Below are 57671 nucleotides of genomic sequence, written 5' to 3' on the forward strand. Positions count from 1 at the left end.
GTGGGAGTCGTTCGAGTCGGCGGGGCTTGATCCGCAGCGGTTGCGGGGCAGCCGGACGGGTGTGTTCGCCGGTGTCATGTACCACGACTACGCCTCCCGCCTGATGGACCTGCCGCCGGACGCCGAGGGCTTCGTCGGAACGGGCACGTCGGGCAGCGTGCTGTCCGGTCGGGTCGCCTACACCTTCGGGCTGGAGGGGCCGGCGGTCACCGTCGACACCGCTTGTTCTTCCAGCCTCGTCGCGCTGCACCTTGCCGCGCAGGCGTTGCGGTCGGGTGAGTGCGATCTGGCGTTGGCCGGTGGTGTGACGGTGATGGCGACGCCGGGGACGTTCATCGAGTTCTCCCGTCAGCGCGGTCTGTCGCAGGATGGTCGCTGCAAGTCGTTCGCGGCGTCCGCCGACGGTACCGGCTGGTCCGAGGGCGTCGGCGTGCTGCTCGTGGAGCGGCTGTCGGACGCGCGGCGCAACGGGCACCGCGTGCTGGCGGTGGTACGTGGCACGGCCGTGAACCAGGACGGCGCGTCGAACGGGCTGACGGCGCCGAACGGTCCGTCGCAGCAGCGGGTGATCCGGCAGGCGCTGGCGAACGCGCGCCTGTCCCCGGCGGACGTGGATGCCGTGGAGGCGCACGGCACGGGCACGACGCTGGGTGACCCGATCGAGGCGCAGGCTCTGCTGGCGACGTACGGGCAGGAGCGTCCGCAGGATCGGCCGTTGCTGTTGGGGTCGGTGAAGTCGAACATCGGGCACACGCAGGCGGCTGCCGGTGTGGCCGGTGTGATCAAGATGGTCATGGCGATGCGGCATGGTCTGGTGCCGGCGACGCTGCACGTGGATGAGGCGTCTCCGCATGTGGACTGGTCGGCGGGGGCGGTCGCTCTGGCCACCGAGGCGGTGCCGTGGCCGCGGGTGGGTCGGCCGCGTCGGGCGGCGGTGTCGTCGTTCGGGATCTCCGGCACGAACGCGCACGTGATCATCGAGCAGCCGCCGGCTGAGACGATCGAGGGTGAGGTCGTCGTCCGCGACGTGCCGCCGGTGGTGCCGGTGCTGCTGTCGGCCCGCGACGCCGCCGCGCTGTCGGCGCAGGCGGCCCGGTGGGCGCGCTGGCTGACCGCCGACGAGGCCCCGCGTCCGCTGGACGTCGCCTGGTCCTCCGTCACCACCCGGCCCGCGCTGGAACACCGGGCGGTCGTCACCGCCGCCGACCGGGACGACCTGGTCGCGGCGTTGACCGCCCTTGCCGACGGCGACCCCACCGGTACGGTCGTCTCCGGCGCCACCGGCCAGCGCGGTCAGCTCGCGCTGCTGTTCTCCGGCCAGGGCGCACAGCGCGCCGGGATGGGCCGGGAGCTGTCCGCCCTGTTCCCGGTGTTCGCGACCGCGCTGGACGAGGTGTGCGGACACCTCGACCCGCTGCTGCCGCGCCCGCTGCGGGAGGTGCTGTTCGCCGAGGCGGGCACCGCCGAGGCGGGGTTGCTGGATCAGACGGTGTTCACGCAGGCCGGGTTGTTCGCGGTCGAGGTGGCGTTGTTCCGTCTGGTGGAGTCGTTCGGGGTCGTGCCCGACGTGGTGGCCGGTCATTCGATCGGTGAGGTGACGGCTGCGCATGTGGCGGGTGTGTTGTCTCTGGCGGACGCGTGCGTTCTCGTGGCCGGGCGGGGCCGGTTGATGCAGGCGTTGCCGACGGGCGGCGGGATGCTGGCCGTGGCCGCTGATGAGGCGGCCGTGGCGGAGTCGATCGCGGGGCTGACCGACCGGGTGGGGGTCGCGGCGGTCAACGGTCCGGCCGCAGTGGTGGTGTCCGGTGCCGTCGAGGCCCTGGACGAGGTGGAGCGGGTCTGGCGCGACCGGGGCGTGCGCACTCGCCGGCTGACGGTGAGTCACGCGTTCCACAGTCCGTTGATGGAGCCGATGCTCGACGAGTTCCGCACGGTCCTGGACGGGTTGACGTTCTCCGCGCCGTTGTTGCCGGTCGTGTCGAACGTGACCGGTGCCCTGGCCGGTGACGAGATCTGCACGCCGGAGTATTGGGTGCGGCATGTGCGCGAGGCTGTGCGGTACGCCGACGGGATCACCGCCCTGCGGGCTGCCGGTGTGGACACGTTCCTGGAGGTCGGGCCGCAGAGCGTGCTGACCGCGATGGCCGGCGATGTGCTGCTCGATGACGAGGCCGTGCTGGCGGTGGCGGTGCAGCGCCGTGACCGTCCGGAGGCGCACGCGCTGCTGCACGCCCTGGCGGAGCTGCACGTACACGGCGTGCCGGTGACCTGGCAGTCGTGGTTCGCCGAGACCGGCGCGCGCCGCGTCGACCTGCCCACGTACGCCTTCCAGCACCAGCGCTACTGGCCCGCCGCCGGCCGGGCGCGTACGGGCGACGTGTCCGGGGCCGGACTCGGCCGCACCGGGCACCCGCTGCTCGGCGCGACAGTCGACCTGGCCGGCGACGACGAGACGGTGCTGACCGGCCGGCTCTCCCTGACCACGCACCCGTGGCTGGCCGACCACACGGTCTCCGGGCTGACGCTCGTACCCGGCACGGCTCTGGTCGAGCTGGCCGTACGGGCCGGCGACGAGGTGGGCCTCTCCCGGCTGCGGGAGCTGACCATGGCCGCCCCGCTGGTGCTCCCCGAATCCGGCGGCGTACGCATTCAGGTGCGGGTGTCCGCGTCGGAGTCGCCGCAGCGTCCCGTCGCCGTCTACTCCCGCCCCGACGACGATCCCGAGGCGGGCTGGACCCGGCACGCGGAGGGTGTGCTGGAGGCGTCCACCGCCGACGAGCCCGGCACGATCACCTGGCCCCCCGCCCCGACGTCCGAGGTGGACCTCGCGGGGTGGTACGCGACACTGGCGGAGCACGGCCTGACGTACGGGCCGGTCTTCCAGGGACTCCAGCGCGCCTGGGTCGGCCGCGACGAACTGTTCGCCGAGGTGGCCCTGCCGGAGGCCGCCGACACGGAGAGCGCCGGATTCGGCGTGCACCCGGCGCTGCTGGACGCCGCCCTGCACCCGATCGGACTGCTGCTCGGTGGCGAGGAATCGAGCGGACCACGGGTGCCGTTCGCCTTCGAGGGCGTGCAGGTCCACGCCGCAGGCGCGGGGACGCTACGGGTGCGCCTGACCCGCGACGGCTCCGGGCTGCGGCTGGCCGCGTACGACGAGGTGGGCGCGCCGGTCGTGTCGATGGACTCCCTCGTCCTGCGAGAGCTGACCGGCGCGGCCGCGCAGGGCGTGTCCTCGCGGTCGCTGTTCGAGCTGCGGTGGCCGGCCGTGCAGGCCGCACCCGCCGGGGAGCTTTCCGGATGGGCGCTGGTGACCGGTGGCCTGGAGCTGCCGGCACCGGTAGGAATGCCCACGTACGCCGACGTGGCGACGGTCGCGGGGGAGGAGTCCGTCCCCCGGACGCTGCTGCTGCCGGTGTTCCCCGCGCCCGGCGCGACGACGCCGGAGTCGGTCCGGGCAGTGACCTCGGACGTGCTGGCGACGGTGCAGTCCTGGCTCGCGGCGGACGCCCTGGCGGACTCGCGGCTCGTGGTGGTGACCCGGGGCGCGGTGTCGATCGGCGACGGCGACCGGGTGACCGACCTGGCGAGCGCGGCGGTGTGGGGTCTGCTGCGTTCGGCGCAGTCGGAGCACCCGGGCCGCATCGTGCTCGCGGACGTCGACGGCGACCTGGACGCCGCGCTGGTTGCCCTGCTGGACGGCGTCCTGCGGGAACCGGCCGCGACCGGCGGCCAGTTGGCCGTCCGAGGGGGTGCGGTGTACTCGCCGCGCCTGGTCCGGGCCGGCGTCACGGCGGTGGAGACGCCGGTCGTGGGTGACGGTGCGGTGCTGGTGACCGGTGGTACGGGTGCGCTCGGGGCGTTGGTCGCGGAGCACCTGGTGTCGGTGCACGGCGTGCGGTCTCTCGTGCTGGTGTCGCGGCGCGGCCCGGAGGCCGCGGGTGCGGGCGAGCTGTCGGAGCGGCTGTCGGCGCTGGGTGCGTCGGTGCGGGTCGTTGCCTGCGACGTGACGGACCGGGATCAGGTGTTCGGGCTGGTGGCTGAGGTTTCCGCCGGGGGTCGGCTGGCGGGTGTGGTGCACACCGCCGGTGTCCTGGATGACGGCGTGGTCGAGCGGGTCACCGAGGAGCGTCTGGCAGGGGTGTTGGCGCCGAAGGTGTCGGCGGGTTGGTTGTTGCACGAGGCGACGGCGGGTCTTGGTCTCGACTTGTTCGTGGTGTTCTCGTCGGTGGCGGGGGTGCTGGGTTCGCCGGGTCAGTCGGCGTACGCGGCGGGCAACGCGTTCCTGGACGCCCTGGCGGTCCACCGGCGGCAGCTCGAGTTGCCGGCGGTCAGCCTGGCGTGGGGGATGTGGGACACGGACGGTATGGCCGCGTCGATCGACGAGGCGGACCGGGCGCGTTCGGCGCGGGCGGGCCTGACGCCGATGAGCGCCGAGGTCGGGCTGGAGCTGTTCGACGCCGCCCTGCGTGCCGACCGTCCGGCTCTCGTACCGGCCGTGATCGACGTTCCCGCGCTGCGGGCGGCGACCTCCGGCGGCACCGTGCCGGCCGTGCTGCGCACCCTGATCGGCGTGAGCAGCCGCCGCCAGGCGGGGCAGGGCGGTGGCGGCTGGGCCGAGCGGCTCGCCGGGCTCACCGAGGACGAGGGCCGCGCCCAGATCGACGTGCTGGTACGGGGCCTCGTTGCGCAGGTGTTGGGCCACGGTGGTGCGGAGTCGGTGCCGGCCGATCGGGCGTTCCGGGAGTTGGGCTTCGACTCGCTGACGGCGGTGGACCTGCGTAACCGGTTGAACGCGGCCACCGGGTTGCGGCTGGCCTCGACGCTGGTGTTCGACTACCCGACCCCGGCCGTCCTCGCCGACCACCTGTGGTCGGAGCTGGCCGGCGTTCGCTCGTCGGCCAACGCACCGGTCGCCGGCACGGTCGTCGGCACCGACGAGCCGATCGCGATCGTGGGCATGGCCTGCCGCTACCCGGGCGGGGTGGAATCCCCCGACGAACTGTGGGAGCTGCTGGCCGGCGGCGGCGACGGGATCTCCGAGTTCCCGGCGGACCGGGGCTGGGACCTGGAGTCGTTGTTCGACCCGGACCCAAACCGCAGCGGTACGTCGTACACGCGCCATGGTGGTTTCCTGTACGGGGCGGCGGAGTTCGACCCGGGCTTCTTCGGGATCTCGCCGCGTGAGGCTCTGGCGATGGATCCGCAGCAGCGGTTGCTGCTGGAGGCGTCGTGGGAGTCGTTCGAGTCGGCGGGGCTTGATCCGCAGCGGTTGCGGGGCAGCCGGACGGGTGTGTTCGCCGGTGTCATGTACCACGACTACGCCTCCCGGCTCATGGACCTGCCGACCGAGGTAGAGGGCTACGTCGGAACCGGCACCTCCGGCAGCGTGCTGTCCGGTCGGGTCGCCTACACCTTCGGCCTCGAAGGCCCGGCGGTCACTGTCGACACGGCGTGCTCGTCGTCGCTGGTGGCGCTGCACCTCGCCGCGCAGGCGCTGCGTTCCGGCGAGTGCGACCTGGCGTTGGCCGGTGGTGTGACGGTGATGGCGACGCCGGGGACGTTCATCGAGTTCTCCCGGCAGCGCGGCCTGTCAGCCGACGGCCGCTGCAAGTCGTTCGCGGCGTCCGCCGACGGCACCGGCTGGTCCGAGGGCGTCGGCGTGCTGCTGGTGCAGCGGCTCTCCGACGCCCGGCGCGAGGGCCGCAAGATCTACGCCGTGGTGCGGGGCACGGCCGTGAACCAGGACGGCGCGTCGAACGGGCTGACGGCGCCGAACGGTCCGTCGCAGCAGCGGGTGATCCGGCAGGCGCTGGCGTCGGCGCGGCTGTCGCCGTCCGACGTGGACGTGGTCGAGGCGCACGGCACGGGTACGACGCTGGGTGACCCGATCGAGGCGCAGGCCGTCCTGGCCACGTACGGGCAGGACCGGCAGGGGCGGGAGCCGTTGTGGCTCGGCTCGGTGAAGTCGAACATCGGGCACACGCAGGCGGCTGCCGGTGTGGCCGGTGTGATCAAGATGGTCATGGCGATGCGGCACGGTCTGGTGCCGGCGACGCTGCACGTGGACGAGCCGTCTCCGCACGTCGACTGGTCGGCGGGGGCGGTGGCCCTGGCTACGGAGGCGACCCCGTGGCCGGCGGTGGACCGGCCGCGTCGGGCGGCGGTGTCGTCGTTCGGGATCTCCGGCACGAACGCGCACGTGATCATCGAGCAGCCGCCTGCTGAGACGATCGAGGGTGAGGTCGTCGGCGACGTGCCGCCGGTCGTGCCGGTGCTGCTCTCCGCGCGCTCCGACGCGGCCCTGGCCGGCCAAGCGGGCCGGTGGGCGCGCTGGCTGACCGCCGACGAGGCCCCGCGTCCGCTGGACGTGGCCTGGTCCTCCGTCACCACCCGGCCCGCGCTGGAACAGCGTGCCGTCGCCGTGGTGGCCGACGGCAACGACCTGCTCACCGCGCTTCGGGCCCTCGATGCGGGCGAGCCCTCCGGGACCGTCGTGACCGGCTCCACCGCCGTACGCGGCCAGCTCGCGCTGCTCTTCTCGGGCCAGGGTGCGCAGCGTGCCGGGATGGGCCGGGAGTTGTACGCCGGGTTCCCGGTGTTCGCGACCGCGCTAGACGAGGTGTGTGCGCAGCTTGATCCGTTGCTGCCGCGTCCGTTGCGGGAGGTGCTGTTCGCCGAGGCGGGCACCGCCGAGGCGGGGTTGCTGGATCAGACGGTGTTCACGCAGGCCGGGTTGTTCGCGGTCGAGGTGGCGTTGTTCCGTCTGGTGGAGTCGTTCGGGGTCGTGCCCGACGTGGTGGCTGGTCATTCGATCGGTGAGGTGACGGCGGCGTACGTGGCGGGGGTGTTGTCTCTGGTCGACGCGTGCGTTCTCGTGGCCGGGCGGGGCCGGTTGATGCAGGCGTTGCCGACGGGCGGCGGGATGCTGGCCGTGGCCGCCGACGAGGCTGCGGTGGCGGAGTCTCTGGCCGGGATGACCGACCGGCTGGGTATCGCGGCCGTCAACGGGCCCACCGCCGTCGTCGTCTCCGGTGCCGTCGAGGCCCTGGACGAGGTGGAGCGGGTCTGGCGGGACCGAGGTGTGCGTACACGCCGGCTCACCGTCAGCCACGCGTTCCACAGTCCGCTGATGGAGGCGATGCTCGACGAGTTCCGCACGGTCCTGGACGGGTTGACGTTCTCCGCGCCGCTGCTGCCGGTCATGTCGAACGTGACCGGGGCCCTGGCCGGCGACGAGATCCGCACGGCCGACTACTGGGTGCGGCACGTGCGGGAGGCCGTCCGGTACGCCGACGGAATCACCGCTCTGCGGGCCGCCGGTATCGACACGTTCCTGGAAGTCGGGCCGCAGAGCGTCCTGACCGCGATGGCCGCCGACGTGCTGCCCGGCGACGACGCCGTGCTGGCCGTCGCGGTGCAGCGCCGGGACCGTCCGGAGGCGCACGCGCTGCTGCACGCCCTGGCGGAGCTGCACGTGCACGGCGTGCCGGTGACCTGGACGCAGTGGTTCGCGGACACCGGCGCGCGCCGCGTCGACCTGCCCACGTACGCCTTCCAGCACCAGCGCTACTGGCCCGAGGGCACGGCCGAGAAGCGGGCCGCCCCGGACGGCGGCGACGTCGAGTTCTGGACCGCCGTCGAACGTGGCGACCTGGCCGCCCTCGCCGCCGAACTCGGCGACGACCCCGACGCCTTGGACACGCTCGGCCCGGCCCTGCCGGTCCTCTCGCGCTGGCGTCGTCACCGGTCCCGGGACACCGCGCTGGACGGGTGGTCGTACCGGATCGGGTGGGAGCCGGTCCGGCCGAATCCGAAGACCAGGCTGTCCGGGCGGTGGCTGATCGTCACCGTCGACAGCGGCGCCGACGCGGGCGTGGCGAAGACCCTCACCCAGGCCGGCGCCCGGGTGGACACGCTCACCGTGTCGTCCACCCTCGACCGCGCCGACCTGGGCGAGCGGCTGCGCCGGATCAGCGGGGACGGCTGGGCCGGGGTGCTCTGCGTCCTGCCCCGCCAGGACCGGCCCCCGGCGCACACGCCGGCGTTGCCCGCCGGCACGGCCGCCTTGCTCACCCTCGTCCGGGCGCTCACCGACACCGGCCTGGCCGGACGGGTGTGGGCGCTCAGTCGGACCGCGATGCCCGTCACGGCCGGCGAACGGGTCGACGACGTCTGGGCGGCCCTGGCCTGGGGCCTGGGCCGGGTCGTCGCCCTCGAACAGCCGGACCGCTGGGGCGGCCTGGTCGACCTGCCCGCCCGCGCCGACCGCGGCGCCCGCGCCGGGCTCGTCGCGGTCCTCGCTGACGGCACCCTGGACCAGGTGGCCGTCCGGCGCAGCGGCATCTTCGGCCGGCGGCTGGTGCCGGCCGTGCCGCCGGTGGGTGTGGGTTGGCGGCCTGCCGGGACGGTGCTGGTGACCGGCGGTACGGGTGCGTTGGGCCGGCACGTGGCGCGCTGGTTGCTGGCGAACGGGGCCGGTGAGGTGGTGCTGGCTTCGCGGCGGGGTCCGGGGGCGCCGGGTGCGGCGGAGTTGGTGGCCGAGTCGGGTGCGGTGCGGGTGGTGGGGTGCGACGTCACCGACCGGGCCGCCGTCGAGGCTCTGGTCTCCGGGCTGCCGGAGCTGACCGCCGTCGTGCACACCGCCGGGGCGTCCGGCGGCACCACCCCGGCGCACGAGGTGACCGACGGCGAGCTGTCGGAGACCCTGGCCGGCAAGGTGCTCGGCGCCCTGCACCTCGACGCCGCCTGCCGGGGTCGCGACCTCGACGCGTTCGTGGTCTTCTCCTCGGTCGCCGGTGTCTGGGGCGGCGGCGGGCAGGCCGGCTACGCGGCCGGCAACGCCCTGCTCGACACCCTCGTCGCGGCCCGCCGGGCGAAGGGCCTGCCCGCCACCGCGCTGGCGTACGGCCCGTGGGCGGAGGACGGCATGGCCGCCGGGGAGACCGCCGACGGCCTGCGCCGCCGCGGGTTCAGCCCGCTCGCGCCCGACGCCGCCGTCGCGGCGCTCGGCCGCTGGGTGAACGCCCCCGAGGCGGCCCCGGTGATCGTGGACGTCGACTGGTCCCGGTTCGTCACGGCGTTCACCGCCGCACGGCCGAGCCACCTCTTCGACCGGGTCGCCCCCGCCGTCGCCGGGGAGCCGCAGCGGCCGGAGAGCGCCGCCGCCACCGACGGGCTGCGCAACCGGCTCGCCACGCTGCCGGCGACCGGCCAGGAGGCGCTGCTGGTCGACCTCGTCCGCGCGGAGGCGGCGGCCGTGCTCGGCCACCCCACCACCGACCAGGTGCCAGCCGGCCGGGCGTTCCGGGAGCTGGGCTTCGACTCCCTCGCCGCCGTGCAACTACGGGACCGGCTGGGCCGGGTCACCGGCCTGACCCTGCCGTCGACAGTGGTCTTCGACCACCCGTCGGCGGCGGAACTGGCCCGCTTCCTGCGTACCGAAATCGTCATCGGCGCGGACGGCGGCCCGGTCACCGGCGGCGTGGCCTCTGCCCGGCCGGCGGCCGACGAGCCGATCGCGATCGTCTCCATGGCCTGCCGCTTCCCGGGCGGCGTGTCGTCGCCGCAGGAGCTGTGGCGCCTGCTGGCCGAGGGGGTGGACGCGGTCACGCCGATGCCGACCGACCGGGGCTGGGACCTCGACGGCCTGTTCGACAGCGACCCGGAGCGGGTCGGCACCAGCTACACCCGCAGCGGCGGCTTCCTCCACGACGTCGTCGGCTTCGACGCCGCGTTCTTCGGGATCAACCCGCGCGAGGCCCTCGCCATGGACCCGCAGCAGCGGTTGCTGCTGCACACCACCTGGGAGGTCTTCGAACGCGCCGGCATCGACCCGCACCGGGTACGCGGCTCCGCCACCGGCGTCTTCATGGGCACCAACGGGCAGGACTACGCCACGCTGCTGCTGGGCGCCCGCTCGCAGGTGGAGGGCTACCAGGCGACCGGCAACGGCGCGTCGGTGGTCTCGGGCCGCCTGGCGTACTCGTTCGGGCTGCACGGCCCGGCGGTCACCGTCGACACGGCCTGCTCGTCGTCGCTGGTGGCGCTGCACCTGGCCGCGCAGGCGCTGCGCAGCGGCGAGTGCGACCTCGCCCTCGCCGGCGGCGTGACGGTGATGTCGACCCCGGGCGCCTTCCTGGAGTTCTCCCGGCAGCGCGGCCTCGCGGCCGACGGGCGGGTCAAGGCGTTCGCCGAGGCCGCCGACGGCACGGGCTGGGGCGAGGGCGTCGGCGTCCTGCTGCTCCAGCGGCTCTCCGACGCCCAGCGCGACGGCAACCGGATCCTCGCCGTCGTACGGGGCAGCGCCGTGAACCAGGACGGCGCGAGCAACGGCCTCACCGCCCCGAACGGGCCCGCCCAGCAGCGGGTCATCCGGCAGGCGCTGGACAACGCCGGCCTGACCCCCGCAGACGTGGACGTCGTCGAGGCACACGGCACCGGCACCACCCTCGGCGACCCGATCGAGGCGCAGGCGCTGCTGGCCACGTACGGCAGGGACCGAACCGCCGAGCGGCCGCTGTGGCTCGGGTCGGTGAAGTCGAACATCGGCCACACCCAGGCCGCGGCGGGCGCGGCGAGCCTGATGAAGATGGTGCTGGCCCTGCAACACGAGGTGCTGCCGAAGACCCTGCACGTCGACGCGCCGACCCCGCACGTCGACTGGTCCTCCGGCACGCTGGCGCTGCTCACCGAAGCACGGCCGTGGGCCGCCACGGACGGACCCCGCCGGGCCGGCGTCTCCTCGTTCGGCATCAGCGGCACCAACGCCCACGTGATCATCGAGGAGGCCCCGGAGCCGGTCGCCGCCGCCGAGACCGCAGCGTTCGAAGTGACCGCGGGGCACGGCGAAGCGCGACGCGACCACCGCGCCGTGACCCTGCCGTGGCCGGTCTCCGCCGCCGATCTGCCCGCCCTGCGCGAGCAGGCCGGGAGGCTGGCTGACCGCGTCGCGATCGGCGACGACCCGGCCGGCCTGGTCGCCTGGGCGCTCGCCGACGGCCGCGCCCACCTCGGCCGGCGGGCCACCGTGATCGCCGCCGACCGGGAGACCCGGCTGGCCGCGCTGCGCGCCCTGGCCGCCGGGGAGGAGCACCCAGCGGTGGTCACCGCCCGGCGACGCGCCGGCGGCCTCGCCGTCCAGTTCTCCGGCCAGGGCGCCCAGCGCCCCGGCGCCGGCCGCCAGCTGTACGACACGTTCCCCGTCTTCGCGGCGGCCCTCGACGAGGTCTGCGCGGCCCTGGACCACCAGCTGCCGCAGCCGCTGAAGCCGGTGCTGTTCGCGGCCGAAGGCAGCGCCGAGGCGGCGCTGCTCGACGAGACGGTCTTCACCCAGGCGGGGCTGTTCGCGCTGGAGGTGGCCCTGTTCCGGCTGATCGAGTCGTTCGGGGTGGTGCCCGGGCACGTCGCCGGGCACTCCATCGGCGAGATCACCGCCGCGCACGTCGCCGGCGTGCTGTCCCTCGCCGACGCCGCCACGCTGGTAGCCGCCCGGGGAAGGCTCATGCAGGCCCTGCCCGCCGGGGGCGGGATGCTCGCCGTCGCCGCCGACGAGGCGGCCGTCGTCGAGTCCCTGGCCGGGCTGGGTGACCGGGTCGGCGTCGCCGCCGTCAACGGCCCCACCGCCGTGGTGCTCGCCGGGGCCGTCGACTCCCTCGACGGGCTGGAGCGGCTCTGGGGGGAACGCGGGGTGCGCACCCGCCGGCTGCGGGTCAGCCACGCGTTCCACAGCCCGCTGATGGAGCCGATGCTGGCCGAGTTCCGGGCCGTCCTCGACGGGCTGGCGTTCGCCGCGCCGCTGCTGCCGATCGTGTCGAACCTGACCGGGCGGCTCGCCGAGCCCGACGAGATCCGTACGCCCGACTACTGGGTGCGCCACGTTCGCGAGGCCGTCCGGTACGCCGACGGGATCGCCGCGCTGCGCGACGCGGGCGTGGACACCTTCCTGGAGCTCGGACCGCAGGCGGTGCTGACGGCGATGGCCGCCGGCCTGCTGCCCGGCGACGAGGACGGCACTGCCGTGGCGGCGCTGCGCGCCGGCGCCGACGAGCCGGCCGCCCTGCTCGCCGCGCTGGCCGTCGTGGACGGCACCGGGCGGGACGTCGACTGGGCGGCGGTGCTCGCCGCGCTGGCCGGCCCCCGCCCGGATCCCCGCCTGCTGCCCGAGCTGCCGACGTACGCGTTCCGGCCGCAGCGCTACTGGCCGACCCTCGACACGTTGCCGGTACCGGCCGCCGACCCGGTCGACGACGCGTTCTGGCGGGCCGTCACCGACGGCGACCTGGGCCGCCTCGGCCTCGACCCGGACCAGCCGATGCGCGAGCTGCTGCCGGAACTGGAGTCGTGGCGGCGTCGCCAGCAGCTCGACGGCACCCTGGCCGGCTGGCGGTACCGGATCACCTGGGAACGCCGGGCGCTGACCGGCGCCGACCCGGGCACGTGGCTGGTGGTGGCCCCGCCGCACCAGGTCACCGACCGGGTGCTCGCCACCCTCACGGCCGGCGCCGCGGCGGTGCACCTGCTGACCGTCGACCCGGCCACCGCCACCCGCGACGGTCTGGCCGCCGACCTCGACCGGCTCGCCGCCGCGCACCAGCCGACGGCGCTGCTGTCCCTGCTGGCGTTGGACGAGGCGCCGCACCCGGAGCAGACCGCACTGCCGACCGGCCTGGCGGCGAACCTGCTGCTGGTGCAGGCGCACACCGGCCGCTCCGGCCCGGCCGTACCGCTGTGGCTGGCCACCACCGGCGCCGTCGCCGTCGACGGGGAAGCGGTCGCGCACCCGGCGCAGGCCACCACGTGGGGCCTCGGCCTCGTCGCCGCGCTGGAGCACCCCCGGCACGTCGGCGGAGTCGTCGACCTGCCGGCGGGCCCGGCCGAGGCGGCGTACGCGGCCCTGGTCGGGGCGCTGGTCAACGTCGACGGTGAGGACCAGCTCGCCGTCCGGGAGGCCGGCGTGCACACCCGGCGGCTGGTCCGCGACACCGGGATGCCGGCGGCGGGCGACGGCTACCGGCCGAATGGAACCGTCCTGCTCACCGGCGGGACCGGCGCCCTCGCCCGGCACACCACCGACTGGCTGGGACGCCACGGCGCCGAGGTGCTCCCACTGGCCGAGCCGGCCACGGGCAAGCTCGGCGACCTGATGGAGCAGCTCGCCGCCGAGGAACGGCCGGTGACCGCGCTCGTGCACGTCCCGGCCGAGACCGGCTCGGTGCCGCTCGCCGAGCTGACCCTCGCCGGCCTGGCCGCCGACCTGGCCGCCACCGTCGGCGACGTCCCCAGGTACGCCGACGAGCTGGCGCACCGCCCGCTCGACGCGTTCGTGCTGTGCACCTCGACCACGGGGGTGTGGGGCGCGGGCGGCCGGGCCGGCCAGTCCGCCGGCGATGCGCTGCTGCACGCGCTCGCGGCGAACCGGCGGCACGGGGGACTGGCGGCCACCGCCGTGGCGTGGGGCCCGTGGAGCGACGACCCCGAGTCGCCCGAGCAGGCGCAGCTGCGTCGGCGGGGTCTGCCGGGGCTGCCCCCGGAGCTGGCCCTCGAGGCGTTCGGTCAGGCGCTGCGGGCGGAGGCGGGGCTGATCGTCGCCGACGTGCGCTGGGACCGGTTCGTGCCGACGTTCGCGTCGATGCGGCCGTGCCCGCTGCTGACGGGGGTCCCGGAGGCGGGCGCGGCGATGCCCGCCGACGACGAGCGCCGGCCGGCGGACGACGAGGCGGCGACCGCGCTGCGGGAGCGGCTGCGGCCGCTGAGCCCCGCCGAACGCGAAGGCGTCCTCGTCGACCTCGTGGGCGGTCTGGCGGCGACCGTGCTCGGCCACGGCGGGGACGCGGGGCTGGAGCCCGACCGGGCGTTCCGCGAGGTCGGGTTCGACTCGATGACGGCCGTGGAGCTGCGCAACCGGCTCCGCGCCGCCACCGGCGTCCAACTGCCCGCCGCCGTGGTGTTCGACTACCCCACGCCGGCGGCCCTCGCCCGGCACCTGCGCGACCGGCTCGCGGAGGACGGCGCCGCCGCGGCGGCCCCGCTGCTCGCCGAGCTGGAACGGCTCGACGGTGTCTTCGCGGCCGACGCGCCGGACCGGCTGACCCGGCAGAAGCTGCTGGTGCAGCTGCAGGCGTTCGTCGCCCGGTGGGGCGACGACCGTGGTCCCGTCGAGGAGAAATCGGCCACGCACACCCTCGACGACGCCACCGATGCCGAGATCTTCGATTTCATCCACCGCGAGCTGGGTGGCCCCGGCGGCAATTTGCCGGGGATCTAGGAATGGTGTCGTACGACCGTTGTCGACGGTCGTGACACGCTGGGCCGGGCGGGTCCGCGCACCCGCCCGGCCGCACCCCGCGAGGGCGGTGCGCCACACCGCTCGCGGGGCGGGTCGGCCCAGCCTGCGCCCCCGCCACCTAGGGGCACCCGTAGGGGCACGCTAGGGGTTGTGACCGCCGTCCGGCGACAATTACCTTTCGTCCGGCGCGTAAGACCTGGTGGTGGGCTGAAACGCCATTTTGTCTGGCAATTCGTGGTCGGCTGAATGGGTTTGGATCTTCGCGGCTTGTGGCGTCCGTGGACGGTATTGGGTCGCTGTTTCTCTCCGACCCGAAGAGGTGGCGTCAATGGCGACTGAAGATACGCTCCGGGAGTACCTGAAATGGGTGACGGCGGACCTTCACCAGACCCGGAGGAAGCTCGGCGAGCTTGAGGCGGCCAACCGCGAGCCGATCGCCATCGTCGGCATGGCCTGCCGCTTCCCGGGCGGGGTGGCCTCGCCCGAGGATCTGTGGGAGCTCGTCGACTCCCGCCGCGACGCCTGCTCCGCGTTCCCCGCCGACCGCGGCTGGGACCTGGCACGGCTGTTCCACCCGGACCCCGACCACCCCGGCACGTCGTACGTGGCCGAGGGCGGCTTCGTCGACTCCGCCACCGAGTTCGACGCCGCGTTCTTCGGCATCTCGCCGCGCGAGGCGCTGGCCATGGACCCGCAGCAGCGGCTGCTGCTGGAGACGTCGTGGGAGGCGTTCGAGCACGCCGGCATCGACCCCTCGACGCTGCGCGGCCACCAGGTCGGGGTGTTCGCCAGCACCACCGGCCAGGACTACGTGGGGCTGCTCCAGCAGCCGCCGCCCGGCACCGAGGGCTACATCCTCACCGGCACCGCGGCCAGCGTCGTGTCCGGCCGGATCTCGTACGCGCTCGGCATCGAGGGCCCCGCCGTCACCGTCGACACCGCCTGCTCGTCGTCGCTGGTCGCGCTGCACCTGGCCTGCCAGGCGCTGCGGCAGGGCGAGTGCACCCTGGCACTGGCCGGTGGGGCCACCGTCATGTCCACCCCGTCCGCCTTCATCGGCTTCAGCCGCCAGCGTGGCCTGGCCATGGACGGCCGGGTCAAGTCGTTCGCGGCCGCCGCCGACGGCACCGCCTGGGGCGAGGGGGCCGGCCTTCTGCTCGTCGAGCGGCTCTCCGACGCCCGCCGCAACGGCCACCCCGTCCTCGCGGTCGTACGCGGCAGCGCGGTCAACCAGGACGGCGCGAGCAACGGCCTGACCGCCCCCAACGGCCCGTCCCAGCAGCGGGTCGTCCTCCAGGCGCTGGCCAGCGCCCGGCTCGCGCCCGAGCAGGTCGACGTGGTGGAGGCGCACGGCACCGGCACCACCCTCGGCGACCCGATCGAGGCGCAGGCGCTGCTGTCGACGTACGGGCAGGGCCGGCCGGCCGGCCGGCCGCTCTGGCTCGGCTCGGTGAAGTCGAACATCGGCCACACCCAGGCCGCCGCCGGCGTGGCCGGCGTGATCAAGATGGTGATGGCGTTGCGGCACGACACCGTGCCCGCCACCCTGCACGTCGACGAGCCGACGCCCAACGTGGACTGGACGGCCGGCGCGGTGTCGCTGGCGACCGAGCCGCAGCCGTGGCCCGCCGGGGAACAGCCCCGCCGCGCGGGCATCTCCTCCTTCGGCATGAGCGGTACCAACGCCCACGTGATCATCGAGGAGGCGCCCGCCGCCGACCCGGCCCCGGCGGACGCCCCGGACGGCCCCGCCGCCGCGACCGACCCGGTCACCGAGCCCGTCACCGCCCCGGTCGACGGTGCCGGCCTGGTGCCGGTGCTGGTCTCCGCCCGAGACGCCGCGTCCCTGACCGCGCAGGCCGCCCGCTGGGCCGACTGGCTCGACGAGCGCCCCGAGCCGCGGCTGACCGATGTCGGCTGGTCGTCGGCGAGCACCCGGGCCGGCCTCGAGCACCGCGCCGTGCTGCTCGCCGGCGACCGCGCCGAACTGACCGCCGCCCTGCGCGCGCTGGCCGCGGGCGGCGACGCCCCGGGCCTGGTCACCGGTGCGGGCCCGCGCGGCGGCAAGCTCGCGTTCCTCTTCTCCGGCCAGGGCGCGCAGCGCAGCGGCATGGGCCGCGAGCTGGCCGCCGCGTTCCCCGTCTTCGACCGGGCGCTGGCCGAGGTCTGCGCCGAGCTGGACCGGCACCTGCCCCGCCCGCTCGCCCCGGTGCTCTTCGCGCCCGAGGGCGACGAGGCGGCCGGGCTGCTCAACCAGACCCTCTACACCCAGGCCGGCCTGTTCGCCGTCGAGGTCGCGCTGTTCCGGCTCCTGGAGAGCTGGGGGGTCGTCCCGGACGTGCTGCTCGGCCACTCGATCGGCGAGCTCTCCGCCGCGCACGCGGCCGGTGTGCTGTCGCTGCCCGACGCCGCCACGCTGGTGGCCGCCAGGGGCCGGCTGATGCAGGCCCTGCCGGCCGGCGGCGCGATGCTGGCCGTCCAGCTCCCCGCCGACGCCGTCCGAGCCGCCCTGGCCGGCGTCGAGGACCGGGTCGCCGTGGCCGCCGTCAACGGGCCCACCGCCGTCGTCGTCTCCGGCGCCGCCGACGCCGTCGAGGAACTCGAACGCCGCTGGGCCGACCAGGGCGTACGTACCAGGCCGCTGCGGGTCAGCCACGCCTTCCACAGCCCGCTGATGGAACCGATGCTCGCCGAGTTCGCCGCCGTGGTGCGCCGGCTGGAGCTGCAACCGCCGGCGCTGCCGATCGTGTCGAACCTGACCGGCGCCGTCGCCGACGCCGACGAGATCCGCACCGCCGAGTACTGGGTGCGGCACGTGCGGGAGGCGGTCCGCTTCGCCGACGGCGTCGAGCAGCTGCGGGCCCTGGGCGTGCGTACGTTCCTGGAGGTCGGCCCCAGCGGGGTGCTCACCGCGCTGGCCCGCGACGTACTGGCCGACGACGAGATCGCCGCCGTGGCGCTGCTGCGCCGCGACCGCCCCGAGCCCACGTCGGCGCTCACCGCCCTCGCCGAGCTGCACGTCGGCGGGGTGGAGGTCGCCTGGACGCGGCTGTACGCGGGCGCCGAGACCGCGCGGGTGCCGCTGCCCGGGTACGCCTTCCGCCGCCAGCGCTTCTGGCCCGAGCCGCCGCCCGCCGGCCCCGACACCGCCTCCGCCGACGGCGACGGCGACGACGAGTTCTGGGCCGCCCTGGAGCAGGCGGACGTCGACACGCTGCGCGGCGAGCTGGGCGACGACGACGAGCAGGTGCGGGCGCTGCTGCCGGCCCTGCCCGTGCTGTCCTCCTGGCGCCGGTCCCGGCGGGAACGCTCCCTCGTGGACGGCTGGTCGTACCAGGTGAGCTGGCAGCCCGTGCCGGTCGGGGACGGCGACGCCCCGGCGGGCCGCTGGCTGGTCGTGCTGCCCGCCGAGGGCGCGCCGGCGTGGGCCGACGGCCTGGCCGGGCTCTTCGGCGACGCCGAGCCGCTGGTGTTGCGCGTCGGCGCCGCGGACCTGGACCGCGCGGCGCTCGCCGCCCGGCTCCGGGTGCTGACCGGCGGTCGCGCTGTCGACGGCGTGCTCGCCGTCGTCGCCGGCCAGGACCGGCTGCTGCCCGAGCACCCCGGCGTGACCCTCGCCGCCGCCGGCACCCTCGCCCTCGTCCAGGCGATGACCGACCTGGACCTGGTGGCGCCGCTGTGGTGCGTCACCAGCGGCGCGGTGGCGGCGGCCCCGGGCGACCGGGTCACGCACCCGCTGCAGACCGAGGTCTGGGGCCTCGGCCGCGCGGCGGCTGTCGAGCAACCGCACCGCTGGGGCGGCCTGGTCGACGTGCCGGCCACCGTCGACGCCGCCACCACCCGGCGGCTCGCCGCCGTGCTGGCCGGCCACGGCGGCGAGGACCAGGTGGCCGTGCGCCCCGGCGGCACCTGGGCCCGGAGGCTCACCCCGGCCCCGCCGCCGACCGACGAGAACCCGGCCGGTGACTGGTGGTCCGGCGCCGTCCTGGTCACCGGCGGCACCGGCGCCCTCGGCGGCCACGTCACCCGCTGGCTGCTCGACCGGGGCGCCGGGCGGGTGGTCCTGGCCAGCCGCCGGGGCGCCGCCGCCCCCGCCGTGGCGGACCTGCTCGACCGGTACGGCGCCGACGGGCGGGTCACCGCCGCCACCTGCGACGTCACCGACCGGCAGTCCGTGGCGGACCTGGTCGGCTCGCTGCCCGACCTGACGGCGGTCGTGCACGCCGCCGGCACCGACCAGCTCACCCCGATCACCGACACCACCCTCGACGAGTTCTCCCACGTCGTCGCGGGCAAGGTACTCGGCGCCCTGCACCTCGACGCCTGCCTCGCCGAGCGCGACCTCGCCGCGTTCGTCATGTTCTCCTCCATCTCCGGCGTGTGGGGCAGCGCCGGGCAGTGCGCGTACGGCGCCGGCAACTCCCTGCTGGACGCCCTGGCCGTCAACCGGCGCGACCGGGGCCGGCCGGCCACCGCCGTCTCCTGGACGGCCTGGGGCGGCGCGCACGGCATGGCCGCCGAGAACGTCGCCACCGAGCAGCTCAACCGGATGGGCCTGCCGCCCGTCGATCCGGAGAAGGCGCTCGTCGCCCTCGACCGGGCGCTGCGGCGGCCCACGCCCTGCGTGACCGTCGCCGACGTCGACTGGAGCCGGTTCCATCCCGCGTTCACGGTGGCCCGGCCCAGCCCGTTCCTCGGCGACCTGCCGCAGGTGCGGGCGCTCGTCGCGCAGGAGGAGGCCGCCGCGCCGGCGGACGGGGTCGCGGCACCGCTGCGCCACCTCGCGGCGCTCCCGGCGGCGGAGCAGGAGCGGGAGCTGCTGCGGCTGGTCAACGAGCAGACCGCGGCGGTGCTGGGCCACGCCACCCCCGACGAGCTGCGCGGGCGCCCGTTCAAGGACCTCGGCTTCGACTCGCTGACCGCCGTGGACTTCCGGGGGCGGCTGAACGCGGCCACCGGCCTGCGGCTGCCCACCACGCTGGTCTTCGACTACCCGACCCCTGCCGAGCTGGCCGCGCACCTGCGCGAGCTGGTCTCCGGCGCCGCCCCGGCCGACGCCCCGCAGGCCGTCGTCGTCGACGCCGACGAGCCCGTCGCGATCGTCGGCATGGCCTGCCGCTACCCCGGGGGCGTCGACGGGCCGGAGGCGTTCTGGCGGCTGGTCGCCGACGGCGTGGACGCCATCTCGCCGTTCCCCACCGACCGGGGCTGGGAGATCCCCGAGCCGGCCGAGGGGACGCACCCGCCGGCGGGCGGCTTCCTCCACGACGTGGCGGACTTCGACCCCGCGTTCTTCGAGATCTCGCCCCGCGAGGCCCTCGCCATGGACCCGCAGCAGCGGCTCACCCTGGAGACGTCCTGGGAGGCGCTGGAGCGGGCCGGGGTGGACCCGGCGTCGCTGCGGGGCACCCGTACGGGCGTCTTCGTGGGCGCCTCCACCTCCGGCTACGGCACGGGGCTGACCGAGGTACCCGAGGGCGTCGAGGGCTATCTGATGACGGGCGCCGCGCACAGCGTCATCTCCGGCCGGGTCGCGTACGCCCTCGGGCTGGAGGGCCCCGCCGTCACCGTCGACACGGCCTGCTCCTCGTCCCTGGTGGCGCTGCACCTCGCCGGGGCGGCGCTGCGGCGCGGCGAGTGCGACCTGGCGCTGGCCGGCGGCGTGGCCGTGATGGCCACCCCGACGGCGTTCCAGGAGTTCTCCCGCCAGGGCGGACTCGCCTCCGACGGGCGGTGCAAGTCCTTCGCCGCGACGGCGGACGGCACCGGCTGGTCCGAGGGCGTCGGCATGCTGCTCGTGCAGCGGCTCTCCGACGCCCGGCGGCAGGGCCGCCGCGTCCTCGCCGTGGTACGCGGCTCCGCCGTCAACTCCGACGGCGCGTCGAACGGGCTGACCGCCCCCAACGGCCCCTCCCAGCAGCGGGTGATCCGGCAGGCGCTGGCCGGCGCCGGGCTGGCGGTCACCGACGTGGACGTCGTCGAGGCGCACGGTACCGGCACCGTCCTCGGTGACCCGATCGAGGCGCAGGCGCTGCTGGCGACGTACGGGCAGGACCGGGGCGACGCCGGCCCGCTGCTGCTGGGCTCGGTCAAGTCGAACATGGGCCACGCGCAGGCCGCCGCCGGTGTGGCCGGCGTGATCAAGATGGTGCTGGCGATGCGGGAGGGCACCGTACCGGCGACGCTGCACGTGGACGAGCCGTCGCCGCACATCGACTGGTCGGCCGGCGACGTGGAGCTGGTGACCCGGTCCCGGCCGTGGCCGGCCGCCGACCGGCCCCGCCGCGCGGCGGTCTCCTCGTTCGGTATCTCCGGCACGAACGCCCACGTGGTCGTCGAGCTGCCCGCCGACGCGCCCGCCGGCGCCGAGGCGGCCGACGCACCGATGCCGCCGCCAGCCGTTGCGGCGGGGGAACGCCCCGCCGGGCTGCTCACCGCCGACGTGGTGGCCTGGCCCGTCTCGGCCCGCTCCACCTCGGCCCTGGCCGCGCAGGCGTCCCGGCTGGCCCGGCACCTGCGCGCGCACCCCGGCCTCGCCCCGGCGGCGGTCGGCTGGTCGCTCGCCGCGACCCGCTCGGCGTTCGACCGGCGCGCCGCCGTGCTCGGCGCGACCTCCGGCGAGCTGCTGGCCGGCCTGGACGCGCTCGCCGCCGACACCCCGGCCGGCAACGTCGTGACCGGCACCGTCGCCAACCACGGCGCGGGACCGGTGTTCGTCTTCCCGGGCGCCACCCCGGCGGGCGCGGTGGCCGCACTGGTGGGCCGCTGCCCGGTCTTCGACGACACCCTCGCCGAGTGCCGGCAGGCCCTCGCGCCCTGGGTCGACGTCGATCCGGCCGCCCTGCTCACCGGCGCGGACGCTGCCTGGGCCGACCGGCCGGAGCTGGCCCGGCCCGTCCGGTTCGCCGTCGGCGTGGCGCTCGCCGCCGTCTGGCGGCACGCCGGTGTCACCCCCGCCGCTGTCGTCGGCACCGGCGACGGCGAGGTCGTTGCCGCGTACGTGGCGGGCCTGCTGTCCCTGCCCGACGCCGCCCGCACGGTGGCGATGCGGGCCCGCGCCGCCGCCGGCGGCCTGGACCACGACGGCCTCCGCGCCGCCCTGGCGGGGCTCGCGCCGCAGCCCGGGACCGCCCGGCTGGCCTCCACTGTCACCGGGGACTGGGCCGACGCGGCGGGCCTCGGCGTCGACCACTGGACCGACCCGGCCACCCTGGGCACCGGCCCGGCCACCCCCGGCGCGGCCCTGGCCACCCCCGGCGCGGCCCTGGCCACCCCCGGCGCGGCCCCGGCCGTCCCCGGCGCCGGGCACGGGGGGCCGGAGCGGCTCGACGCCGCCCTGCGTGCCGCCGTCGCGGCCGGACATCTGACCTTCGTGGAGGTCTCGCCGGAGCCGGCACTGGCTGCCGGGATCGCCGCCGCGCTCGACGCCGCCGGCACCCCCGGACACGTCCTGGACACCCTCGGCGGCTCGGCCGACGCCGCCACCCGGCTGCTGACCGGCCTCGCCACCGCGCACGCCCTCGGCCTGCCGGTGGAGCACCGCCGGCTGCTGCCCGAGTCCGAACCGGTCGACCTGCCCACGTACGCCTTCGACCGGCACCGCTACTGGCTGGAGCGCACCGGCGCGCACCGCTCCGTCCTGCCCGCCGTGGGCCTCGACGTGGTGGACCACCCGCTGCTCAGCGCGGTGGCCGACCTGCCCGGCGACGAGGGCCTGCTGTTCACCGGCCGGATCACCCTCACCACCCACCCCTGGCTCGCCGACCACGCCGTGCTGGGCACGGTGCTGCTGCCCGGGACGGCCCTGGTGGAGCTCGCGTCCTGGACCGGCCGGCAGGCCGGCGCGGCGACCGTCGCCGAGCTGAACCTGGAGGCGCCCCTGGCGATCCCCACCGAGGGAGGAATCGACCTGCGGGTACGCGTCGGCCCGCCGGACGAGACCGGGCACCGGCCCGTCGCCGTTCACACCCGGCGCGACGACGACACCGCGGCCGACGGTTCCCGGCCCTGGCAGCGGCACGCCTCCGGGCAACTCGCCGGCACCGCCGACCCGGACCCCGCGCCGGCCGCCGTGTGGCCGCCGGCCGACGCCGAGCCGATCGCCCTCGACGGGCTCTACGCCCGGCTCGCCGCCCAGGGCTACCACTACGGCCCCACCTTCCGGGCGCTGCGTGCCGCCTGGCGCTCGGGCCGGGACATCCTCGCCGAGGTCGCCCTGGACGCCGACCCGTCCACCGACACCACGGCGTTCTCGGTGCACCCGGCCCTGATGGACGCGGCGCTGCACGCCATCGGCGCCAGCGCCACGGCCGACGACCCGGCCGGCGACCCCGCCGGCGGCGCGTCGGGCACCGAGGACGGCCCCGGCATCCGCCCGGGCCTGCCGTTCACCTGGTCGGGCGTCACCATCCGGCCCACCCGTGCCCGCGAGCTGCGGATCCGGCTGCGCGCCACCGACGCCGGCTCCGTGGCCCTGACCGTCACCGACACGGGCGCGACCCCGGTCGCCTCCGTCGACGGTCTGGTCCTGCGGCCCATCTCCGGCGAGCAGCTCAGCGCCGCCCGCCGCTCCGTCAGCCGGTCCCTGCACCGCCTCGACTGGCTCGCCCCCACCACCGGCCGCGCGGACACCGCCTCCCGGCCGGCCGTCCTCGGCGCCGACTGGCCCGGCGCCGACCGGCACCCGGACCTGTCGACGCTGGTCGCCGACGTACGCGCCGGTGCCGCCGCACCCGACGCGGTGGTGGTGACCTGCGCCGGAACCGCCGCCGGCGAGCCAAACCCGGCAGCCCAGGCGCACCGGGTCGCCCACCGGATGCTCGCGCTGGCCCAGCAGTGGCTCGCCGAGGAGACCCTTACCGCCGCCCGGCTGGTGGTGGTCACCCGCGGCGCGGTCCGGGTCGACCCGGACGAGCGGATCGCCGACGTGCCGGCCGCCACCGCCTGGGGCCTGCTGCGCTCCGCCCAGTCGGAGAACCCCGACCGGATCGTGCTCCTCGACGTCGACGACGACGCCCCGGCCGCCGCGCTGCTGCCGGCCGCTCTCGCCACGGGTGAACCCCAGCTCGCCGTACGTGCCGGGCAGCTCCGGGTGCCCCGGCTGACCCGGCTCGGGCCGCCCCCGGCCGACGCGCCGGGCCCCGATCTGGCCGCCGGCACCGTCCTGGTGACCGGGGCGACCGGTCTGCTCGGGCGGCTCGTCGCACGGCGGCTCGTCACCCGCCACGACGTACGGCACCTGCTGCTGGTCAGCCGCAGCGGAGCGGACGCCCCGGGCGTCGCCGCGCTGGTCGACGAGTTGGCCGGACTGGGCGCCACCGTCCGGGTGGCCGCCTGCGACGTCACCGACCGCGACGCGCTCGCCCTGCTGGTCGACCAGCTCCCCGCCGACCTGCCACTGACCGGCGTGGTGCACGCCGCCGGGGTGCTCGACGACGGTGTCCTGCCGGCGCTCACCCCGGAGCGCTTCGACACCGTGCTGCGACCCAAGGTCGACGCGGCCTGGCACCTGCACGAGCTGACCGAGAAGCTGAACCTGGCCGCGTTCGTGCTCTTCTCCTCGGCGGCCGGCCTCTTCGGCGGCCCCGGGCAGGCCAACCACGCAGCGGCGAACTGCTTCCTCGACGCCCTCGCCCAGCACCGGCACGACCGGGGACTCCCGGCGCTCTCGCTGGCCTGGGGTCCGTGGGTCAACGACACCGGCGACGGGCAGACCGGGCACGTCGACGAGGCCCGGATGAACCGGGGCGGCTTCGTGCCGCTCGGCGCCGAGGAGGGCATGGACCTGTTCAGCGAGGCCCTGCGCTTCGCCGAGCCGGTGGTCGTACCGGTCGACCTGGACCTCGCGTTGATCGGCCGGCACGGGCCGGCGGCGGTGCCGCCGGTGCTGCGGTCGCTGGTGCGGCCGGCGGCGACCGGCGCGGCCCGGGCCGCCGAGCGGAACCCGGCCGAGGCGCTGCGGGAGACCCTCGCCGCCACGGCGGAGGCCGACCGCGACCAGGTGCTCTCCGACCTGGTGCGGACCCACGCCGCCGCCGTCCTCGGCTACGCGTCGATCCGCTCGATCGACGCCGAGCGCGGCTTCGTCGAGCTGGGCTTCGACTCGCTGACCGCTGTCGAGTTCCGCAACCGGCTCAACGCGGCCACCGGCCTGCGGCTGCCCTCCACGCTGATCTACGACCGGCCGACCACGGCCGCGCTCGTCGAGTACCTGCGCGGCGCGCTGCTGGCGGAGCGCAGCACGTCCGCGCTGACGGTGCTCGGCGAGCTGAACAAGCTGGAGCACGCCATGCGCGCGGTGTCCACCGGCGACACCGACCGGGCCGCCGTCGGCGTCCGGCTGCGCGAACTGCTCTCCCTGTGGACCTACACCGAGGCCGGTGCGGACTCCGCCGCCGACGAGGACACCAGCCTCGAGTCGGCCTCCGCCGAAGAGATCTTCAGCCTGCTGGACGAAGAGTTCGGCTCGGCCTGATCCGGCATGTCGCACACCTCGAACCCCGATACGGAGTGGCCCGATGCCCACTGAGGCAGAGTTCCTCGACTACCTCCGGCGTGCCACTGCCGACCTGCGCGACGCGCGCCGGCGGGTACGCGAGGTGGAGGCCAAGGACCGCGAGCCGATGGCCGTCATCGGCATGGCGTGCCGGTTCCCGGGCGGGGTGTCCAGCCCGGCCGAGCTGTGGGACCTCGTCGACCGGGGCGGCGACGGGGTGGGCGACTTCCCGACCGACCGGGGCTGGGACCTGGAGCGGCTCTTCAACGTCGACCCGGACAACCCGGGCACGTCGACCAGCAACCAGGGCGGCTTCCTCTACGACGCGCCACAGTTCGACCCGGGCTTCTTCGGCATCAGCCCTCGCGAGGCCCTGGCGATGGACCCGCACCAGCGGCTGCTGCTGGAGACCTCCTGGGAGGCGTTCGAGCACGCCGGCATCGACCCGCAGGCGCTGCGTGGCAGCCGGACCGGCGTGTTCGCCGGGGTCATGTACCACGACTACGCGTCGCGGGTGCTGGACCTGCCCGACGGCGTCGAGGGCTACATCGGCACCGGCAACTCCGGCAGCGTGGTGTCCGGCCGGGTGGCGTACACCTTCGGGCTGGAGGGCCCGGCCGTCACCGTGGACACGGCATGCTCGTCGTCGCTGGTCGCCGTGCACCTCGCGACGCAGGCGCTGCGCCAGCGGGACTGCGACTTCGCGCTCGCCGGCGGTGTGACGGTCATGTCCACCCCGGGCACCTTCGCCGACTTCTCCCGCCAGCGGGGCCTGGCCTCCGACGGCCGGTGCAAGTCGTTCGCCGCCGCCGCCGACGGCACCGGCTGGTCCGAGGGCGTCGGCGTGCTGCTCCTGCAACGGCTCTCCGACGCCCGCCGCGACGGCCGGCGCATCCTCGCCGTCGTCCGGGGCAGCGCGGTCAACCAGGACGGCGCCAGCAGCGGACTCACCGCCCCCAACGGCCCGTCGCAGGAGCGGGTGATCCGGCAGGCCCTCGCCAACGCCCGGCTCTCGCCGGCCGACGTCGACGTGGTCGAGGCGCACGGTACCGGCACCACCCTCGGCGACCCCATCGAGGCGCAGGCGCTGCTGGCCACGTACGGGCAGGACCGGGGCGACGGCGGGCCGCTCTGGCTGGGCTCGGTCAAGTCGAACCTGGGTCACACCCAGGCCGCCGCGGGCGCCGCCGGCCTGATCAAGATGATCGAGGCGATCCGCCACCGCACCATGCCCGCCACCCTGCACGTCGACGAGCCGTCCCCGCACATCGACTGGTCCGCCGGGCAGGTCTCGCTGCTGACCGAGGCGCGCGCGTGGTCGGCCACCGACCGGCCGCGCCGGGCCGCCGTGTCGTCCTTCGGCATCAGCGGTACGAACGCGCACGTCATCCTGGAGGAGGCGCCCGGCGACGACGCCCCGTCCACCGACGAGACACCCTCCGCCGTCGACGCGCCGGTCGCGCTCCCGCTCGCCCCGGTGTTCCTCTCCGCCCGTACGCCCGAGGCGCTCGCGGGGCAGGCCGGCCGCTGGGCCGACCACCTCGCCCGCGTCGACGCCCCACGTCCGGTGGACGTCGCGGTCTCCTCGGTCAGCCGCGCGGGGCTCGAACACCGCGCGGTCGTCCTGGCCGGCGACGCGGACGACCTGCTCGCCGGGCTGCGGGCCCTCGCCGCGGGCGAGCCGACCGGCGCCGTCACCACCGGCGCGTCGGCCCCGCGTGGCCGGGTGGCCTTCCTCTTCTCCGGCCAGGGCGCGCAGCGCGCCGGTATGGGTCGCGGGTTGTACGGGGCGTTCCCGGTGTTCGCCGCCGCGCTGGACGAGGTGTGCGGTCACCTGGATCCGTTGCTGCCGCGTCCGCTCAAGGAGGTGCTGTTCGCGTCGGAGGGTTCCGCTGAGGCGGGGTTGCTGGATCAGACGGTGTTCACCCAGGCGGGGCTGTTCGCGGTCGAGGTGGCGCTGTTCCGGCTGGTCGAGTCGTTCGGTGTGGTGCCGGACCTGGTGGCCGGGCACTCCGTCGGTGAGATCGCGGCGGCGCACGTGGCGGGCGTGCTCTCCCTGGCCGACGCGTGCGCGTTGGTCGCGGCGCGGGGTCGGCTGATGCAGTCCCTGCCGGCTGGTGGCGGCATGCTCGCCGTGGCCGCCGACGAGGCCGCCGTCGCCGCGTCCCTGGCGGGGCTGCCCGGCCGGCTCGACCTGGCCGCTGTCAACGGCCCCGCCGCCGTGGTGGTCGCGGGCGACGTCGAGGCGCTCGACGAGGTACAGCGGGTGTGGTCCGAGCGGGGTGTGCAGACCCGCCGCCTGCGGGTGAGCCACGCCTTCCACAGCGCCCGGATGGACCCGATGCTGGCCGAGTTCGCGGCCGTCGCCGAGGGACTGACGTTCCGGCCGCCGACGATCCCCGTGGTGTCGAACCTGACCGGCCGCGTCGCCGACGCCGACCAGCTCTGCGACCCGGGCTACTGGGTGCGCCACGTACGCGGCACCGTTCGCTTCGCCGACGCCGTCGACTGCCTGCGCGCCGAGGAGGTCGACACCTACCTGGAGGTGGGACCGAACGGCGTCCTCACCGCCATGACGCAGAACTGCCTCGCCGAGCGCGCGGAGGACGAGCCGGCGCCCCTGCTGGCGCCGGTGTCGCGCCACGACCGGCCTGAGCCGCAGGCCCTCCTGGAGGCCCTCGCGTCGCTGCACGTGCACGGCCGCGCCGTCGGCTGGGCGGGCCTGCTCGACCGGGCCGGCGGCCGGCACGTCGACCTGCCGACGTACGCCTTCGAGCACCAGCGCTACTGGCTGGAGCCGGCGGGCCGCTGGACGGACGTCTCCGGTGCCGGCCTCGGCGCGGCCGGGCACCCGCTGCTCGGCGCGGCGGTCTCCGTGGCGGGCGAGGACATGGTGGTGCTGACCGGCCGCCTCTCGACGTCGACGCACGCGTGGCTCGCCGATCACGTCGTCTCCGGCGTGGTGATCGTGCCGGGGGCTGCCCTGGTGGAGTTGGCGGTGCGGGCGGGCGACGAGGTGGGTGCGTCGCGGGTGCGGGAGTTGACCGTGGCCGCGCCGTTGGTGCTGCCGCAGGTGGGTGCGGTGCGGGTGCAGGTACGCGTCGGCGCGGCTGACGAGGCGGGCGTGCGATCGGTGACCGTGCACTCGCAGCCCGATGAGGCCGCCGACCCGGAGTGGGTCCGGCACGCGGAGGGTGTGCTGGAGCCGGCGTCGGCCGACGAGCCGGGCGTGGGGGAGTGGCCGCCGGTCGGCGGGGTCGAGGTGGACGTGGCGGGCTGGTATCCGGTGCTTGCGGAGCGTGGCCTGGCGTACGGGCCTGTGTTCCGGGGGCTGCGGCGGGTGTGGACGTGCGGTGACGAGGTGTTCGCCGAGGTGGCGTTGCCGGACGAGGTGGCCGGTGACGTTGCGCGCTTCGGTGTGCACCCGGCGTTGCTGGACGCCGCGCTGCATCCGATCGGGTTGCTGTCCGGCTCGGAGGGTTCGGGTGGGGCGCGGGTGCCGTTCGCGTTCGAGGGTGTGCAGGTGTGGGCCTCGGGTGCGCGGGTGCTGCGGGTGCGGCTGTCGCGTGCGGGTTCGGCGGTGCGTCTGGTCGCGTGCGACGAGTCGGGCGCGGCCGTGGTGTCGGTGGACACCCTCGCCCTGCGCGAGCTGACCGGGGTGTCGGCGTCCCCGGACGCGTCGGCCCGGTCGCTGTTCGAGGTCGCCTGGCACGCCCAGGAGGTCGCCCCGGCCGGGGCCGCCTCCGGGTGGGCGCTGCTCGGCACGCCCGCCGCCGACCTGCCGGCCGTCGCTGAGCTGCCGGTGTACGCCGACGTCGAGGCGGTCGCCGTGGCGTCGGGTGTGGCGCCGCGTCTGTTGCTGGTGCCGGTGGGTGGCCTGCGCCGGGCCCTTCACGTCGAGACGGAACCTGCTTCGGTCCCCGGTGAGATGCCCGCCGCCGCCGTCGACAATGGCCCCGAGCCGGTGCGGGCGGCGACGTCGCAGGTGCTGGCGACGGTGCGGTCCTGGCTGGCGGCCGACGCGCTGGCGGAGTCGCGGTTGGTCGTGGTGACCCGGGGTGCGGTGTCGATCGGGGACGGAGACCGGGTCACCGACCTGGCCGCAGCGGCGGTCTGGGGTCTGCTGCGCTCGGCGCAGTCGGAGCATCCGGGTCGCATCGTCCTGGCGGACGTCGACGGTGACGTGGACGCCGGGCTGCTGGCTGTGCTGGGTTCCGTGGCCGACGAGCCGGTGGCGTTCGGTGGTCAGGTCGCGGTGCGTGCGGGTGAGGTGTTCGTGCCGCGCCTGGTGCGTGCGGTAGCGCCCTCGTCGGCGGACGGTGTCGTGGTGGGTGACGGCGCGGTGCTGGTGACCGGCGGTACGGGCGCGTTGGGCGCGCTGGTGGCGGAGCATCTGGTGTCGGCGTACGGGGTGCGGTCTCTCGTGCTGGTGTCGCGGCGCGGCCCGGGGGCCGCGGGTGCGGGCGAGCTGTCGGAGCGGCTGTCCGCGTTGGGTGCGTCGGTGCGGGTGGTCGCCTGTGACGTGACGGACCGGGATCAGGTGTTCGGCCTGGTGGCTGAGGTTTCCGCTGGGGGCCGGTTGGCGGGTGTGGTGCACACCGCCGGTGTCCTGGATGACGGCGTGGTCGAGCGGGTCACCGAGGAGCGTCTGGCAAGGGTGTTGGCGCCGAAGGTGTCGGCGGGTTGGTTCCTGCATGAGGCGACGGCGGGTCTTGGTCTCGACTTGTTCGTGGTGTTCTCGTCGGTTGCTGGTGTGCTGGGTTCGCCGGGTCAGTCGGCGTACGCGGCGGGCAACGCGTTCCTGGACGGGTTGGCGGTCCACCGGCGGCAGCTCGGGTTGCCTGCCGTCAGCCTCGCCTGGGGCATGTGGGACACCCCCGGCATGGGCGCGTCCCTCGACGAGGCGGACCGGGCGCGATCGACCCGGGGCGGCATCACCGCGATGAGCGCCGAGACCGGGCTGCGGCTGTTCGACGCCGCCCTGACCGCCGGCCGGCCGGCCCTGGTGCCCGCCGTGATCGACCTGGCCGCCCTCCGGGCCGCGGCCGGCGCCGGCCTGGTGCCGCCGATGCTCCGCAACCTGGTCGGTACGACCACGACCCGCCGCCAGGCGGGACAGGGCACCACCTGGGCGACCCGCATCGGCGGCCTGACCGCCGACGAGGCGCGCGCCCAGCTCGACGTGCTGGTACGCGGCCTCGTCGCGCAGGTGCTCGGACACGGCGGGGCGGAAGCCGTGCCCGCCGACCGGGCGTTCCGCGAGCTGGGCTTCGACTCGCTGACCGCCGTCGACCTGCGTAACCGCGTGAACGCGGCCACCGGCCTGCGGCTGCCCTCGACGCTCGTATTCGACTACCCGACGCCGCAGGCGCTCGCCGCCCACGTGCACACCGAACTGGCCGGCGCCGCAGGTGGCCCCGCCGCGCCGGGCGCGCGGACCACCACCCGCGCCGACGAGCCGCTCGCCATTGTCGGCATGGCCTGCCGCTACCCGGGCTGCGTCGAGACGCCCGACCAGCTGTGGGCGCTGCTGGCCGCCGGCGGGGAGGGGATCGGGGAGTTCCCCACCGACCGCGGGTGGGATCTGGAGAGCCTGTTCGACCCCGACCCCGACCACCCCGGCACGTCGTACACCCGCCACGGCGGTTTCCTGTACGACGCCGGCGCGTTCGACCCCGCCTTCTTCGGCATCTCGCCCCGCGAGGCCCTCGCCATGGACCCCCAGCAGCGGCTGCTGCTGGAGGCGTCGTGGGAGACGTTCGAGTCCGCCGGGCTGGACCCGCAGCGGCTGCGGGGCAGCCGGACCGGTGTCTTCGCCGGCGTCATGTACCACGACTACGCCTCCCAGCTGATGGAGCTTGCCGACGAGGTCGAGGGCTACGTCGGCACCGGCAACTCCGGCAGCGTCCTGTCCGGCCGGGTCGCCTACACGTTCGGCCTCGAAGGCCCGGCGGTCACCGTCGACACCGCGTGCTCGTCGTCGCTGGTGGCGCTGCACCTCGCCGCGCAGGCGCTGCGGTCGGGTGAGTGCGATCTGGCGCTGGCCGGTGGCGTGACGGTGATGGCGACGCCGGGCACGTTCATCGAGTTCTCGCGGCAGCGTGGTCTGTCGCAGGACGGCCGGTGCAGGTCGTTCGCCGCGTCTGCCGACGGGACCGGCTGGTCCGAGGGCGTCGGCGTGCTCCTCGTGCAGCGCCTCTCCGACGCCCAGCGCGAAGGCCGGCGCATCCACGCCGTCCTGCGCGGCACGGCCGTCAACCAGGATGGTGCGTCGAACGGGCTGACCGCCCCGAACGGTCCGTCGCAGCAGCGCGTGATCCACCAAGCCCTCGCGAACGCCCGCCTGACCCCGGCCGACGTGGACGCCGTCGAGGCGCACGGCACCGGCACGACGCTGGGTGATCCGATCGAGGCGCAGGCTCTGCTGGCCACGTACGGGCAGGAGCGTCCCGTCGACCGGCCGCTGCTGTTGGGGTCGGTGAAGTCGAACATCGGGCACACGCAGGCCGCCGCCGGTGTGGCCGGTGTGATCAAGATGGTCATGGCGATGCGGCACGGCCTCGTCCCGCCGACCCTGCACGTGGACGAGCCCTCCCCGCACGTCGACTGGACCGCCGGGGCGGTCGCACTCGCCACCGAGCCCACCCCCTGGCCGGCCGTGGACCGGCCGCGTCGGGCGGCGGTGTCGTCGTTCGGGATCTCCGGCACGAACGCGCACGTGATCATCGAGCAGCCGCCCGCCGAGACGGTCGGCGCGCGGCCCACCGACCGGCCGCGCGCCGACGTCGTACCCCTCGTGCTCTCCGCCGTGGACGCCCCGGCGCTGCGCGACCAGGCGGCCCGGCTGAAGGCGCACCTCGCGGCACACCCGGAGCTGGCGCCGGCCGACGTCGCGCACGCCCTGGTCACCACCCGGGCCACGTTCGACCACCGCGCCGTCGTCCTCGGCCGCGACACCGTCGACCTGACGCGGGCCCTGGAGTCGTTCCACCTCGGCGAGGCCACCGCCGCCGTCACCGGCGTCGCGGCGCGCGCCGCCGACCCGGTCCTCGTCTTCCCCGGCCACGGCGACCCGTGGCCCGCCGCGACCGTCGAGCTGCTGGACCGGGCACCGGAGTTCGCCACCGCGATCGCCGCCTGCGAGGCGGCCCTCGCCCCCCACGTGGACTGGTCGCTCGCCGCCGTGCTGCGCGGCGCGGACGGCGCTCCCACCCCGGCCGAACCCGGGGTGGCGCCGGCCGTCCGGTGGGCCGTGGCCGTCTCGCTGGGACGCTGGTGGCGCTCCCTCGGCGTACGACCCGCCGCCGTGCTCGGGCACGCTCACGGCGCGCTCGCGGCCGCCTGCGTGGCCGGCGCGCTGTCGCTGGAGGACGCGGCGAGGACGATCGCCCTCGCCAGCCCGGCGGAGGACGGCCCGGACGCGCCGGCCGGAATCACCCTCCGGGCGGCCGACGTGCCGCTGTACTCGGCGACGACAGGCGGTCCGGTCGACACCGACGGCCTCGACGCCGCCCGGTGGTACCGGGATCTGACCGCCGACGCCGACGCCGGACCGGCCGTACGCGCCCTGCTCGACGAGGGCCACCGGGTCCTCCTCGAGGCGGCCCCGGCGACCGTGCTCGCCGCCGGCATCCGCGAGAGCGCGCGGGCCGACGACGCCGTCGTGGTGGCCGCCGACGACACCGTGGCCGGCGGCTGGCAGCGCATGCTGACGGTCCTCGCCGGGCTGCACGTGCACGGCGTGCCCGTCGACTGGACGGCGATCCTGGGCGCCCCCACCGGCCCGCCGCCCCCGCTGCCCACGTACGCCTTCCAGCGCCAGCGCTACTGGCCGCAGCCGACGGCGGCGACCGCCCCCGCCCCCGTCGGCACCGACGAGGCGGACCGGCACTTCTGGGAGGCCGTGGAACGCGCCGACGCGTCTGCGCTGGCCGCCGCCATGCGCATCGACGAGGCCACGGTCAGCTCCCTCGACCCCGCGCTGCCGCTGCTCTCCTCCTGGCGCCGGCGCCGCCGCGACGAGTCCACCGTGGACTCGTGGCGCTACCGGGTGACCTGGAAGCCGCTGGCCGTCGCGCCGGAGGCCACCCTCGCCGGCACGTGGCTGCTGGTCGTGCCGGCCGCCGAAGCCGAGCACCCCCTGGTCGACGGCGTCGCCCGGACGCTGGGCGAGGGCGGGGCCGAGGTCGTCCGGATCGACGTGCCGGAGACGGGCCGGCCGGTGCTGGCCGAGCGGCTGGCGCGTACCGGCGGGCCCGTCGCCGGGGTGCTCTCCCTGCTCGGCCTGGACGACGCGCCGCACCCGGCCCACCCGGTCGTCCCGGCGGGTCTCGCCGCCACTTACGCCCTGGTCCAGGCCCTCGGCGACACCGGCGTCACCGCCCCGCTGTGGTGCGCCACCGCCGGCGCGATCTCGACCGGCCGCGCCGACCAGCTCGACCGCCCCCGCCAGGCGATGCTCTGGGGGCTCGGCCGGGTGGTCGCCTTGGAGCACCCGGACCGCTGGGGCGGACTGCTGGACCTGCCCGCCGAGCTGGACCCCCGGGACCGGGCCCGGCTCGTGGCGGTGCTGGCCGGCGTCGACGCGGAGGACCAGCTGGCGCTGCGCCCCTCCGGGGTGTTCGCCCGGCGACTGGTCCGCGCCCGCGCCGAGCGCACTCCGACGCAGGACTGGCGTCCCGCCAGCGGCGCCGTCCTGGTCACCGGCGGCCTCGGGTCCATTGGGGCCCAGGTGGCGCGCTGGCTGGCCCGCGAGGGCGTGGGTGAGCTGGTGCTGACCGGCCGCCAGGGCCCCGCCACGCCCGGCGCCGACGAGCTGGCCGACGAACTGCGCGCCGCCGGCGCCACAGTCACCGTGGCCGCCTGCGACGTCGCCGACGCGGCCGCCGTACGGGCCCTCGTCGAGCGGCTCGCCGGGCAGGGCACCCACATCGGGGCCGTGTTCCACACCGCCGGCGTCGCCCACGCCGCGCCCGTCGCGGCGACCGACGTCGCCGACCTCGCCGACGCCCTGCGGGCCAAGGTGGCCGGCGCGGTCAACCTCGACGAGGCGTGCGGCGACGAACTGTCGGCGTTCGTGCTCTTCTCCTCCGGCGCGGGCGTCTGGGGCGGCGGGCACCAGGGCGGCTACGCCGCCGCCAACGCCTTCCTCGACGCGCTCGCCGAGGACCGGCGACGGCGCGGACGGGCCGCCACCGCCGTCGCCTGGGGTGCCTGGGACGGCGGCGGCATGGTCGACGCCGAGGGCGCCGCCGACCAGATGTTCCGCTCGGGCGTCCGGGCCATGCGCCCCGACCTCGCGGTCTCCGTCCTGGCCGAGGCGCTCGACCACGGCGACACCACGCTCACCGTGGCGGACATAGCCTGGGACCGGTTCCTGCAGACCTACACGCTGGCCCGCCCCCGGCCGCTGATCGCCGACATCCCCGAGGTGGCCCGGCTGCTCGCGGCCGGGCAGCGCGACGGCGGCACGCCCGGCGCGGCGTCCCCGCTCCGCGGCCGGCTGGCCGGCCTCGCCGCACCGGAACGCCGTCGGATCCTGCTCGACCTCGTACGCGTCCACGCGGCGGCGGTGCTGCGCCTGTCCTCGCCGCAGGCGCTGGCGGCGGACCGGTCGTTCCGGGAGATCGGCTTCGACTCGCTCAGCGCCGTCGAGATGCGCAACCGCCTCGCCGAGGCGGTGGGACTGAACCTGCCGGCGACCCTGGTGTTCGACCGCCCGACGCCCGACGCCCTCGCCGAGCACCTGGCGGGCAGGCTCGCGGGCGACGACACCCCGGCGGCCGAGCCCGTGCGGGCCGCCACCGCGCTGGACGAGCCGATCGCCATCGTCTCGATGAGCTGCCGCTACCCCGGCGGCGTCGCCGGCCCCGAGGACCTGTGGCGACTCGTCGCCGAGGGACGCGACGGCATAGCGGAGTTCCCGGCCGACCGGGGCTGGGACCTGGCAGCCATCTACGACCCCGATCCCGACCGGCCCGGCACCTCGTACGTGCGCGAGGGCGGCTTCCTCACCGACGCCGCCGGCTTCGACGCCGCCCTGTTCGGCATCTCCCCGCGTGAGGCGATGGTGATGGACCCACAGCAACGGGTGCTGCTGGAGAGCGCCTGGGAGCTGTTCGAGCGGGCCGGCACCGCGCCCGCCGACATGCGGGAGACCAACACCGGTGTCTTCGTCGGCACCAACGGCCAGGACTACGCGACGCTGCTGATGGCCGCCCGGGTCGAGACCGAGGGCTACCAGGCCACCGGCAACGTCGCCGCCGTCATCAGCGGTCGGCTGGCGTACCACTTCGGGTTGCAGGGCCCCGCCGTCAGCGTCGACACCGCCTGCTCGTCGTCGCTGGTGGCGCTGCACCTGGCCTGCCAGTCCCTGCGGCAGGGCGAGTGTGACGTCGCGGTTGCCGGCGGCGTGACGGTGATGGCCACCCCCGGCCCGTTCCTCGAGTTCGCCCGGCAACGAGGGCTCGCCCTCGACGGCCGGTGCAAGTCGTTCGCCGGGGCCGCCGACGGCACCGGCTGGGGTGAGGGCGTCGGCTTGGTGATGTTGCAGCGGCTCTCCGACGCCCAGCGCGACGGCCGGCGGATCCTCGCCGTCGTGCGCGGCTCGGCGATGAACCAGGACGGCGCCAGCAACGGCCTGACCGCCCCCAACGGGCCCGCGCAGGAGCGGGTGATCAACCAGGCGCTGGCCAACGCGCGGCTGAGCGCCGCCGACGTGGACGCCGTCGACGGGCACGGCACCGGCACCCGGCTCGGCGACCCGATCGAGGCGCAGGCCCTGCTGGCCACGTACGGGCGGCAGCGCCCCGCCGACCGGCCGCTCTGGCTCGGCTCCGTGAAGTCGAACATCGGCCACACCCAGGCCGCCGCCGGCGTCTCCGGCGTGATCAAGATGGTGCTGGCCCTCCAGCACGACCTGCTGCCGCCCACCCTGCACGTGGACGAGCCGTCGCCGCACGTGGACTGGTCGTCCGGTGCCGTCGCGCTGCTGACCGAGGCGCAGCCGTGGCCGGACGTGGACCGGCCGCGCCGCGCCGGCGTGTCGTCGTTCGGGGTCAGCGGCACCAACGTGCACGTCATCCTCGAACAGGCGCCCGCCACGCCCTCGGCCGACACCGCCGCCCCCCGTCCGGCCGGCGCCGACGCGCCCACGACCAGTTCCAGCCGCGGCACGCTCGGCGCCGCCGACGGGACGCCGCTGCTGCCGTGGGTCGTGTCGGCAGACACCGCCGACAGCCTGCGGGCACAGGCGGCCCGGCTGGCCGACTGGCTGCCGGGCAGCGGAACGCCCGCGGCCGACGCGGCCCGGGCACTGGCCACCGGACGGTCCCCGCTGCGGCACCGCGCGGTGCTGCTCGCCGCCGACGCCGACGCCGCCCTCGCCGGCCTGCGGGCCCTGGCCGCCGGGCAGGACCACCCCGGGCTCACCCGGGGCGCCGCCGAGCCCGGCGGCGCGCTGGCGGCACTCTTCTCCGGCCAGGGCGCGCAGCACGCCGGGATGGGCCGACTCCTGTGGGAGACGTTCCCCGTCTTCGCGGCGACCCTCGACGAGGCGTGCCAGCACCTGGACGCGTACCTGCCGCGGCCGCTGCGCGCGGTGCTGTTCGCCGAGCCCGGCACCCCCGAGGCCGACCTGCTCGACCAGACCGTCTTCACCCAGGCCGGGCTCTTCGCCGTCGAGGTGGCGCTGTTCCGGCTGCTCGAACACTGGGGGATCCGGCCCGACTTCGTGGCCGGGCACTCCGTCGGGGAGATCAGCGCGGCCCACGTCGCCGGAGTGCTCGACCTGGCCGACGCCTGCGCGCTCGTCGGCAACCGGGGGCGCCTGATGCAGGCCCTGCCACCCGGCGGCGGGATGCTCGCCGTCGCCGCGCCCGAGGTCGACGTGCTGCGGGCCCTGTCCGGCACGCCGGGACAGCCCGCCGTCGCCGCCGTCAACGGGCCGGCCGCCGTCGTCGTCGCCGGCGCCGAGGACGTGCTGACCGAACTGGCCGCCCACTTCGCCGACCTCGGCGTACGCACCAAGCGGCTGCGGGTCAGCCACGCCTTCCACAGCCCGCTGATGGAGCCCATGCTCGCCGAGTTCGCGGCCGTCGCGGCGACCCTGTCGTACGCCCCGCCGACGGTGCCGCTGGTGTCGAACCTGACCGGCACGGTCGCCGACCCCGAGCAGCTCTGCACACCCGACTACTGGGTCCGCCACGTCCGCGAGGCGGTCCGCTTCGCCGACACCGTCACCCACCTGCACTCCCACGGGGTGACCCGGTTCCTGGAGATCGGGCCGGACACCGTGCTGACCGCCCTGACCGCCGACGCGCTGCCGGTGGACGCGCCGGTCGTCGTGACCGGCGTGCAGCGGCCCGGCCAGGACGAGGTGGCCACCCTGCTCGGCGCGGTGGCCCGGCTGCACTGCCACGGCGTGCCCGTACGCTTCCCGGCACTGCTGCCCGGCGCCGCCGCCCCGGTGGACCTGCCCACGTACGCGTTCGCCCACCAGCGGTTCTGGCCGACCCTCGACGCGGCGGCGCGCCACATCCCCGCCGCCGCGCACGACGACGTCGACTCGGCGTTCTGGCGGGCCGTGGCGTCCGGCGACGGCGACGCGCTCGCCGGCCGGCTCGGCCTCGACGCGGACCGGCCGCTGCGGGAACTGCTGCCGGACCTGGACCGGTGGCGGCGCCAGCAGCAGGAGGACACCCTCGCCGGCGGCTGGCGCTACCGGATCACCTGGCGCCCGCGGGCTCTCGTCACGGGTGCCGTCGACGGCACGTGGACCCTGGTGCACAGCGGTACGGACCAGCCGGTCGTCGACCGGCTCGCCGAACTGCTCACCGCGCGGGGCGGCACCGTGCGGCAGCTCGCCGTCGACCCGGCGACGACCGACCGGAGCACGCTCGCCGGGCAGCTCGCCGCCGCGGCGCCCACCCGGATCGTGTCGCTGCTCGCCCTCGACGAGCGGGCGCACCCCGACCGCTCGGCCGTGCCGCTGGGCCTGACCGCGAACCTGGCCCTGGTGCAGGCGGTCACGGACGCCCTGCCACCGGTGCCGCTGTGGCTGCTCACCCGGCAGGCCGTGGCCACCGGCGCCGACGACCCCGTCGCCCACCCCGCCCAGGCCACCACGTGGGGCCTCGGCCTGGTGACCGCGCTGGAACACCCCCGGCACTGGGGGGGCCTGCTGGACCTGCCCGCCACCCTGGACACCGCCGCCGCCGAGGGAGCCCTGGCGGCCCTCACCGCCGCCGGCGACGAGGACCAGCTCGCGGTGCGCGACTCCGGGACGTACCTGCGGCGGCTGGAGCGCGCGCCCCGCGCCGAGGCGCCGGCCGGCTGGCAGGCGCCGGGCACCGTCCTGGTCACCGGCGGCACCGGCGCCGTCGGCCGGTACGCCGCCGGCTGGTTCGCCCGGCACGGCGCGCGACGACTGCTGCTGGTCAGCCGGCGCGGCGCGGCGGCCCCCGGCGCGGACGAGGCGGTGGCGGAACTGGCCGCCCTCGGCGCCGAGGCGCGGGTGCTGGCCTGCGACCTGGCCGACCGGGACGCGGTCGCCGATCTGGTCCGTGGCCTGCGCGCCGACGGTGAGACCGTGCACGCCGTGGTGCACGCCGCCGGGGTGGGCCGGCTCAACCCGGTCGCCGCCGTGACCGAGGCGGAACTCGCCGACGTCGTCTCCGGCAAGATCGCCGGCGCGCGGCACCTCGACGAGTTCCTCGACCCGGAGCCGCTCGACCTGGTCGTGCACTTCTCCTCCATCGCGGCCGTCTGGGGCGTCGGCGACCACGGGGCGTACGCCGCCGGCAACGCCTTCCTGGACGCCTGGGCGCAGTCCCGGCCGGCCGGGCGGGCCCGGCACCTCTCGGTGAACTGGGGACCGTGGGCCGGCGGCGGCATGGTGACCGACGCGCACGCGGCGGCCATGAGCCGGCGCGGGGTGTCCCTGCTCGACCGGGAACCGGCGATGGCCGCCCTGCGCGCCGGCCTCGACGGCGACGACACCGCCCTCACCGTCGCCGACATCGACTGGGAACGCTTCGCGCCGGTGTTCGCCTCCGCCCGGCCCCGGCCGCTGATCAGCGAGATCGCCGAGGTGGCCGCCCAGGCCGCGGCGGCGCGCGCCGACGCCGAGGACGGCGACCAGGTCGCCGGCGAACTGCGCAAGCGGCTCGGCGAGTTGTCGCAGGCCGAACAGGCACGGCTGCTGGTCGATCTCATCCGCACCGCCGCGGGCGAGGTCATCGGCCACGACAGCCCGTACGCCGTGGAGGCCGGGCGGCCCTTCCGGGACCTCGGCTTCGACTCGCTCACCGCCGTGGAGCTGCGGGGCCGGCTGGCCCGCTCGACCGGGCTCAGCCTGCCCAGCTCGGTGGTGTTCGACCACCCGACCCCGCAGGCGCTGGCCGAGCACCTGCGGGCCGAACTGCTCGACGAAGCGTCGGTGGAGGCGCTGCCCACCCTCGCGGAGCTGGACCAGTTGGAGGGCGCCCTCGCGCTGCGCGACCCGGACGACATCGGCCGGGTGCGGATCACGATGCGCCTGCACAGCCTGCTCGAACGGCTCGGCGCCGCCGAGGAACGCCGGGAGGACACCGCCGAGGTGGCCGGCCGGCTGCGGGCGGCCAGCAACCAGGAGCTGTTCGACCTCATCGACCAGGATCTCGGGCTCTCCTGAGCTGCCCGGGATCTGTGGTGTCACGAGAAAGCGAGATGTCATGGCGGACGAAGATCGGCTGCGCGAATACCTGACGCGCGTCGTCGCCGAGCTGCAGCAGACCCGCCAACGGCTGCGCGAGGTCACCGCCGAGGAGTCCGAGCCGGTGGCGATCGTGGCGATGAGCTGCCGCTACCCGGGCGGCATCAGCTCGCCGGAGGAGCTCTGGGAGTTCGTCTCGTCCGGCGGGGACGCCATCGGCGACTTTCCCACCGACCGCGGCTGGGACCTGGACCGGCTCTACCACGCCGACCCGGACAACGCCGGCACCTCGTACACCACCGCCGGCGGGTTCCTGCGCGACGCGGGGCAGTTCGACGCCGCGCTCTTCGGCATCTCGCCGCGTGAGGCGGTCGCCATGGACCCGCAGCAGCGGCTGCTGCTGGAGGTCACCTGGGAGCTGTTCGAACGCGCCGGCATCGCCCCGCTGTCGCTGCGTGGCAGCCGCTCCGGCGTCTTCGTGGGCACCTCCGGGCAGGACTACGCCGCCGTGCTGCACCGGGCGCCCGGCGTCGAGGGGTACGTGCTGACCGGCACCGCCGCCAGTGTCGTGTCCGGTCGGCTGGCGTACACGTTCGGCCTCGAAGGCCCGTCGGTCACCGTGGACACCGCCTGCTCGTCGGCGTCGGTCGCCATCCATCTCGCCTGCCAGGCGCTGCGCCAGCGCGAGTGCGGCCTCGCCCTGGCCGGCGGCGCGACGGTGCTGGCCACCCCCGGCCCGTTCGTCGAGTTCTCCCGGCAGCGCGGCCTCGCCGCCGACGGCCGGTGCAAGTCGTTCGCCGCCTCCGCCGACGGCACCGGCTGGTCCGAGGGCGTCGGCATGCTGCTGCTGGAACGGCTCAGCGACGCCCGCCGCAACGGCCACCCCGTGCTCGGCGTCATCCGCAGCTCGGCGGTCAACTCCGACGGCGCGTCGAACGGCCTCACCGCCCCCAACGGCCCGTCCCAGCAGCGGGTCATCCGGCAGGCCCTGGCCGGCGCGAAGCTCACCCCCGACCTGGTCGACGTGGTGGAGGCGCACGGCACCGGCACCACCCTCGGCGATCCGATCGAGGCTCAGGCGCTGCTCGCCACGTACGGCCGGGAACGGGGCGACGCCGCGCCGCTGCTGCTCGGCTCGATCAAGTCCAACATCGGGCACACCCAGGCCGCCGCCGGCATCGCCGGTGTGATCAAGATGGTGCTGGCGATGCGGCACGGCGTCGTGCCGGCCACCCTGCACGTCGACGAGCCGACCCCGCACGTGGACTGGGCAGCCGGCGCGGTCACCCTCGTCACCGAGGCCACGCCGTGGCCGGCCGTGGACCGGCCGCGCCGGGCCGCCGTCTCGTCGTTCGGGATGAGCGGCACCAACACCCACCTCATCCTCGAACAGCCCGAACCGGCCGGCGTCGAGGCGGACCACCCGGTGCCGCCCGCGCCCGCGCCGGTGCTGCTCACCGGCCGCACCCGCACCGCGCTGCGCCGCCAGGCCGAGCGCTGGTCGGCCTACGTCGCCGACGACGCGCACCTGCGCCCGGCCGACGTCGCCTGGACCTCGGCGGTCTCCCGCTCGCCCCTGGAGCACCGGGCGGTCGTGCTCGCCGACGACCGCGACGGCCTGCTCGCCGCGCTGCACGCCCTCGCCGACGACCGGTCCGCCCCCGGGCTGGTCACCGGCGCCGCCGCCGAACGCGGCGGGGTCGCGTTCCTCTTCTCCGGCCAGGGCGCCCAGCGCGCCGGCGCCGGCCGGGAGCTGTACGAGGCGTACCCGGTCTTCGCGGAGGCGCTCGACGAGGTCTGCGGCCACCTCGACCACCGGCTGCCCCGGCCGCTGAAGCCGCTGCTGTTCGCCGAGCCCGGCACCGCCGAGGCCGACCTGCTCGACCAGACCGTCTTCACCCAGGCCGCGCTGTTCGCCGTCGAGGTGGCGCTGCACCGGCTGCTCGGCTCCTGGGGGCTGGCCCCCGACATGGTCGCCGGGCACTCCGTCGGCGAGCTGACCGCCGCCCACGTGGCCGGCGTGCTCAGCCTCGACGACGCGTGCGCCCTCGTCGCCGCCCGGGGGCGGCTCATGCAGGATCTGCCCACCGGCGGCGCGATGCTCGCCGTGGCCGCCGACGAGGCCCGGGTCGCCGAGTCGATCGCCACGCTGACCGGCCGGGTCGCCGTCGCCGCCGTCAACGGCCCCGACGCCGTCGTCGTCTCCGGCGACACTGCGGCCATCGACGAGCTGGCGGGACTCTGGACCGGCCGGGGGGTGAAGGTGCGGCGGCTGCGGGTCAGCCACGCCTTCCACAGCCCGCTGATGGAGCCGATGCTCGCCGAGTTCGCTGCCGTCGCCGCCCGCCTCGACCTGCGCGCCCCCACCCTGCCGGTGGTGTCCAACGTGACCGGCGAGCTGGCCGACCCGGCGCAGCTCACCGACCCCGGCTACTGGGTGCGCCACGTCCGGGAGGCGGTCCGCTTCGCCGACGGCGTACGCGCCCTGCGCGCCCACGGCGTCGGCACCTTCGTGGAGGTCGGGCCGGACGCCGTGCTCACCGCCGGCGTCCAGGAGACCCTCGCCGGGATCGAGGCCGACGCCGCCGACGCCGCCGACGCCGCCGACGTCGGCTCCGCCGTGGTGGTGCCGGTGCTGCGCCGGGACCGCCCGGACCGCCGTGCCCTGCTCGCCGCCCTCGCCCAGCTGCACGTCGCCGGCACACCGCCGCGCTGGGCGGACGTCCTCGCCGGCCGGCCCGGCCGGCTCGTCGACCTGCCCACCTACCCGTTCGAGCGGCAGCACTACTGGGTGCCGGCCGAGGCGCCCGACGACGACACCACGACGGGTGGGGCCGGCGCGCTCGACCGCCGGTTCTGGGCGGCCGTCGAACGCGCCGACCTCGACGCGCTGCGCGACACCCTCGCCGTCACCGACACCGCCGCCGCCGAGTCGCTGCGCACCCTGCTGCCCGTCCTCGCCGACTGGCGGCGGCAGCGGCAGGAACACTCGGTCCTCGACGGCTGGCGGTACCGGGAGGAATGGCAGGTGGCCCCCGAGCCCGCCCCCGCCCGGCTGGCCGGCACCTGGCTGCTGGCGCTGCCCGCCGACGACGCCGACGACCCGGCGGCGCAGGCCGTCCGGGCCGCACTGACCGGCGCCGGCGCCGACCTGCTGCCGCTGACAGTTGAGCCGGACGCCGACCGGGCCGGCCTCGCGGCGGCCCTCGCCGGCACCGAGCCCGCCGGCGTCGTGTCCCTGCTCGCCGGGGAACCCCGCACCGCCGACGGCACCGTCCTGCCCGGCCTGACCGCCACCCTCGCCCTCGTGCAGGCGCTCGGCGACGCCGGCGTGGCGGCGCCGCTGTGGCTGGTCACCCGGGGCGCGGTCGCCGCCGCGTCGTACGACCGGCTCGCCGGCCCGGCGCAGGCCGCGATCTGGGGCCTCGGCCGGGTCGTCGGCGTCGAGGCGCCGCACCGTTGGGGCGGCCTGGTCGACCTGCCGTCCGACCCCGACGACCGGGCCGCCGTCCGGCTCGCCGCGATCCTCACCGGCTCGACCGGCGAGGACCAGCTCGCCGTACGCGGCCCCGGCGTCTTCGCCCGCCGCCTCGTCCGCGCCGCCCTCGGCGACCGTCCGCCGGTGCGCCGGTTCACGCCCACCGGCACCGCCCTGGTCACCGGCGGCACCGGCGGGCTCGGCGCGCGCGCCGCCCGCTGGCTCGCCGCCGCCGGAGCCGAGCACGTCGTGCTGGTCAGCCGGCGCGGACCCGATGCCCCCGGCGCCGCCGAGTTGGAGGCCGAGCTGGCCGGCCTCGGGGCCCGGGTCACCGTCGCCGCCTGCGACATCGCCGACCGGGCCGCCCTCGCCGACCTGCTCGACCGGGTCGAGGCCGACGGCCCGCCGGTGCGTACCGTCGTGCACACCGCCGGCGTCGCGCAGGCCACCCCGCTGGCGGAGGTCACCCCCGCCGAGCTGGCCGAGGTGACAGTCGGCAAGACCGCCGGGGCCACCCACCTCGCCGACCTGCTCGCCGACCGGGAGCTGGACGCCTTCGTCGTCTACTCGTCCATCGCCGCCACCTGGGGCAGTGGCGGGCAGGCCGGGTACGCGGCCGGCAACGCCTACCTGGACGCGCTGGTGCGGCGGCGGCGCGCCGACGGCCGGGCCGGCACCGCCATCGCTTGGGGCCCCTGGTCCGACGGCGGCATGCACGCCGCCGACGCCGAGCGCAACCTGCGCCGCCGGGGCCTGCCCGCCATGGACCCGGCCGTCGCCGTGGCCGCGTTGCAGCAGGCTCTCGACCACGACGAAGTCACAGTGACGGTGGCCGACGTGGACTGGACCCGGTTCGCCCCCGCGTACGCCTCCGCGCGCCGCCGGCCGCTGCTGGAGGGCGTACCGGAGGCGCGGGCCGCCCTCGACGGCGGCGCCGCAGCCGACGACGGCGACGACGGCCCGGCGGCCACGCTGCGCCGGCGCCTCGCCGCGCTGACCCCGGCCCGCCGCGAGGAGACCGTCGCCGACCTGGTCCGCGAACTCGCCGCCGACGTGCTCGGCCACGACGGCGGGGCTGCCGCCGTGGGCGCGACCTCCGCGTTCCGCGACCTCGGCTTCGACTCGCTGACCGCCGTGGAGCTGCGCAACCGGCTCGTCGCCGCCACCGGGCAGGCGCTGCCCACCACCCTGGTCTTCGACCACCCCACCCCGGTGGTGCTGTCCCGCTTCCTGCTCGCCGGCCTCTTCGGCGCCGAGGCCGGGGCGGCTCCCGTCGCCGTCCCGGCCGCCGTGGGCGACGACGAGCCGGTGGCCATCGTCGCCATGGCCTGCCGATACCCCGGCGGCGTCGACGGCCCCGAACGGCTGTGGCACCTCGTCGCCGACGGCGTCGACGCGATCGGCGACTTCCCGACCGACCGGGGCTGGGACCTCGACCGGCTCTACGACCCCGACCCGGCCAACCCCGGCACCACGTACGCCGACAAGGGCGGCTTCCTGCACGGGGCGGGCGAGTTCGACCCCGGTTTCTTCGGGATCTCGCCGCGCGAGGCGGCGGCGATGGATCCGCAGCAGCGGTTGTTGCTGGAGGTTTCGTGGGAGGCGGTCGAGCGGGCAGGGGTTGAGCCTGGGGTTCTGCGGGGTTCGCGAACAGGGGTGTTCGTGGGCACGAATGGTCAGGACTATGGGGCCCTGCTGATGGCTGCGGGGGAACAGGCCGAAGGGTTCGGGGCCACGGGCAACGCCGCGAGTGTGGTGTCGGGTCGGGTGGCGTACGCGTTGGGGTTGGAGGGGCCGGCGGTGTCGGTGGACACGGCGTGTTCGTCGTCGCTTGTGGCGTTGCACCTGGCGGTGCAGTCGCTGCGGCGTGGCGAGTGCGATCTGGCCCTGGCCGGCGGCGTGACCGTGATGGCGACGCCCGGGCTGTTCGTGGAGTTCTCCCGGCAGCGGGGCCTGGCGGCCGACGGCCGGTGCAAGGCGTTCGCGGCGGCTGCGGACGGCACGGGCTGGGGCGAGGGTGTGGGTGTGCTGCTGGTGGAGCGGTTGTCGGACGCGCGGCGCAACGGTCACGAGGTGCTGGCGATCGTGCGGGGCAGCGCCGTCAACCAGGACGGCGCCTCGAACGGGTTGACGGCCCCGAACGGCCCGTCGCAGCAGCGGGTGATCCGCCAGGCGCTGGCGTCGGCCCGCCTCTCCGCGGCCGACGTGGACGTGGTCGAGGCGCACGGCACGGGCACGACGCTTGGTGACCCGATCGAGGCGCAGGCCCTGCTCGCCACGTACGGGCAGGAGCGCGACGAGCCGCTGCTGCTCGGCTCCGTGAAGTCGAACATCGGCCACACCCAGGCCGCCGCCGGCGTCGCCGGTGTGATCAAGATGGTGCTGGCGATGCGCGAGGGCGTGGTCCCGGCGACGCTGCACGTGGACGAGCCGTCCCCGCACATCGACTGGACCTCCGGGGCCGTCGAGCTGGCGATCGAGTCGCGGCCGTGGCCGGCCGTGGGCCGGGCGCGCCGGTCGGCGGTGTCCTCGTTCGGCATCTCCGGCACCAACGCCCACGTGATCATCGAACTGCCCGAGGATCTGCCTACCGAGAGCGCGGAAACCGAGACCGCCACCGGCCGGAGCGCGGGGCTCGTGGCTTCCGACGTCGTCGTCTGGGCGGTGTCGGGGCGGTCGAGGGGCGCCCTGGCCGGTCAGGCCGCTCGCCTGGCTCAGCACGTCCGCGCGCACGCCGACCTCGACGCGGCGGCGGTGGGCTGGTCCCTCGCCGCCACCCGGTCGACGTTCGACCAGCGGGCCGCGGTCGTCGGGGCCACCGTGGCCGAGTTGCTGGCGGGGCTCGACGCCCTGTCCGCCGGCGCGCCGGCGGGGAACCTCGTCACGGGTGCGGCCTCCGGAACCGGTGCGGTGTTCGTGTTCCCGGGTCAGGGTGCGCAGTCGGCGCGGATGGCGGCCGGTCTGGTGGGTCGTGCGCCGGTGTTCGACGCGCGGCTGGCGGATTGCCAGCGGGCCCTGGCTCCGTATCTGGATGTGGATCTGGTGTCGGTGTTGACCGGTGACGACGAGTCGTGGCTGGAGCGGGTGGAGGTCGTGCAGCCGGTGCTGTGGGCCGTCGGTATGGCGCTGGCGGCGGTGTGGCAGTACGCGGGTGTGGTTCCGGCTGCGGTGGTCGGTCACTCGCAGGGTGAGATCGGCGCGGCGTGTGTGGCGGGGATCCTGTCGCTGGGGGACGCGGCGAAGGCCGTGGCGTTGCGGTCGCGGGCGCTGACGGTCCTGCGGGGCACCGGCACGATGGCGTCGGTCGACCTGTCGGCGGAGGCGGTGGCCGAGCGGCTGCCGGCGTTCCCGGGTGTCGGGGTGGCGGCGGTCAACGGCCCGTCCACCGTCGTGGTGTCGGGTCCGCCGCAGCCGGTCGCGGATCTGGTGGAGGCGTGTCAGGCCGACGGGGTGCGGGCGCGGTTGATCCCGGTGGACTACGCGTCGCATTCGGCGGCGGTGCAGGAGGTCGCGGAGCGGTTGCGCGCCGACCTGGCCGACGTGAGCCCGCAGCCGGGGCACACTCGGCTCGTCTCGACGTTGACGGGGGACTGGGCCGACCCGTCCTCGATGGACGCCGGCTACTGGTACGACAACCTGCGGCAGACCGTCCAGTTCGAGGCCGCCGTCCGGGTGGCCGTCGAGGCGGGTCACACGACGTTCGTGGAGATCTCCCCGCATCCGGTGTTGACGATGCCGGTCACGGCGATCCTGGACGACGAGATCGGAAGAGCGTCGGCGTGTCAGGCCGACGGGGTGCGGGCGCGGTTGATCCCGGTGGACTACGCGTCGCATTCGGCGGCGGTGCAGGAGGTCGCGGAGCGGTTGCGCGCCGACCTGGCCGACGTGAGCCCGCAGCCGGGGCACACTCGGCTCGTCTCGACGTTGACGGGGGACTGGGTGGATCCGTCTTCGATGGACGCCGGCTACTGGTACGACAACCTGCGGCAGACCGTCCAGTTCGAGGCCGCCGTCCGGGTGGCCGTCGAGGCGGGTCACACGACGTTCGTGGAGATCTCCCCGCATCCGGTGCTGACGATGCCGGTCACGGCGATCCTGGACGACGCCGGCGTGACCGGGCACACGCTGGGCAGCCTGCGCCGCGGTGACGACGATCCGATGCGGCTGCTGACGAACCTCGCGACCGCCCACACGATCGGCCTGCCCGTCGACCTGACGGCCGTCCTCGCCGAGACCGACGTGGTGGCACTGCCCACGTACGCCTTCGAACGGGGACGCTACTGGCTGGACGCGCCCGCGCACCGCGTACGCGACGTCGGCTCGGCCGGCCTCCAGGACACCGGACACCCGCTGCTCAGCGCGGCCGTACCCGTCGCAGACGACCGGACGGTGGTGCTGACCGGGCGGCTGTCGGTGCGTACCCACCCGTGGCTGGCCGACCACGCCGTCGGCGGGGCGGTGATCGTCCCGGGCACCGGCGTCGTCGACATGGTGGTCCGGGCCGGCGACGAGGTCGACGCCGGCCAGGTGGGCGACCTGACGCTGATCAACCCGCTGGTGCTCCCCGCGACCGGCGCGGTGCAGGTGCAGGTGCGAGTGGGACCGCCCGCCGACACCGGCGAGCGGAGCGTCACCGTGCACTCCCGCCCCGAAGAGGACGCCGACGCCGAGTGGACCCGGCACGCCGAGGGACTCCTCCTGCCGCAGCTGCCCGCCCCGACCGCCGTACCGGGGCAGTGGCCGCCGGCCGACGCCGTCGAGGTCGACGCCGACCTGGACGCCTGGTACGTGCAGACGGCCGAGGGTGGCCTCGGCTACGGCCCCTCCTTCCGGGGGCTGCGCCGGGTGTGGCGCGGCGACGGCGAGGTCTACGCCGAGGTGGCCCTGCCCGAGGAGGCGAGCGCCGACGCGTCCCGCTTCGGGCTGCACCCGGCCCTGTTCGACGCGGCCCTCCAGGCCAGCGGGGTCACCGCCCTGCTCGGCGACGCGGCGGACACCTCGGGGGCGGGCTGGATGCCGTTCGCCTTCCGCTCGGTCGCCCTGCACGCCCACGGCGCCACCCGGCTGCGGGCGCGGCTGCGCCCGCTCGGCCCGGACACCGTCGCGGTCACGCTCGCCGACACCGCCGGCCAGCCGGTCGCCACCGTCGAGTCGCTGACGTTCCGCCCGGTCGCCGCGGGCCGGGCCGACGAGGGCGCCGCCCTGCGCCGCACGTCGGTGTTCCACCTGGACTGGACGCCGTTGACGGACACCGGGGCGGAGGCCGGGGAGGCCCGCTGGGCGCTGCTCGGCGACGACACCCTCGGCCTCGCCGGGGCGCTCGCCGCCGCCGGGCACCCGGTGCGGTCCCACGCCGACCTGGCGGCGCTGGTCGCCGAGATCGGGGAGTCCGGGGACGTACCCGATGTGGTACTGGATCTGCGCTCCGGCGCGGAGCCGGACCCGCAGCGGGCCGGTGAGGCCGCGCACGACGCGGCCCGCGACGCCCTCGCGCTGGTGCGGCAGTGGTTGGGCGAGCCCCGGCTGGAGCGGTCCCGGCTCGTGCTGCACACCCGGGGCGCCGTCGGCGCGGCCCCGGGCGAGGCCCCCTGCGACCTGGCCCGGGCGAGCCTGTGGGGGCTGGTCCGCTCGGCGCAGTCCGAGCACCCCGGCCGGTTCACGCTGCTCGACACCGACGATGCCGCCGCCTCCCTGGCGGCCGTCCCGGCGGCCGTCGCCTCCGGCGAGCCGCAGCTCGCGCTGCGCGACGGCGCGCCGCTCGTGCCCCGGCTGGCCCGGGCCCGCGACGCCGGTGTGTTGCCGCTGCCCGCCGACGAGGTGCCGTGGCGCCTCGACGTCACCGAGAAGGGCACGCTGGAGAACCTCGCCCTGCTGCCCGGTCCAGAGACGGGCGGGGAGCTGCCGGCGGGCCACGTCCTGGTCGGGATGCGCGCCTCCGGGCTGAACTTCCGCGACGTGGTGCTGGCCCTCGGCATGGTCCCCGACCAGGAGGTGCTGGGCAACGAGGGCGCCGGCGTGGTGCTCGGCGTGGGGCCGGGCGTCGTCGACCTCGCCCCCGGCGACCGGGTGATGGGCATCTTCTCCGGCTCGTTCGCCTCGGCGGCGGTCACCGACCGCCGGCTGGTCACCCGCATCCCCGACGGCTGGTCCTACACCGACGCCGCCGCCGTGCCCGTGGTCTTCCTGACCGCCTGGTACGGGCTGGTGGAGCTGGCCCGGCTGCGCGCGGGCGAGTCCGTGCTCGTGCACGCGGCGGCCGGCGGCGTGGGCATGGCCGCCGTGCAGATCGCCCGCCACCTCGGCGCGGAGGTCTACGGCACGGCCGGCCCCGGCAAGTGGCCGGCGCTGCGCGACACCGGCTTCGACGACGCGCACCTCGCCTCCTCCCGCAGCCTCGACTTCGCCGACGAGTTCGCGCACCGCACGGGCGGGCGGGGCGTCGACGTGGTGCTCAACGCCCTGCGCGGCGAGTACGTCGACGCGTCGCTGCGGCTGCTCGCCGACGGCGGCCGGTTCGTCGAGATGGGCAAGACCGACAAGCGGGATCCGCGGCGGGTCGCCGCCGACCACCCGGGCGTCAGCTACCAGGTCTTCGATCTCATCGAGGCCGGCCCGGAGAAGATCGGCGCGATGCTGGGCGAGCTGATGGCGCTTTTCGCCGCCGGTGCGCTGCGGCCCCTGCCCCGGCGCACCTGGGACGTCCGGCGCGCCCCCGAGGCGTTCCGCTTCCTCAGCCAGGCCCGGCACGTCGGCAAGCTGGCCCTGAGCATTCCGCAGGCGCCCCGGCTCGACGGCACGGTCCTGGTCTCCGGGGCGACCGGCACCCTCGGCGCGCTGCTCTGCCGGCACCTGGTCACCGCGCACGGCGCCCGGCAGCTGCTGCTGGTCAGCCGGCGCGGCCCGGACGCCGAGGGCGCCGACGAGCTGCTCGCCGACCTGAAGGCGCTCGGCGCCGACGTGTCGATCGTCGCCGCCGACCTGGCCGACCCGGACGCCGTGGCGGACGTACTGTCCATGGTGGACCGGCGGCACCCGCTGCGCGCCGTCGTGCACGCCGCCGGCGTCCTCGACGACGCCACCGTCGAGTCGCTCACCCCCGACCGCCTCGCCGCGGTGCTGCGGCCCAAGGTCGACGTGGCGTGGAACCTGCACCGGGCCACCCTCGGCCACGACCTGAGCGCGTTCGTGCTCTTCTCCGCCGCCGCGGGCGTGTTCGGCGGTCCGGGCCAGGGCAACTACGCCGCCGGCAACGCGTTCCTCGACGCCCTGGCGGAGCACCGGCGGGCCCTCGGCCTGCCGGCGGTCGCGCTGGCGTGGGGCCGCTGGGCACAGGCCAGCGGCATGACGGGCCACCTCGACTCGGCCGACATCCGCCGCCTCGACCGGGGCGGCATGGCGGCGCTCTCCGACGCCGAGGGGCTCGCCCTGTTCGACGCTCTCTGGCGCTCGGAGCGGGCGACACTCATGCCCGCCAAGATCGCCACCGGCGTGGCCGCGCCCGGGTCGCCCGTACACCCGCTGCTGACCAACCTGGTCCGCGCCGCCGGCCGCCGGGCCGCGGCCGGCGAGGCCGCCGACGGGCAGGCCTACGCCGAGACGCTGCGCGCCCTGCCCGACGACAAGCGGGTACGCGCCCTGCGTGACCTGGTGCTGGCGCACGTGGCGGTCGTCCTCGGCCACGGCGACCCGGCCGGCATCGAGCCGACCCGCGCGTTCCGGGAACTCGGCTTCGACTCGCTGACCGCCGTGGAACTGCGTAACCGGCTCGGCGCAGCCACCGGGCTGCGGCTGCCGGCGACGCTGGTCTTCGACAACCCGACGCCCGAGACGCTCGCCGTCCACCTGGCCGGGCAGTTCGCCCCGGTGAGCCCGGCCGGCGAGCCGTCGGCGGCGGGCCGGGAACTCGACCGGCTGGAGGCGGCGCTCGTCGGGCTGGACCCGGCCGACGACGAGTTCCGCCGGATCACCGACCGGCTGCACGGCCTGCTGGGCCGGCTGACCGAGCGGCAGGCGGACGCGGACGGCGACGACGACCTGGAGTCGGCCACCGCCGAGAACATCTTCGACCTGATCGACCGCGAGCTGGAGACGTCGTGACCACCAGCCGCAACGACATCGGCATGCCGAGTGAGGTAGGTCCACGGTGAGCAACGAGGACGAGAAGTACGTCGAGTACCTGAAGCGTACGACCTCGGAGCTGCGGCGTACCCGGCGTCGGCTGCGCGAGCTGGAGAGCCGGGACTCCGAGCCCATCGCCATCGTGGCGATGAGCTGCCGCTACCCCGGCGGCGTCGACAGCCCCGAGGCGCTGTGGCAGCTCGTGCACGACGGCGGCGACGGGATCGGGCCGTTCCCCGCCGACCGGGGCTGGGACCTGGAGAACCTCTTCCACCCCGATCCCGACCACCCGGGCACCAGTTACGTGCGCGAGGGCGGCTTCGTCTACTCCGCCGCCGACTTCGACGCCGACCTGTTCGGCATCTCGCCCCGCGAGGCCGTCGCCATGGACCCGCAGCAGCGGCTGCTGCTGGAGACCTCCTGGGAGGCGTTCGAGCGGGCCGGGCTGCCGCTGCCGGCCGTCCGGGGCAGCCGCACCGGCGTCTTCGTCGGGGCCTCGTCGCACGGCTACGACGGCATGATGGCGCAGGCCGAGAACGGCGAGGGCCACCTGCTCACCGGCAACGCCACCAGTGTCATCTCCGGCCGCGTCGCGTACACCCTCGGGCTGGAGGGGCCGGCGGTCACGGTCGACACCGCCTGCTCGTCCTCGCTCGTCGCCATCCACCTGGCCGCGCAGGCCCTGCGCAACGGCGACTGCGAGCTGGCCCTGGCGGGCGGCGTGACGGTGATGCCCACCCCGGCGGTCTTCGTCGGCTTCAGCCGGCAGCGCGGTCTCGCCGCCGACGGGCGGTGCAAGGCGTTCGCCGCCGGCGCGGACGGCACCTCGTGGTCCGAGGGCATCGGCATGCTGCTGCTCACCCGGCTCTCCGACGCGCAGCGGCACGGCCACCCGGTGCTCGCCGTGGTACGAGGTAGCGCGGTCAACTCCGACGGCGCGTCCAACGGGCTCAGCGCCCCGCACGGCCCCTCCCAGGTGCGGGTCATCCGCCAGGCCCTCGGCAACGCCCGGCTCACGCCCGAGCAGGTCGACGTGGTGGAGGCGCACGGCACGGGCACCCGGCTCGGCGACCCGATCGAGGCGCAGGCGCTGCTGGCCACGTACGGGCAGGACCGCGACGAGGCCGCGCCGCTGCTGCTCGGGTCGGTCAAGTCGAACATCGGGCACGCCCAGGCCGCCGCCGGCGTGGCCGGTGTGATCAAGATGGTGATGGCGATGCGGCACGGTGTCGTGCCGCCCACCCTGCACGTCGACGAGCCGTCGCCGCAGATCGACTGGACCGCCGGGGCGGTCACCCTCGCCACCGCCGTCACGCCGTGGCCGGCCGTGGACCGGCCGCGCCGGGCCGCCGTGTCGTCGTTCGGCGTGTCCGGCACCAACGCGCACACCATCATCGAGCAGGCCCCGGCTCCCGCCGAGGTCGAGGCCGAGGTCGAGCCGACCCCGCCGCAGGCCCGCACGGTGGCCCCCGTGCTGCTCTCCGCCCGCTCCGACGCCGCGCTGGCCGCGCAGGCCGGCCGCTGGGCCGCCCGGTTCGCCGCCGACGAGACCCTCCGCCCGCTCGACGTGGCCTTCTCGTCGGTCACCTCCCGCTCCACCCTGGACCGTCGTGCCGTGCTGTCCGCGACCGGCCGCGACGACCTGCTCGCGGGGCTGCGCGCGCTCGCCGCCGGGGAACCGGCCGGCACCGTCGTGCTCGGCGCCGGCGCGCCGCGCGGCCAGCTCGCGGTGCTCTTCTCCGGCCAGGGCGCGCAGCGCGTCGGTATGGGCCGCGAGCTGTACGCCGAGTTCCCCGTCTTCGCCGCCGCCCTCGACGAGGCGTGCGGGCACCTGGACAGGGCCCTGCCGCGCCCCCTGCGTGAGGTGCTCTTCGCCGCCGAGGGCTCGGCCGACGCCGACCTGCTGGACCGGACGGTGTTCACGCAGGCCGGTCTGTTCGCGGTCGAGGTGGCGTTGTTCCGCCTCGTCGAGTCCTTCGGCGTCGCCCCCGACCTGGTCGGCGGGCACTCGATCGGTGAGGTCACGGCCGCGTACGTGGCCGGGGTGCTGTCGCTGGCCGACGCGTGTGCTCTGGTGGCGGCGCGGGGCCGGTTGATGCAGGCGCTGCCCGCCGGGGGTGGGATGCTGGCCGTCGCGGCCACCGAGGCCGACGTGGCGGCGGCGTTGGACGGGCTGGCCGGCGTGGGGATCGCGGCGGTCAACGGTCCGCAGGCCGTCGTGGTCTCCGGTGCCGTCGACGCCCTCGACGAGGTGGAGCGGGTCTGGCGGGACCGGGGCGTGCGTACGCGCCGGCTGACCGTCAGCCACGCGTTCCACAGTCCGCTGATGGAGCCGATGCTCGCCCGGTTCCGCGCGGTGCTCGACAAGCTCACCTTCGCCGCGCCGTCGCTGCCGGTCGTGTCGAACCTGACCGGTGCGCTGGCCGGCGATGAGATCCGTACGCCGGAGTATTGGGTGCGGCATGTGCGCGAGGCGGTGCGGTTCGCCGATGGGGTGACGGCGCTGCGGGCGGCGGGTGTGGATACGTTCCTGGAGGTCGGGCCGCGTAGCGTGCTGACCGCGATGGTCGGCGATGTCCTGCCGGGCGGGGACGCCGTGCTGGCCGTCGCCGCGCAGCGCGCGGACCGGCCCGAGGTGCACGGGCTGCTGGGCGGGCTGGCCGAGTTGCACGTGCGCGGGGTGGCGGTCGACTGGCGGCGGTGGTTCGCCGAGACCGGCGCGCGGCGGGTGGACCTGCCCACGTACGCCTTCCAGCACCAGCGCTACTGGCCAGAGGCCGGCGGCAGCGCCGTGACGGCCGTGCCGGGTGACGCCGCCGAGGGGGACTTCTGGGCGGCCGTGGAGCGTGGCGACCTGACCGGGGTCGCCGCCCACCTGGCCGTGCAGGACGATCCCGCGGCAGTGGAGGCGCTCGCCCCGGCCGTACCGGTGCTGTCGTCGTGGCGGCGGGCCCGGCAGCGCGACGCCGTGGTGGACGGCTGGACCTACCGGGTCGAGTGGGAGCCCGTACGCCCCGCCGCCGTTCCGGCGCTGACCGGCCGCTGGCTCGTCGTCACCGCCGACAACGACGACGCCGGGGTGGCCGGCACGCTGACCGGTGCCGGCGCCCACGTCGACACCCTGACCGTCGCCCCGGGCGTCGATCGCGCCGAGCTGACCGGGCTGCTGCGCGGCCACAGCGAGCAGGGCTGGGCCGGCGTGCTCTGCGTGCTTCCCGCGACCGACCGGGCGCTGCCGGACGCCCCGGCCGTCTCCGTCGGCGCCGCGCTGCTGCTCACCCTCACCCAGGCGCTCGCCGACGCGGGCCTGCCCGGCCGGCTCTGGTGCCTCAGCCGGGGCGCCGTGCGCGCCGGGGCCGGCGAGACCCTCACCGACCCGTGGGCCGCCCTGGCCTGGGGCCTCGGGCGGGTCGTCGCCCTCGAACAGCCGGACCGCTGGGGCGGCCTGGTCGACCTGCCCGCCCGCGCCGACCGCGCCACGGCCGACGCGCTGCTCGCCGTCCTCGCCGACGCCGGGCACGACCAGGTGGCGATCCGCCCCCAGGGCGTCCTCGGCCGGCGGCTGGTGCCGGCCGTGCCGCCGGTGGGTGTGGGTTGGCGGCCTGCCGGGACGGTGCTGGTGACCGGTGGTACGGGTGCCCTGGGCCGGCACGTGGCGCGCTGGTTGCTGGCCAACGGGGCGGCCGAGGTGGTGCTGGCCTCGCGGCGGGGCCCGGCGGCGCCGGGCGCGGCCGAACTGGTGGCCGAGTCGGGCGCGGTGCGGGTGGTGGGGTGCGACGTCACCGACCGGGCCGCCGTCGAGGCTCTGGTCTCCGGGCTGCCGGAGCTGACCGCCGTCGTGCACACCGCCGGCGTGATCGACGACGGCGTCCTCGACGGGCTCGACCTGAACCGGATGCAGGCCGTCCTCGACGGCAAGGTCCGCGCCGCCCGGGTTCTGCACGAGGCCACCGCCCACCGCGACCTCGACGCGTTCGTGCTCTTCTCCTCCCTCGCCGGCGTCATCGGCAGCGCCGGGCAGGGCAACTACGCGGCGGCCAACGCCTATCTCGACGCGTTCGCGGCCTGGCGACGCGACCAGGGCCTGCCCGCCACCGCCATCGCCTGGGGCGCCTGGGCTGAGGACGGCATGGCCGCCGCCCTGACCGCCCGGCTCGCCCGGGGCGGGGTCGACGCGCTCCCCGCCGCCGAGGCCGTCACCGCACTCGGCCGACTGGTCAACACCGCCGAGCCGGCGGTCACCGTCGCCGCCGTCGACTGGGGACGCCTCGCCGCCTCCTGGGGCCGGCCCACGCCCCTGATCGCCGCCCTGCCCGGGGTGCCCGCCGTGCCCACCGGTCCCGTCCGCGCCGTGGTGGTCGGCCGGTCCCTGCCGCAGCTCGCCGACCTCGTACGCACCCAGGCCGCCGTCGTGCTCGGCTACCCGGCCGGGCGGCCGCTGCCCGAGCGCACCTTCCGTGACCTCGGCTTCGACTCGCTCACCGCCGTCGAGCTGCGCAACCGGCTGACCGCCGAGACCGGTATGACCCTGCCCGCCACGCTGGTCTTCGACCACCCCACGGTCGCCGAACTCGCGGCCCACCTGCACGGCCTCACCGCCGGGCACACCACCGGCGAGGTGGTCGCCGACGGCACCGGCCGTGACCGCGAACCGATCGCCATCGTCGCGATGAGCTGCCGCTTCCCCGGCGGGGTCACCTCGCCCGAGCAGCTCTGGGACCTGCTGGCCACCGGCACCGACGCGCTGAGCCTGATGCCCGGCGAGCGCGGCTGGAACCTCGCCGAGCTGTACCACCCCGACCCCGAGCACCTCGGTACCAGCTACGTCCGGGAGGGCGGCTTCGTCGCCGGTGCCGGCGAGTTCGACCCGGCGTTCTTCGGCATCAGCCCCCGCGAGGCCCTCGCCATGGACCCGCAGCAGCGGCTGCTGCTGGAGACCACCTGGGAGGCGTTCGAGCGGGCCCGGATCGACCCGACCGCCCTGCGCGGCAGCCGCACCGGCGTGTACGTCGGCACCAACGGCCAGGACTACGGCTCGCTGCTGATGGCCACCGGGGACGTCGACGAGAACTACCTCGCCACCGGCACCTCCGCCAGCGTCATCTCCGGCCGGCTGGCGTACACATTCGGGCTGCACGGCCCGGCCGTCACCGTCGACACGGCCTGCTCGTCGTCGCTGGTCGCGATGCACCTGGCCGCGCAGGCCCTTCAGACGGGGGAGTGCGACCTGGCCCTGGCCGGCGGCGCCACCGTGATGGCCACCCCCGGCATCTTCGTCGGCTTCTCCCGCCAGCGCGGTCTCGCCGCCGACGGCCGGTGCAAGCCGTTCGCCGGAGCCGCGGACGGCACCGGCTGGGGCGAGGGCGTCGGCCTGCTGGTGCTCCAGCGGCTCTCCGACGCCCGCCGCGACGGCAACCCGGTCCTCGCCGTGCTGCGCGGCAGCGCCGTCAACCAGGACGGCGCCTCCAACGGCCTCACCGCCCCCAACGGCCCCGCCCAGCAGCGGGTGATCCGGCAGGCCCTCGCGAACGCCGGACTCACCGCCGAGCAGGTGGACGCCATCGAGGCGCACGGCACCGGCACCACCCTCGGCGACCCGATCGAGGCGCAGGCCCTCATCGCCACGTACGGCCAGGACCGGCCCGCCGACCGGCCGTTGTGGCTCGGCTCGATCAAGTCGAACATCGGGCACACCCAGGCGGCCGCCGGTGTGGCCGGGGTGATGAAGATGGTGCTGGCGATGCGGCACGGGGTGCTGCCGCCCACGCTGCACGTGGACGAGCCCACCCCGCACGTCGACTGGACCGGCGGCAGCGTCGAGCTGCTCACCTCCGCCCGGCCGTGGGAGCCGGCCGACGGGGTACGCCGCGCCGCCGTCTCCTCGTTCGGGATCAGCGGCACCAACGTGCACACCATCCTCGAACAGGCCCCCGCCGACGAGCCGGAGCCCGGACCGGTGGCCGACGTGCCGACCGGGGAGCTGCCCTGGGTGCTCTCCGGGCGCACCGTCGACGCCCTCACCGCCCGCACCCGGGACCTGCGCGAGCACCTCGGCACAGTGGACGACGACGCACTCGCCGACGTCGCCTGGTCGCTGGCCGCCACCCGCGCCGCCCACGACCACCGGGCCGTCGTCTTCGCCGCCGACCGCGACGACCTGGCCGCGTCCCTCGACGCGCTCGCCGCCGGCCGGCCCGGCCCGCAGACCGTCACCCGCGTCCCCGGCACGCCGGGCGAGGTCGCGTTCGTCTTCCCGGGCCAGGGATCGCAGTGGGCCGGGATGGCCGCCGAGCTGCTCGACACCGCCCCCGTCTTCGCGGAGACGTTCGCCGCCTGCGCCGAGGCGCTGCGCCCGTACGTCGACTGGTCACCGACCGACGTGGTGCGCGGCGCGCCCGACGCCCCGTCGCTGGAGCGCGTCGACGTCGTGCAGCCCACCCTGTTCGCGGTCAGCGTCTCGCTCGCCGCGCTCTGGGAGTCGTACGGGGTGCGCCCCGGAGCCGTCGTCGGCCACTCCCAGGGGGAGATCGCCGCCGCATACGTCGCCGGTGGCCTCACCCTCGACGACGCGGCGGCCGTGGTCGCGCTGCGCAGCCGGATC

At 76.1% G+C, this 57671-nt stretch carries 5 protein-coding genes (1 of these 5 only partly in view); all 5 read left to right on the plus strand.

Features of this window, described 5'->3' with window-relative positions; genetic code table 11:
* A partial coding sequence (locus NMK34_RS12910) for a type I polyketide synthase (RefSeq protein ID WP_318333566.1) occupies positions 1–14266 on the plus strand: 14266 nt, incomplete at its 5' end.
* Positions 14267–14615: 349 nt separating this feature from the next.
* Entirely contained in the window at positions 14616–24761 is a 10146-nt protein-coding gene (locus tag NMK34_RS12915; protein WP_318333567.1) for a type I polyketide synthase, read from the plus strand.
* 43 nt (positions 24762–24804) lie between these two features.
* The gene (locus NMK34_RS12920; protein WP_318333568.1) at positions 24805–39453 is read left to right on the plus strand and encodes a type I polyketide synthase; all 14649 of its coding nucleotides are present in this window, start codon (positions 24805–24807) and stop codon (positions 39451–39453) included.
* Between the two features lie 40 nt (positions 39454–39493).
* Positions 39494–51049, plus strand: a complete 11556-nt coding sequence (locus NMK34_RS12925; RefSeq protein ID WP_318333569.1) for a type I polyketide synthase — start codon at positions 39494–39496, stop codon at positions 51047–51049.
* Positions 51050–51095: 46 nt separating this feature from the next.
* A protein-coding gene (locus NMK34_RS12930) for a type I polyketide synthase (RefSeq protein ID WP_318333570.1) crosses the window boundary here: on the plus strand, positions 51096–57671 show its 5' portion. The gene runs 4887 nt beyond the window's last position; 6576 of the gene's 11463 nt are visible here — the first part of the coding sequence; the start codon lies at positions 51096–51098; its stop codon lies off the right edge, out of view.

Source organism: Micromonospora sp. BRA006-A (assembly GCF_033433935.1).
In the GTDB taxonomy this organism is placed as follows: domain Bacteria; phylum Actinomycetota; class Actinomycetes; order Mycobacteriales; family Micromonosporaceae; genus Micromonospora; species Micromonospora aurantiaca.

Coding starts and splice junctions, on each gene's coding strand:
- NMK34_RS12915 (WP_318333567.1), top strand. CDS start 14,616: ATGGCGACTGAAGATACGCTCCGGGAGTACCTGAAATGGGTGACGGCG.
- NMK34_RS12920 (WP_318333568.1), top strand. CDS start 24,805: ATGCCCACTGAGGCAGAGTTCCTCGACTACCTCCGGCGTGCCACTGCC.
- NMK34_RS12925 (WP_318333569.1), top strand. CDS start 39,494: ATGGCGGACGAAGATCGGCTGCGCGAATACCTGACGCGCGTCGTCGCC.